Raw genomic sequence first — 56739 nt, 5'->3', positions numbered from 1 at the left:
CGGGCAAGCGGGTGTTTATCCGCGCCGACCTCAACGTGCCGCAGGACGATGCCGGCAACATCACCGAAGACACCCGCATCCGCGCCAGCGTGCCCTGCATTCAGATGGCACTCGATGCCGGTGCCGCCGTCATGGTGACCAGCCACCTGGGCCGCCCGACCGAGGGCGCCTTCAAGCCCGAAGACTCGCTGGCGCCGGTGGCCAAGCGGCTCGGCGAACTGCTGGGTCGCGAGGTGCCGCTGGTGGCCAACTGGGTCGATGGTGTCGACGTCAAGCCGGGCCAGATCGTGCTGCTGGAAAACTGCCGCGTCAACGTCGGCGAAAAGAAAAACGCGCCCGAGCTGGCCAAAAAACTCGCCGCCCTGTGCGATGTCTTTGTGCACGACGCCTTTGGCACCGCGCACCGCGCCGAAGGCACGACCTACGGCATTGCCCAGTTTGCCCCCATTGCCTGCGCCGGTCCCCTGCTGGCCGCCGAGATCGATGCCATCAACCAAGCCCTGGCCAACCCCAAGCGCCCGCTGGTGGCCATCGTCGCTGGCTCCAAGGTGTCGAGCAAGCTCACTATTTTGCAGGCGCTCGCCAAAAACGTCGACCAGCTCATTGTGGGCGGCGGCATCGCCAACACCTTCATGCTGGCCTCCGGTCTGAGCATTGGCAAAAGCCTGGCCGAGCCCAGCCTGGTGGGCGATGCCAAAGCCGTGATTGAGGCCATGAAGGCACGCGGCGCCGAGGTGCCTATCCCGACCGATGTGGTCACCGCCAAAACCTTTGCCGCCGATGCGGTGGCCACCGTCAAGGCCGCCACGGACGTGGCCGAAGATGACCTGATTCTGGACATTGGCCCGGTCACCGCGGCCAAGCTGGCCGAGCAGCTCAAGAAGGCCGGCACCATTGTCTGGAACGGCCCGGTGGGCGTGTTCGAGTTTGCCGCTTTTGAGAACGGCACCAAGGTCATCGCCCACGCCATTGCCGAGTCAGCGGCGTTCAGCATTGCCGGTGGCGGCGACACGCTCGCGGCCATTGCCAAGTACGGCATCGAGAAAGACATCGGTTACATCAGCACCGGTGGCGGCGCTTTTCTGGAAGTGCTCGAAGGCAAAACCCTGCCCGCCTTCGAGATTCTGCAAAAGCGCGCCGCGGGCTAGGTTTTTGGGGTAGTCCGCCCCACAGGGTCCAAAGCCCGCCCAAATCATTCCTACCAACTCACGCACCCAGTGCGTGGGCTGGACTGCTATTTTCTAAAACCACCAGGAGATCACCATGGCCTTTGTTTCCCTTCGTCAAATGCTCGACCACGCCGCTGAAAATGCTTATGGCGTGCCCGCCTTCAACGTCAACAACCTGGAGCAGATTCAGGCCATCATGGAAGCGGCTGCGGCCACCGACAGCCCGGTGATCCTGCAGGCCAGTGCCGGCGCCCGCAAGTACGCCGGTGAAGCCTACCTGCGCCACATGGTGCTGGCCGCGGTGGAGTCCTACCCCGACATTCCGGTGGTGATGCACCAGGACCATGGCACCTCCGCTGCGGTGTGCCAGCAGTCGATTCGCTCGGGTTTCACCAGCGTCATGATGGACGGCTCGCTGCTGGCGGACGGCAAGACACCCTCCAGCTACGAGTACAACGTGGATGTCACGCGCCGTGTCTGCGAGATGTCGCACGCCGTGGGGGTGTCGGTCGAAGGCGAACTGGGTTGCCTGGGCAGCCTGGAAACCGGTGACGCGGGTGAGGAAGACGGCATTGGCGCCGAGGGCAAACTCAGCCATGACCAAATGCTAACCGACCCGGTGCAGGCCAAAGACTTCGTGGAAAAAACCGGCGTTGACGCGCTGGCCATTGCGATTGGCACCAGTCATGGCGCCTACAAGTTCACGCGCAAGCCCACCGGCGACATTCTGGCGATCGACCGCATTGCGCAAATCCATGCGCAAATTCCCAACACCCACCTGGTCATGCACGGCTCAAGCTCGGTGCCGCAGGAGTGGCTGGCCATCATCCGCCAGTTCGGTGGCGACCTGAAGGAAACCTACGGCGTGCCGGTGGAAGAAATCCAGCGCGGCATCCAGAGCGGAGTGCGCAAGGTCAACATCGACACCGACATCCGCCTGGCCATGACCGGCGCCATGCGCCAGAGCTTTGCCCAGAACCCGAGCGAATTCGACCCGCGCAAGGCGCTGATTGCAGCCCGCAAGGCCGCCATGGGCATCTGCAAACTGCGCTTCGAGGCCTTTGGCTGCGCCGGTATGGGTTCAAAGATCAAGCCGATCCACCTCGACGTGATGGCGGCGCGCTACGCCTGAGCAGGCTGGTTGAAAACGGGCGCATGCAATGCTCACGCTTGCGGGACGACACTCTTCAGTCCCGCGAGAAATGAATGGACTTGCAAGGCGATCACCTTGTTCACCTTGATGTCCGTCTGGTCGCGGTAAATATGCCGCCGTATGGCCAGGTGGGAAATGGCGCCGTGCAGAATCCAGCAAATTTCCTGGATTTCGGCTTGGGCCTGGCTGGGAGGAGATGTCAAACCGGCTTCGTGCAGTGCTTCCTTCATGATGGTGTCCAGAAGATGTTTGATGATGGAGGCGATGTAGGTGGGCGCCATCTCAACCTCCGCCAGTGAGGCGTACAGAAACAAGCGCATCCAGCTGCGCGTCAGGACGGTATCGTAGTACTCGCAATAAAAATCCTTGAGACGCTGTTCGATGGGCTTGCTGCGGTCCTGGAGTTGCACAAACCACACCGCCTTGAAGACACCGGCAATGCCCGTCTCGTACACGGCGTTGATCAATGCTGCCTTGTTGGGGAAGATGCTGTAGAGCAGCCGTTGTGATACCCCGCAGGATTCAGCCAGCGCGCGTGTTTGGGCGGTCAATCCGTATTCCGCGAAGAATTCGAAGGCTTTTTTCAATATCTGTTCACGACGCTCCGCCGCAGGCATGCGCACCGTGACGCGCCTGCCCTTGCCTTTTGGCGCGCTGCTTGCGGACTTTTGACGCAGGGTGCTTAGGTGGTCTGATTTGGCGCGCATAAGAGGTTCAAATTAAAAAGAGTCTTACTTTAATGGCAAAATATATCTTCAGTTGACGATGAGTGAAATGCGACCATTCTAAAGAGTACCCCAGGGTACCCCGAACCCTTCATATAGCTGGAGAAAAATCATGATTCTAGAAATGCGCACCTACCAGATCCAGGCGGGAAAAGCACCTGAGTTCCTGAAAATTTACCAGGCCAATGGCTTGCACATCATCACGCGTTACGCCAAATTGGTCGGCTGCTGGACCAAGGAGTCCGGGGTCTTGAATTCCGTGGTGTTTCTTTGGGCGTATGATGATTTTGCGCACCGCAGCGCCCAGCGCACCAAGATGGCTCAAGACGCCGAGTGGATGGCCTTTGTGCCCTCAATCCTGCCCTATCTTGTGCATCAGGAAAGCGTGTTTCTCAATCCCGTGGGTTTTTCGCCGATCCAGTGAGGCAGTCCGTGCCAGGCTTGCCTGCACCGGCAGGGTGCAACAACCCTGGCACGCAAAATGCTTGGTCTGATTTGCCGAATAGTTGTGCACGTACGTTAGGGTTATCGTCAATTGACGATATAAAAAATTGACGTAACAATGAACGCGGTTCAGTCTGACGGTGGGCGTCACTCTGATCGATAACACGCAGCCATTGGACGTGCTGTGGCCATCAACTTAGGAGAAGGAAATATGAGCAATATATGGACAGAAGGTTCGAGTCGTCGTGATTTTTTAAAAATGACTGCCTCCGCCGGCGTGGCTGGATCCGGGTTGTTGTCACTGCCCGGTCATGCGCAGGCTGCGCCCCTGAACCTTTACACCTGGTCGGCTGCGGTGGATACCGTCAAGAGTCACCTGGGGGCATTCGAGGCCAAGACCGGCATCAAGGTCAACTACAACAATGCCCCCTGGGCGCAGTACCGCGACACCATGGTGACCAAGTTTGTGGGCAAGGCGCCGCTGGATGTCTTGTGGGTTTCCGACAGCTGGCTGCCTGAGTGGGCGGACGCGGGCTGGTTGGCGCCGATCAACAGTTTTCCCGAGTTGATGAAATACAACGCAGAGGCAGATGACTTCAGCACGCAATCGATGCAATACAAAGGCAAGCAATATGGCTTGAGCTATTACACCGACTACATGGCGTTCTTCTACGACGAGGAAAAGTTGAAAAAAGCCGGCATCAAGGAGCCGCCAACGACCTGGGACGAACTGGTTCAGCAATCACTCAAGATCAAGGCGGCCGGTATTTCCGAATACCCCATGATGTTGCCCATGGCGCGAGAGAGCTGGCTGATCGAATTCCTGACCGCTCTGGTGTATTCACATGGTGGTGGCTTCACCGACGCCAGCGGCGCGGCCATCATGAGCGATCCGAAAAAGGGTGCGGTGCAGGCCCTGCAATGGATTGTCGATGCCGTCAACAAGTACAAGATCATTTCGCCCGCCTGCGTTGAAACCGGCGAGCTCAACGGCCTCAAGTCCTTCAGCTCCGGCAACCATGCGTTTGCCCTGCTGAGCCGCTATCGCATCCGCACCCTCAACGATCCCAAGCAGTCGCAGATTGCCGGGCGTGTCAAGCAGGCGCTGATGCCCGCTGGCGCTGGTGGTTCGCATGCCACCGTGGGATGGATGCGTTTTCACGGCATGACGGCGCAGGCCGCTGCCGACAAAACGCGTGCCGCCAACGCAGCGAAGTTGATTGAATGGTATGGCGGCAAGGCCGAAGGCCAGTACCGTTTCCAGAAAATGCTCTTTGCCGACATCGGCGCCGGCTTCGCGGTGAAAGGCTTGTTCAAGGATCCTGAAGTCCAGGCCTCCTATGCCAAATACTCCGACATAGCCATGTTCGAAAAGCAGCAACAGTTCGCCCGCAAAAAGGACGTCATCACGCGCTGGTTTGGCGAGTGGGACGAGATCAACGGTTCGGCCTGGCAGTCGGCCGTCATCGGCAAGATCACGCCGGCTGAAGCGCTGAAGAAGTCGGCCCAGGCCTGGAACGACCTGCGCAAGCAGTCCTGAGTATGGCGGTTCCGGGGGTGACGCAAAACGCCCCCGGACAGTCACCCTGAAAGAGGCAATTAGATGAGCAACAAAAGCAAGGGGCTACGCCGGTTGATCGGCACCCCGGTCAGTGCGTATGACCAGAAAAGCGCGATGATTTTTCTTGCGCCCATGATGGTCGTCTTGATGGCTGTGGCGGTTTTTCCGATTCTGTATTCGTTCTGGATCAGCCTCTTTGACCTCAAGCTGACGCGTCCGCACCGCGCGCCCTTCGTTTGGTTTGACAACTATGTTCATATCTTCCAGGACCAGATGTTTTGGGATTCGGTCGGGCGCAGCACCTCGTTTACCCTGATGTCGGTGACGGCCATCATGTTGATTGCGATGTTGATGGCCTTGCTGCTCAACGAGGAATTTCGGGGCCGCCGCATCCTGTCAGCCATTTTGTTGATTCCCTGGGCGATTCCCTATGTGGCCAACGGGCTCATGTGGAAGTGGATTTATGACTCCGGCTACGGTGCCCTCAATGGCCTCCTGTTTCAGCTGGGTCTGATCGACAAGTACCTGGTGATGCTCGGGGACGTCGACAAGACCATGTTGCTCATCACCAACTCTTTCGTCTGGAAAGAGGTGCCATTGGCAACCATCCTGTTGTTGGTGACGCTCAAGTCGATTCGCGCTGACTTGTACAGCGCCGCCAAAGTCGATGGCGCCAATGTGTGGCAGCGCTTCATTCACATCACCCTGCCGGCGCTGACGCCGGGATTTGCCCTGGTCATGATTTATGAAACGATGATGGCGATACGGCATTTCGACCTGTTTTTCATCCTGACCGAAGGCGGACCGGCCGACGCATCGCACGTGGTGGCCTGGCAAGTTTACGTGGAAACCTTCCGCAAGCTGGCGTTTGGTACCGGGGCGGCACTGGCCTACATCATGGCGATCGTCACCTTTACCCTCGCCTTTTTCATCATCCGAAGCACAAGCCGCAAGCTATGAAGATCCCCCACCTTGGCAGACGGGCGCTGCTCTTTTTTGCCTCGCTCATCTTTGCGCTGTATGTGCTGGCGCCCATCGCTTGGCTGGTTTCATCGTCGTTCCAGTCGGAAGCCGAGATCACTTCGGTGCCGCCGCACTGGATACCCCACGAACCCACCTTTGAAAATTTTGCGACGATCTTCACCGCCAAGGACAAGGTGGTGACCTATGAAAATCGCAAGGAGGGTGACACCGCAACCGGGGGCTTCATTCCCTCCACGGCCAAAAACCTGCTCCCTTCCATGTGGAACAGCCTCGTGGTGGCGGTATCGGTGGTGATTCTCAATCTGCTGGTCAGTGTGCCCGCCGCCTATGCGCTGGCCAAAATCCGATTCATCGGCCGGGACGGCTCGATCTACTTCATGCTCACGACCCGTGTGATTCCGGACATTGCGCTGGTGGTGCCGTTCTTCCTGTTTGTCCAGCAACTTGGCTTGCTCGACAGCAAGCTGTCGCTCGTCATCACCTACCTGGCCATCACCGTGCCGTTCAGCGCTTTTATCCTGACCGGTTACTTCGAGTCCCTGCCCGATGACTTGGACAAGGCCGCGCGGGTGGATGGCTGTTCACGCTTTCAGACCCTGACGCTGGTGTACCTGCCGCTGGCCCTGCCGTCGCTGGTGGCGGTGGTTCTTTTTACCTTCCTCACCAGCTGGAATGAGTTTTTGCTGGCGCTCATGTTCACCCAGACCCTGGCATCGCAAACGATGCCCATTGTGGTGGCGTCGTTCACCTCGGATTTCAACATCAGTTTCTCGTTCATCAACGCCGCTGGCGTGCTCGCCATCGTTCCGCCGGTGGTGGTTGCCATCATGTTTGAGCGCTATATCGTCTCCGGCCTGACCGCCGGTGCAGTCAAAGGTTAAAGGAGTAGCTACGTGGCCCGGATCAAATTTGAAGGCGTCGGTAAACATTACCCGAATGGGTTCGTCGCACTGGAAAACCTCAATCTCGACATTGCCGACAAGGAGTTCCTGGTGCTGCTTGGCCCCTCCGGCTGCGGCAAATCGACCACCCTGAACATGATTGCGGGGCTGGAAGATGTGACCGAGGGAAACCTCTATTTCGACAACGAGGTGATGAACATTGTCCCGCCGCACAAGCGCGATGTGGCCATGGTGTTTCAGAGCTACGCGCTGTACCCGAACAAGACGGTGTACGAGAACATCGCGTTCGGCCTGCGCATGCGCAAACATCCCAAGGAGGAAGTGGACCGCCGCGTGCGCGATGCGGCACGCCGGCTCGAGATCGAGCCGCTGCTGGAGCGGCGCCCGGACCAGCTGTCAGGCGGCCAGCGCCAACGCGTGGCGCTGGGACGGGCCATGGTGCGGCAACCCGCGGTATTTTTGATGGACGAGCCCTTGTCGAACCTGGATGCGACGCTGCGCATCTCCATGCGCGCCGAGATCAAGCAGTTGCATCAGGCCATGCAGACCACGTTTGTCTACGTCACGCACGATCAGGCCGAAGCCCTGACGCTGGCCGACCGCATTGTGGTCATGCGCAGCGGCGTGGTGCAGCAAATTGGCAAGCCGGACGACATTTATGAGCGCCCGCGCAACATGTTCGTGGCCTCGTTCCTGGGTAATCCGCCGATCAATTTCATGGAGGGCGCCCTGGCCATGGAGGGCGGACAGATGGTGTTCCGGCGTGGCCAGATGGCGCTGGTGCTGCCACCGCACGTGGCCGAGCGGGTTAGCGGCCAGGCCGGGCGCGCCGTGGTGCTGGGCATCCGCGCCGAGGATGTGGCTTCGCACAGCGGTGAATCAGCCGGCGACTGCCTGCAGGGCCGCATCCTCTCGGTGCTGCCGGTCGGCTCCGACCAGTTTCTGGAACTGGAAGTGGAGGGGACCAAGCTGTTCTTCCGCGTCGGCAAGGAAGGCCAGCACAAGGACGGCGACAACGCAGTTCTGCGCGTGAACCTGAACCGCCTGCACTTGTTCGACCAGCAGGACAGCCAGAGCCTGGTCTGGTAGGACGCGTTTGTGAAACCCGCTGCCTTCGACTACCTGCGCCCCAGCTCGCTGGAAGAGGCGCTGCAACAACTCGCGGCGGGCGCTGGCCATGCCAAGGTGATTGCCGGTGGCCAGAGCCTGGGGCCGATGTTGAACATGCGGCTGGCGATGCCGTCGGCGCTGATTGACCTGAATGACCTGACGGAGCTCGCCTACATTCGTGAAAGCGGTGCTTTTCTGCGCATTGGCGCGCTGACCCGGCACGAACAGATTGCCGGCTCCGCGCTGGTGCAGTCCCGTTGCCCCTTGCTGGGGCAGGCGGCGAAAACCATCGGCCATTATGCGATTCGCCAGCGCGGCACCCTCGGCGGGAGCCTGGCGCATGCCGACCCGGCCGCGCAGTTCCCGCTGATTGCGATGACGCTGGGCGCGGACATCGAGATCGCGCGCCAGGGCGGGTCGCGCCGTGTGCCGGCATCGGCCTTTTTCCAATCCGCGATGACGACGGCGCTGGCGCCCGATGAAATCATCCGTTGCGTGCACTTTCCGACCCTCAGCGTGCATGAGGGCACGTCTTTTCAGTTGTTCAATCGCCGTCATGGCGACTACGCCATCGTCGCGGTGGCCGCCACCGTGGCGCTGCAGGACGAGCGCGTCGTGCGCGTGCGCCTGGGACTGAGCGGTGTGAGTGCCATCCCGCAGTCGTGTGACGACATGGTGCGCCCCTGGCTCGGCCAGGTGGCCAATGCGGCCTGGGCGGCGGACGCGGCGCGCGCGGTGCGCGCCGCCGTGGCGCCCGAGGACGACGCGGGCATCACGGCGGTGTACCGCAGGGAATTGACCGAAAAGCTGGTGCAACAGGCATTGGAGCGCGCCTTGAGCCGCGCCAAAGGATGAATCAAATGAGTCATGTGGAGAAGCGAGCGATCACGCTGACCGTCAACGGTGAAAACCACGAACTGTGGGTGGAACCCCGCAAGCTGCTGGCCGATGCACTGCGCGAGGACTGCCGTTTGACCGGCACCCACGTCGGCTGCGAGCATGGCGTCTGTGGCGCCTGCACCGTGCTGGTCGATGGCAAGCCGGTGCGCGCTTGCCTGACCTATGCCATCCAGATGGAGGGGCATGAGGTGTCGACGATCGAGTCGGTGGCCAGCAACGGCGTCTTGTCACCGCTGCAGCAGGCGCTGCACGAGGCCCATGGCCTGCAGTGCGGCTTTTGCACGCCCGGCATCGTGATGACTTTCGAGGCCTTTCTCAAAATCAACCCGGCGCCAAGCGAAGAAGAAATACGCGATGTGCTGTCGGGCAACCTGTGCCGCTGCACCGGCTACCAGAATATTGTCAAGGCCGTCCAGCTGGCGGCGGTGCAGATGAGAGGGAATGCGGACCATGTCGCTGCCTGAGTTTCGCCACATCGGCCGGCATCTTCCGCGCAAGGAAGACTACCGGCTGCTGACCGGGCAGGGCCGCTTCGTCGACGACATCGACATGCCGGGCGCCCTGCATGCCTGCTTCGTGCGTTCATCCCATGCCCACGCCCGCATCGTTGCGATCAACGCCGATGCGGCGCGTGAGATGCCCGGTGTGGTGGCGGTGTTCACCGGGCAGGATCTGGCGCAGTGGACCACGCGCCAGCGCATGGCGCCGCCGATCGCTGGGCTGCAGCCGATGGAGATGGACACCCTGCCCATCGACAAAGTGCGCTTTCAGGGCGATCCGGTGGCCTGCGTGCTGGCGACCGACCGTTATCTGGCGGAGGACGCTGCCGAGCAGGTGCTGGTGAATTACGACGTGCTGCCCGCAGTCAGCACCATGTGGCAGGCGCTGGCGCCGGAGGCACCGCGGGTGGATGACAGCCTGAGCTCCAACCTGTTGTCGCACCAGCATGCGGACCATGGCGATGTCGCAGCGCGCAAGCGCGAGGCCCACCGGGTGATCGAGAGCACTTTTTCCCAGCACCGGCAGACCCATTTGCCGATCGAGACGCGCGGCTGCATCGCGGTGTGGGACGACGGGCGCCAGCATCTGACCTTCCATGTCGGAACCCAGGTGCCGCATCCCTACCGCACCACCCTGGCCAGCCGATTGCGCCTGTCGGAATCCCAGGTCAGTGTCATTTCGCCGGATGTGGGCGGTGGCTTCGGCCAGAAAATCGCCCTGTACCGGGAAGAGTTGACGGTGGCTGCGCTCGCGCGTCACCTCAAGCGGCCGGTGCGCTGGCGCGAGGACCGGCTGGAGAACCTGCTGGCCTCCTCGCAGGCGCGCGAGGACTTCTGCCGGACCCGGGCCGCGGTCAGCGCCGACGGCCGCCTGCTCGGCCTGGAGCTCGACATTGTGGAAGACTTCGGCGCCTACAGTTTTTATCCGGGCAACTATCTGGCCCGCGTGGTGGCCATGATCCTGACCGGCCCCTACAAGGTGCAGGACTACAGTTACGACGTCAAGGTGGTGCTGAGCAACAAGGTCGGCAATGGTCCGATGCGCGCGCCCATGGCCATCACGAGCTGGGTGATGGAAGGCACGATGGACGCGATTGCGCGCGAACTCCAGCTGGATCCGGTGGCCGTGCGGCGGCTCAACATGCTGCAGCCGCAGGATTTTCCGTACACCATGGCGACCGGCGAGGTGCTGGCCGACATCACGCCGCGCGAAACCCTGGAAGGCGCGCTCGCCGCCATCGACTACGCGCATTTCCGCCAGCGCCAGCAGCAGGCGCGCGCGCAAGGGGTTTACCTGGGTCTGGGCATTTGTACAGTGGTCGAGTCCACCACCTATGGCTCGCGTTTTTACAAAGCCGCCGGCATTGCGGGGTCGGGGCATGAAGCGGCCTGGCTGCGTATCGAGCCCTCGGGTGCGGTGAATGCCTCGGTGGGCCTGGGCGCCACCGGCCAGGGCTATGAAACCTCGCTGGCCCATGCCGTGGCCGAAGGCCTGGGCATTCTGCCGCAGCAGGTGCATTTGCATATCGGCCACACCGACATCGCCCCCTACGGCATGGGCAGCCGGGGCGCACGCGGTGGCACGGCGGGCGGCGGCACGCTGTATTTGTGTGCCCAGGAGGCGCAGGTCAAGGTGCTGGCGATTGCCGCCGGGCTGCTGGGTCTGGGCGATGGCGCCGCGCTGCGCTTGCGGGATGGCAGCGTCGAGAAGATGAGCGACGGCATCTGGACCGCCACCGGCTTGGGTCTGGCCGATGTGGCGCGCACGGCCTATATGGACCCATTGGCCCTGCCTGCGGGGCTGGCGCCCGGACTGGAGTTTCACAAGACCTATGAGCCACCACCCATGACCTATTCCAATTCCACGCATGTGTGCGAAGTGGAAGTTCAGGTCGCCACCGGGGCCATCCGTTTTGCCCGTTATGTGGTAGCGGAAGATTGCGGCACAGTACTGAGCCCGGTGGTGGTGGAAGGGCAGCAGCACGGGGCGATTGCCATGGGCTTGTCCGGTGCCCTGTTCGAGCAGGTGCAGTACGACGCAGCCGGACAGAACCTGTCGGGGACCCTGGCTGATTACCTGGTGGCCACGGCCTGCGAGCTGCCCCATTTTGAGCTCATTGCCATGCACACGCCGAATCGGGCGACGCCGGCCGGCATCAAGGGCATGGCCGAGGGCGGCGTGATGGGTGCCATCGGGGCGCTGACCAACGCCGTCAACGATGCGCTCGCACCGTTCGACGTGGTGGCCGACCGGCAGCCGCTGACCCCGATGTATTTGCGCGATTTGCTGCGCGATAAAACCGACTTCATTAACAAGGCATGACACATGACTGATAGCAAAAACAAACCCCGCGTGGGCTTCATCGGATTGGGCAATATGGGCCAGAGCATGGCCGGGCACATCCTGACTGCGGGTTATCCGCTGCGGGTCTACAACCGCTCGCGTGACAAGGCCGAAGCCTTGCTGGCGCGTGGCGCTGTCTGGTGCGACAGCCCGGGCGAGCTGGCCGCCAACGCCGACGTGGTCATCACCATCGTGGGCTATCCGCATGATGTGGAGCAGGTCTATCTCGGCGACAACGGCATTGTGGCGCGGGCCCGCGGGGCCTTGCTGATCGACATGACGACCTCCAGCCCGGAGCTGGCGCAACGCATTGCCAAAGCGGCTGCCGAGCGGGGGTGCAGCGCGTTGGACGCGCCGGTTTCCGGTGGCGACATCGGCGCGCGCGATGCCAAACTCGCCATCATGGTGGGCGGTGCGGAGGCGGCGTTCGAGGCCGCCCTGCCGATCCTGCAATTGCTGGGCCCCAACATCGTGCTGCAGGGCGGCCCCGGTGCCGGACAACATACCAAGATGTGCAACCAGATCGTGATTGCGGCCACCATCATGGGCGTGTGCGAAGGCTTGGCCTACGGCAAGGCTGCCGGGCTGGACCTGCCGACCGTACTCAAGTCCATTGGCGGCGGCGCCGCGTCGGGGTTCCAGCTGACCGTGATGGGGCAGAAAATCATCAACGGCGACTTCGCGCCGGGTTTTTATATTGAACACTTCATCAAGGACCTGGGCATTGCCCTGGCGGAAGCCGGGCGCATGCAGCTGGACCTGCCGGCGCTGGCACTGGCACGCAGGCTGTATGAGGAACTGGCGCAGCAAGGCCACGGCCGGCTCGGCACCCAGGCGCTGTTCAAACACTACGAGGCATAGCACATGGCGATGGAATTCTCCGGGGAATACCGCATCCCTGCCCGGCAGCAACAGGTCTGGGACGCGCTCAACGATCCCGCGGTGCTGCAGGCGTGCATCGTCGGCTGCAAGCAACTTGAAAAACTGTCCGATACCGAGTTGTTTGCGACCGTGGTGGCCACCGTGGGGCCGATTTCGGCGACATTCCGGGGCAATGTGGTGCTCAGCGACCTCGATGCGCCCAACGGCTACACGCTGACGGGGCAGGGGCAGGGTGGCGCGGCCGGTTTTGCCAAAATGGCGGCGAAGGTGGCGCTGAGCGAAGCGCAGAACGAGACCGTGCTCAAGTACGTGGCCAGCGCCGAGATCGGTGGCAAGCTGGCCAGTGTCGGCAGCCGTCTGGTGCAGACCGTGGCGAAGAAAAATGCAGACGATTTCTTCGCCGCCTTTGCCCGCCAGCTGGGCGGCACGGGCGTGAAAGAAGCCGTGGTGTCAACGCCAGCAGCCGCGCCAGCGACACCGGTGCCCGGCGCGATCATGCCGGTCGCAGCTGCTCCTGCCAGATTATTCAGTTCGCTGGGCGCGCCGGTGCCGGCCTGGCTGGTGGTGTTTGCCTGTGGTCTCGGCATCGCACTGGGTTACTGCTTCGCGCGCTTGACCTGAGCGTCGGGATACACCTCCTGTTGGGATCGCATGGCTATATCAGTCTTTGATTTGTTCAAGGTGGGCATCGGCCCCAGCAGCTCGCACACGGTCGGCCCGATGCGGGCGGCCGCCATGTTCGCGCTGTCCCTGGAGAAAGAGGGTCTGCTCGAACACACCGCCAGCGTCAAGGCCGAGCTGTATGGTTCGCTGGGGGCGACCGGCAAGGGCCACGGCTCCGACATCGGCATCATGCTGGGCCTGATGGGACAGACGCCGGACACAGTCGACGTCGATGCGATCCCCGGTCTCATCAAGGCCGCGCGCGCGCAGCAGGCGCTGGTCCTGCTGTCACGCCAGCCGATCGCGTTTTGCGAGAAGGAGCATCTGCTGATGTACCGGCGCGAAGCGCTGGCCGGGCATCCCAACGGCATGCAATTCAGCGCCTTCGACGCGGCAGGTGGCCTGCTGCGGCAAAGCAGGTACCTGTCCGTGGGCGGTGGTTTTGTGGTCACCGTGGGCGCCCGCAATGAGCAGGTGCTGACGGCCTACCAGCAAGTGCCCCATCCCTTCACCTCGGGTGACGAACTGCTGGCCGTGTGCCAGCGCCAGGGCTTGACGATCAGCGAGGTCATGTGGGCGAACGAGCGCACCTGGCGCAGTGACGCTGAAATTCGCGGCCAGTTGCTGTTGCTCTGGCGCACCATGCGCGAGTGTGTGCAGCGGGGCCTGACGCACGAGGGCACGCTGCCGGGCCCGTTCCGGGTGCAACGCCGGGCCCCGGTGCTGGCGGCGCAGTTGCGGGCCCGCGCGGAACGCGTGCTCAGTGACCCGCTGTCGGTGCTGGACTGGGTCAATGTCTATGCCTTCGCCGTCAACGAAGAGAACGCCGCCGGTGGGCGCGTGGTCACGGCACCGACCAATGGCGCGGCAGGGGTGATCCCGGCGGTGCTGCATTACTACGATAAATTCATCGCCAACGCGAGCGACGAGGGGGTCATGGAGTTCCTGATGACCGCCGCGGCCATCGGCATTCTCTACAAGCTCAATGCCTCGATTTCAGGCGCCGAGGTCGGCTGCCAGGGCGAGGTCGGGGTGGCCTGTTCCATGGCGGCGGCTGGCTTGGCGGCGGTGATGGGGGGCAGTCCCGGGCAAATCGAAAACGCCGCCGAGATTGGCATGGAGCACAACCTGGGGCTGACCTGTGACCCGGTCGGCGGTCTGGTGCAGGTGCCGTGCATTGAGCGCAATGCCATGGGGGCGGTCAAGGCGCTCAATGCGGCGCGCATGGCGCTGCAAGGCGACGGTCAGCATGTGGTGAGCCTGGACAAGGTGATCAAAACCATGCGCGAGACCGGTGCGGACATGAAAACCAAATACAAGGAAACCGCACGCGGCGGGCTGGCGGTCAATATCGTTGAATGCTGAACAGGAAGCAACATGAAAGTCATTGAATGCATTGCCGACCAGGCGGCCTCCCTGGCCGCGACCCGGCGCGACATCCATGGGCACCCCGAGCTGGGTTTCGAGGAAATCCGTACCGCCGATCTGGTGGCACAGAAGCTGACCGAGTGGGGCATCCCGGTGCACCGTGGCCTGGGTGGCACCGGTGTGGTCGGCATCGTCAAAAATGGCAGCTCGCAGCGGGCCATCGGTTTGCGCGCCGACATGGATGCGCTGCCCATGCAGGAGTCCAACACCTTTGCGCACGCCAGCCAGCATGACGGCAAAATGCACGCCTGCGGCCATGACGGCCATGTCGCCATGCTACTCGCGGCGTCCCAGTACCTGGCGCAGCACCGCAATTTCGATGGCACGGTTTACCTTATTTTTCAGCCCGCCGAGGAAAGTGGCGGCGGCGCGCGCGAGATGCTGCGCGACGGCCTGTTCGAAAAATTCCCGATGCAGGCGGTGTTCGGCATGCACAACTGGCCGGGCATGCCGGTCGGCAGCTTTGCCGCGAGCCCGGGGCCGGTGATGGCCTCCAGCAACGAGTTCAAGATCACCATCCGTGGCAAGGGCGGGCATGCGGCCTTGCCGCACAACGGGCTTGATCCGGTCCCCGTTGCCTGCCAGATGGTGCAGGCCTTCCAGACCATCATCAGCCGCAACAAGAAGCCCATTGACGCCGGTGTCATCTCGGTCACCATGATCCATGCCGGCGAAGCCAAAAACGTGATTCCGGACCGCTGTGAACTGCAAGGCACGGTGCGTACCTTCACGCCGGAAGTCCTCGATCTGATTGAACGGCGCATGCAGCAGGTAGCCGAACACACCTGCGCGGCATTTGAGGTCACCTGTGAATTTGAATTCGTGCGCAAGTACCCGTCGACCATCAACTCGTCTCGTGAAGCGGCCCTGGCGCGCCAGGTGATGATCGACATCGTGGGCGAGGCCCAGGTGCTGACGCAGGAACCGACCATGGGGGCCGAGGACTTTGCCTTCATGCTGCAGGCCAAGCCGGGGGCCTATTGCTTCATCGGCAATGGCGAAGGCAGCCACCGTGATATCGGCCATGGCGGCGGCCCCTGCATGCTGCACAACCCCAGCTACGATTTCAACGACGCGCTGATTCCTCTGGGCGGCACCTACTGGGTCCGGTTGGCAGAAGCCTGGCTGGCGCAGGGCGCGTGACCAGATTGCCACGGCGGCGTGACTTGAAAGTGTTGAGGTGGATGGATGGAAAGTCTTGATCTCAGAGTGTTGGCGGATGCCCTGGAATGGCGCCATGCCGGTCATGCCGTCACACTGGTGACGGTGGTGCAGACCTGGGGCAGCGCGCCACGGCCGCCGGGGTCCTTGTTGGCTGTGCGCGACGATGGTGTGGTCAGTGGCTCGGTGTCCGGTGGTTGCGTCGAAGACGATTTGATTGCCCGCACCAAGGCGCGTATCAGGCAAGCCGATGGTCGTGTTCCAGGGCTGGAGAAGCCCGTCATGATGGCCTACGGTGTCAGTCAGGAAGAAGCCGCCCGCTTCGGCTTGCCCTGCGGCGGCAGCTTGCGGCTGGTGCAGGAACCTCTGCTGGACACCAGCTGGGTGGCGCAATTGCTGGCACGCACGGCAGCCCACGAGCTGGTGGCACGCACGCTGACCTTGGCGACCGGCACGGTACAACTCACCCCTGCGGTGCGTGGCCATGCCATGCAGTTTGACGGCAGCACGCTGACCACCGTGTTTGGCCCGAAGTGGCGCCTGCTGCTGATTGGCGCCGGCCAGTTGTCGCAGGCGGTGGCGCAGATTGTCGTCATGCTCGATTTTGATGTGCTGGTATGCGACCCGCGGGAGGAATATGCCGCTGTCCTGATGGCGGGCATGCCTGGGGCGCGGCGAATTGAGGGCATGCCCGATGACGTCGTTCGCGAACTGGTGCCGGATGCCCACACGGCCATCGTGGCCCTGACGCATGACCCCAAACTCGACGACATGGCTTTGCTGGAAGCGCTGCAGTCCAATGCCTTTTATGTGGGCGCCCTGGGCTCGCGGCGCAATCAGGAGGCACGCAAGCGGCGACTGGCCGAACACTTCGATGTGAGCGCGGAGGCACTGGCCCGTCTGCATGGCCCTGTGGGTCTGGCGCTAGGAGCCAAAACGCCAGCCGAGATTGCAGTCTCTATCGTGGCCGAGATCGTGCAGGTGAAGAACAAGGTCGCCGCTTTCACGGTGACGGCCCCCGAGAACGACTGCGTGACGCTGTGAGTTGGCCCACCATCATTATTCTGGCTTCAGGGCGTGGGGAGCGTTTTACGGCGTCGGGTGGTGTCACCCACAAATTGCAGGCCCTGTTGGCGGGAAAAACGGTTCTTCAACACACCCTGGATGCGGTGCGGGGGAGTGGCCTGCCATGGCATCTTGAAGAGGATGGCCACCCCGGTATGGGCGACTCGATCGCAGCGGCGGTGCAGAAAACAACTCAAGCCGCTGGCTGGCTGATTCTGCCGGCGGATTTGCCACTCATTCAAAGTGACACCTTGCGCGCGGTTGCGACTGCGCTCAAAGGGCAGGACGTGGTGGTGCCGGTTTACCGGGGGCAGCGGGGTCATCCCGTCGGATTTTCTTCAGGTTGTCGTCACCACCTGCTGGGCTTGAAAGGCGACCGGGGCGCCATGTCCGTGGTTCGCGCGTCTGTCGCGATGGTGTTGGATACCGACGATATCGGGTGCGTGACCGACATCGATACGGTCGATGACCTGCATGTCGCACAGGGTCTGTTGCCCGGCATCGAAGCCCTGACCGGCTGAGCGCCTGAGCGATCAGCGCAACTGACTATGCTGGCGAATCCATTCGGCAAAAGTCGCTTCATCGATAGCGCCAGAGGCGACTGACAGCATGGTCAGCGTGGCATCAGGTTGGGTGGCCTGCAATCCGTAACCGTTGACGGCAAGAAACAAGCCCACGGCCAAAAAAAACAGCGCGTTTATTGCCATCGACAAACGCATGGTTTTTGGCCAAGCCCACACCGTACGCTGCGGCCAAAGCAGCCACATCTGGCTGTTGGTAGAACGACAGTTTCAAGGGGTGAGCCAAGGCGGAGTCCAATATGCTTTCGTCGCGCAGGCTTTGCCAAGGCGCAGGCCGATGTCGATCGTCGCGGGATCGGCGAAACCCTTCCAGCTTGCTGCCCGAAGACGCTGCCTACAGGCCAGCGGCCACCCGGCGAATTGCCCCGAGCAGCAGGCTGGCTCCAGGCGACAGCACCTGGTCGGCGCGCAGGATGAGGCCGTAGCTCTCCATGTTGCAGGCCAGCTCCACCGGCAGAATCGCCAGCTCGCCGCAGGCCGCGTAATAGCGCGCCACTTCCCGCGGCATCAGGTGCAAAAAGTCGGTCTGTTGCAGCAGTGCCTTGATCACCGACATGGCGGTGGTTTCAACCACGTTGGTCGGTGGCGCCAGACCATGGCGGCGAAACAGCATGTCGAACTGGTGGCGCAGGATACTGCCACGGGGCGACAGGATCCAGGCGCGGCTGGCCAGGTCCTGCAGTGTGAGCGCCGGGCGGTCCAGCAGGGGGTGGCCCAGGCGCACCACCGCACACTCGGTTTCTTCCGACAGGTCTTCGTAGACCAGGCTCAGGTCTTCTTCCTTGGCCGGAATACGGGCGATCAGAAAGTCGAGTCGACCGCGCTTGAGCCCGTCCACCAGCACATCGCTGGTGCCCACGTCAACGCCAATGCTCAACTGCGGCGCCTCGGCCTTGATGGCGGCGATGGCCTGGGGCACCAGCGTCATCGACGGTGTCAGGATCACGCCGACATTGACCTGCCCGGACAAACCGGCTTGCAGCGCGGCCATGGCGCTCTGGCCTTGGGCCAGGTTGTCCAGGGCCATGCGGACATGACGCACCAGGGTGTCGCCGTAGACCGTGGGCCGCATGCCGCGTGGCAGCCGTTCGAACAAGGCCACGCCAAACAGTTCCTCCATGTCCTTGAGCATTTTGGAGGCGGCCGGTTGGCTCATGTGTGTGGCCAGCGCAGCCTGGTGCAGGTTGCGCGTTTCATCGATGGCCATCAGCAGGGCCATCTGGCGGGTCTTGAGCTGGTGGTGGGGGCGCCGTATGGCGGAGCTGTCTTCCATGGTCGGGTCTCCCGCGTGGTTCATTGATATAAAAAAGTATATCAATTAATCATAAATATTCACTTGTCATGTATGCATCAAGCGCCTACGATGCCGCCAGTGATGCATCAATCCTGACTTGAAAGAAACCCCATGTCCCCGACCCCCAAGAAACCCCTGCGTTCTGCTGCCTGGTTTGGCACTGCCGACAAAAACGGTTTCATGTACCGCAGCTGGATGAAGAACCAGGGTATTCCTGACCATGAATTCCAGGGCAAGCCGATCATCGGCATTTGCAACACCTGGTCCGAACTGACGCCCTGCAACGCGCACTTTCGCAAGATCGCCGAGCATGTCAAGCGCGGCATTTCCGAGGCTGGCGGCTTTCCGGTCGAATTCCCGGTGTTTTCCAACGGCGAGTCCAATCTGCGCCCCACCGCCATGCTGACGCGCAACCTGGCCAGCATGGACGTGGAAGAGTCCATTCGCGGCAATCCGATGGACGCCGTGGTGCTGCTGGTCGGCTGCGACAAGACCACACCGGCGCTGCTGATGGGCGCGGCCAGTTGCGACATTCCCACCATCGTGGTCACCGGTGGCCCGATGTTGAACGGCAAACACGAGGGCCGCGACATCGGCTCGGGCACGGTGGTCTGGCAGCTGCATGAAGCCGTCAAGGCGGGAAAAATTTCGCTCAACGAGTTCATGTCGGCCGAAGCCGGCATGTCGCGCTCGGCCGGCACCTGCAACACCATGGGCACGGCCTCCACCATGGCCTGCATGGCCGAGGCGCTGGGCACCTCACTGCCCCACAACGCCGCCATTCCGGCGGTCGATGCGCGCCGCTATGTGCTGGCGCACATGTCGGGCATGCGCATTGTCGACATGGTCTGGGAAGATCTGAAGCTGTCCAAAGTCCTGACCCGCGAGGCGTTTGAGAACGCCATCCGTGTCAACGCCGCCATTGGGGGCTCCACCAATGCCGCCATCCACCTCAAGGCCATTGCCGGGCGCATCGGTGTGCCGCTGGAACTCGATGACTGGACGACCATTGGCCGGGGCACACCCACGCTGGTCGACCTGCAACCGTCGGGACGTTTCCTGATGGAAGATTTTTACTATGCGGGCGGCCTGCCGGCCGTGCTGCGCCGCATGGGCGAGGGCGGTTTGCTGCCCCACAAGAATGCATTGACCGTGAACGGCAAGTCGATCTGGGACAACGTGCTGGACGCACCCAACCACAACGCCGAGGTCATTCGCCCGCTCGACAATCCCCTGGTCAAGGACGGCAGCCTGTGTGTGTTGCGCGGCAATCTGGCACCGCGTGGCGCCGTGCTCAAGCCTTCCGCGGCCACGCCGGCGCTGATGAAGCACCGCGGCCAGGCCGTGGTGTTTGAGGATTTTGACCACTACAAGGCGCGCATCATTGACCCCGACCTGGTGGTCGATGCCAGCTCGGTGCTGGTGATGAAAAACTGCGGCCCCAAGGGTTACCCAGGCATGGCCGAAGTTGGCAACATGGGCCTGCCGCCCAAGCTGCTGGCGCAGGGCATCACCGACATGGTGCGCATCTCGGACGCCCGCATGAGTGGCACCGCCTACGGTACGGTGGTGCTGCATGTGGCACCTGAAGCGGCGGCTGGCGGGCCGCTGGCCATCGTGCAGGACGGCGACTGGATCGCGCTGGACAGCTATGCCGGCAAGCTGGAGCTTGAAGTGAGCGACGCCGAGGTCGCCCGGCGTTTTGCGGCGCGCCAGGCGCAGCAGGCAGCGACGCCGGCGGCGCCCAAGAGTGGTTACCAGCAGCTCTACATTGACCGCGTATTGCAGGCCGACGAAGGCTGCGATTTTGATTTTCTGGTAGGCTGCCGCGGCGCCGAGGTGCCCCGGCATTCACACTGACCCGACCCTTCCAACAACGAAGAAGCCCATGACAAGCAACACCCCAGCCCGTTACAAGGGCGTTTTTCCTGTGGTTCCGACTACCTTCCATGACAACGGCGAGCTGGACCTTGCCAGCCAGAAGCGCTGCGTCGACTTCATGATCGACGCGGGCTCCAACGGGCTGTGCATTCTGGCCAATTTTTCCGAGCAGTTTTTGCTGTCGGACGATGAGCGCGAGCTGCTGACCCGCACCATCCTTGACCACGTGGCTGGCCGGGTGCCGGTGATCGTCACCACCACCCACTTCAGCACGGAGGTGTGCGCCCAGCGCAGTCGGCGCGCGCAAGAGCAGGGCGCCGCCATGGTGATGGTGATGCCGCCTTACCACGGCGCCACCTTCCGGGTCTCCGAGGAAAAAATTTACGAGTTTTATGCCGGTGTCTCAGACGCCATCGACATCCCCATCATGATCCAGGACGCACCCGCCGCCGGCACACCCATGTCGGCCGCTTTTTTGGCACGCATGGCCAAGGAGATCGCGCAGGTGGCCTATTTCAAAATCGAAACGGCAGGTGCAGCGTCCAAGTTGCGTGAACTCATTCGCCTGGGCGGCGATGCCATTGAGGGCCCGTGGGACGGCGAGGAAGCCATCACCCTGCTGCCCGACCTGGACGCCGGTGCTACCGGTGCCATGACCGGTGGCGGCTACCCCGATGGCATTCGCCTGATCATGGACGCCTACGCTGCGGGTCGGCGCGAGGACGCTTTTTCCCTGTATCAGCAATGGCTGCCGCTGATCAACTACGAGAACCGTCAGGGCGGTATCCTGAGCGCCAAGGCGCTGATGAAAGCCGGCGGTGTGATTGCCTGCGAGGCACCGCGCCACCCGTGGCCAGCCATGCACCCGGCGGTGCGCGCCGGTCTGCTCGAAGTCGCCCGGCGCCTGAACCCCATGGTGCTGCGCTGGGGCAAATGAAGCCTGTTTTTTTAAAGAATGGAATGTTTATGTTGAATCACCTGTCAAGCGCAATTTGTCTTCCCTTGGACGCCGCCAGCGCCACCCTGGTGGGCCGTGTCTGGTTGAACGACGTCGGGCCGGTGCTGGTGTGCATCAAACCCGACGGGGTTTATGACCTGAGTTCGGCTGCCGTCACCATGTCGGACTTGCTGGAACTCGACGACCCTGCGGCTGCGGTACGCCAACACGCCGGTACCCGCCTGGGCGACACCGAGGCGATACTCAAGAATTCGTCGCAGGACGAGCGTAACCCGGCCTTGCCCTGGTTTTTGGCGCCCTGTGACCTGCAGGCCATCAAGGCCAGCGGCGTGACCTTTATTTCATCGATGTTGGAGCGTGTCATCGAGGAGCAGGCACGCGGCGACGCCAGCCGGGCCGACAGCGTGCGCCAGGCGGTGGTGGCCGTGATTGGTGACAACCTGAGCAGCATCAAGCCCGGCTCCAGCGAGTCGGCCAAGCTCAAGGAGGCCCTGCTCGCGCAGGGGGCCTGGTCGCAGTACCTGGAAGTGGGCATTGGCCCCGATGCCGAAATTTTCACCAAAGCGCAGCCGATGAGCGCCGTGGGGGTGGGCGCCGAGGTCGGCATCCATCCGGGTAGCCACTGGAACAACCCCGAACCCGAAATTGTGCTGGCGGTCAACAGCCGCGGGCAGGTTCAGGGAGCCGCGCTGGGCAATGACGTGAACCTGCGCGACTTCGAGGGGCGCAGCGCCCTGTTGCTGGGCAAGGCCAAGGACAACAACGCATCATGCGCCATCGGGCCGTTCATCCGCTTGTTCGATGCGCACTTCAGCCTTGACTCCGTGCGCGCCTGTGACCTGGCCATGCAGGTGACGGCGGCCAACGGCTTTTGCATGCAGGGCAGCAGTTCCATGAGCAAGATCAGCCGGGACCCGCTGGAACTGGTCGAACATGCCTTTGGACCCAACCACCAGTACCCTGACGGTTTCATGCTGTTTTTGGGCACCATGTTTGCGCCCACGCAAGACCGGCATGGGCCCGGCCAGGGGTTCACCCATGAATTGGGCGACGTGGTGACGGTGTCCACCGCCACGCTGGGGTGCCTGGTGAACCGTGTCAATGCCTCCGACAAGGTAGCGCCCTGGACCTATGGCATCCGGGCGCTGATGCAAGACCTGAACCGGCGCCGCGTGCTTAAAGCCTGAACGGCACCACCACCTGCTGCTGCTCGCCCAGACCCTCGATGCCCAGCGTCATCACATCGCCTTTTTTAAGGTAAAGCGGTGGCTTCATGCCCAGGCCCACACCCGGGGGCGTGCCGGTGGTGATGACATCCCCGGGCATCAGGGTCATGAACTGGCTCACGTAGCTGACCAGCTTGGCGACACTGAAAATCATGGTGCGGGTCGAGCCGGTTTGCATGCGTTGGCCATTGAGGTCCAGCCACATGCCGAGCTTTTGCGGATTGGGCACCTCATCACGCGTCACCAGCCAGGGTCCCAGCGGGCCGAAAGTGTCACAACCCTTGCCCTTGTCCCAGGTGCCGCCGCGCTCAATCTGGAACTCACGTTCGCTGACGTCATTGATGGTGCAGTAACCCGCCACATGGCTCAGCGCGTCTTTTTGTGACACGTAACGCGCCTTGGTGCCAATGACCACGCCCAGCTCGACTTCCCAGTCGGTTTTCTTGGAGCCCTTGGGCAGCATGACCGGGTCATTGGGCCCCTGAATACAGGTGGTGGCCTTCATGAAAACGATGGGCTCCGCCGGAATCGGCAGGCCGGACTCCGCGGCATGGTCGGCGTAGTTCAGGCCGATGGCAATGAACTTGCCAACGCCGCTCAACGGGCTGCCCAGGCGCGGCTTGCCCTTGACCAGCGGCAGATCCGCCGCCTTGAGTTTGCGCAATTTTTCCAACATCGCGTCGCCGAGCTGCTCGGGGTTGATGTCCTTGATCACTGCGCTCAGGCTGCGCAGTTTGCCATCGGCATCGATCAGACCGGGTTTTTCCTTGCCGGCCTCGCCGTAACGAACGAGTTTCATGGATTTTCCTTTCAGTTGGGGGTTGGATTAACAGTGAGCGTGGGCAGCCAGACGCTGCGGATTCAAATGGTCATGCCGCCGTCGACCGAGAACAGTTGACCGCTGGCAAATACCGACTCGTCGCTGGCCAGGTAGACCACGATAGGTGCAATTTCATGGGCCTGGGCCAGTCGCCCCATGGGTTGCCGTGCGATGAAATTCTTGCGCGCTTCAGCCGGGTCCGGGTAGCTGTTGATGCGCTCGGTGAGCGAGGGTGTGTCGACGGTGCCCGGTGCAATGGCGTTGCAGCGAATACCCTGGCCGACAAAATCTGCGGCCACCGATTTGGTCAGGCCCACCACGGCCGCCTTGCTGGTGCCGTAGATGAAGCGATTGGGCAGCCCCTTGAGGCTGCTGCAGACACTCGACATGTTGATGATGCTGCCACCGCCGGCCGCCAGCATCTTGGGCAGCACGGCCTGGATCATCCAGAACTGTGCGCGCACGTTCAGGTTGAACGCGAAATCCCATTCGTCGTCGGTGGCCTGCAGGATGCTGCCGTTGTGCACCACCCCGGCGCAATTGAACAGCACGTTCACTGGTGCCATGCCCGCCACCAGTGCTTGAATAGCCGCCTTGTCGGTCACGTCAAGGCGGGCCGTGGTGACGTTGGCCACGCCGGCATAACTCTCGAGCAACTGGGCGTTGACATCGGTGGCCAGCACTTGTGCGCCCTCGGCGGCCATGGCCAGCACACTAGCACGGCCAATGCCCTGGCCCGCAGCGGTCACCAGTGCTGTTTTTCCTTTGAGTCTCATGGTTTTTTCCTTGGTTAAAAATGGACACCTGCCAGGCTTGCTAGGGTTTCTACCGTTGTATTGCAAGACGGATCGTGGGATTATCAATTGGCCTTACCAATTGGCCAATTGAGATTAACCCTAATCCACTTAAATTTTGAGGCGGAACACAAATGAAACTCACAGCGCTCCTTAAATCTATTGCCGCCTTGGCAGTGGCATGCTCCTTCTCTGCTGCGCATGCAGCCTGGCCAGAGCGACCCATTACCTTGATCGTTCCCTGGGCTGCGGGCGGTGGCACCGACGCCACCGCACGGATCGTTGGTGCCCTGCTGGAGAAAGAGTTGGGTCAGCCGGTGAACGTGGTCAATCGTGCTGGTGGTAACGGTGTGGTCGGTCATCAGGCCATCGCAGGCGCGCAAGCGGATGGCTACACCCTTGGCATGATCACCGTCGAAATTTCGATGATGCATCACCAGGGGCTGACGCAGCTTACTCCTAAAAATTACACGCCGCTGGCATTGATGAATGTCGATCCGGCCGCCGTCACGGTGAGTGTTGCCTCGCCCTACAAAAATATGGACGACCTGATGAAAGCCATCAGGGCCAACCCGGGCAAGTTGAAAGCGTCCGGCACCGGGCAGGGCGGCATTTGGCATCTGGCATTGGCCGGCATGTTGAAGGATTTGAAGCTTGAAGCCAGTGCTGTGCCGTGGGTGCCTTCCAATGGCGCGGCGCCAGCGATGCTGGAATTGGCGGCGGGCGGAGTTGATATTGTCACCGCCGCTCTGCCCGAGGCGCGCTCGTTGATCGATGCCGGCAAGGCACGCCCGCTTGCTGTCATGGCCGATGCCCCAGCTGCCCTTTATCCCAACGTGCCCACGCTAAAAAGCGCGACCGGTAGCGGCTGGACGATTGGCGTATGGCGCGGAATTGCAGGCCCCAAGGGCCTGCCTGCCGATGTGCAGGCCAAAATGGAAACTGTACTCAAAAAAATCAACGGCAGCAAAGAGTATCAGGACTTCATGGCTGGGCGCGGCTTTGGCGTGGCCTATGCTGATGGAGCCGGATTCGGCAAGTTCATGGAAAAAGGCGACGCCGACATGGGGCAGATTCTGGGTGCGCTAGGCATGGCCAGGTAACATGACAGGACGCAGCTGACCGGCTTGATGTGCAACTTTACGTTCCTGCAACAGCCATGAACAGGTCGCTGTTTATGGCTGTCCGGTTTTCGCTTGCCTCCGATGTGAGCAATCACTTGAACCCGTCGATACAACAAAACTCGCCATGAAAATCAACGACGTTTTGTCAGGCCTGCTGATTGGTTCTTTTGGCGCCGCCATTTACCTTCATGCCCGTTCTTTCCCGCCGCTGCCGGGTCAGAATGTCGGGCCCAACATGTTTCCGCAATTGATCGCAACGGGCTTGATGATCTGCGCCATGTTTCTTGTTTTTCGTGGTGTCAAAACCCTTGGTACCGAGGGTTGGATCACCTTGCCCGGCTGGTTGGGGCAGGGCCGCATCGCGCTCGGCTTTCTGTTGATTCCACTGGTTCTGGTGTTTTACGTGGCCGTGTCGGAAAGTCTTGGTTTCCTCCCCACCGCAGTGATTTTGTTGATGACGCTTTTCCTTGTCTTCAAGGTCAGACTCCGCACGGCAATCGTCGTCGCCGTGCTCGGTGCGCTCTGCATTCACACCCTTTTCTACAAGCTCCTCAAGGTGCCCTTGCCATGGGGCCTGCTGAAATCAGTGGCCTGGTAAGCCGAAAGCCATCTCATGCTCGACAATCTTCTTGCCGCCTCCGGACAGGTCTTTGATCTCTATGTGTTGGGCGTGATCCTGCTCTCAGCCATTTATGGTCTTTTTGTCGGATCAGTTCCCGGCTTGAGTGCCACCATGGCGGTCGCGCTGCTGGTGCCCGTCACGTTCTTCATGCCACCGGTGCCTGCGATTGCAGCGATGGTGACCGCCACCGCGATGGCGATATTTTCCGGCGACATACCGGGCTGCCTGCTGCGTATCCCCGGTACGCCCGCTTCGGCCGCCTACACCGATGAGGCCCACGCTATGACCAAACATGGCAAGGCTGAAGTTGCCTTGGGTGCCGGCTTGGTGTTTTCCGTTGTTGGCGGCCTGTTCGGTACCCTTGTGCTCATCACGGCAGCCCCTTCGCTGGCTGAATTGGCGCTCAATTTTTCTTCTTTTGAATATTTCTGGCTGGTGCTGCTCGGCCTGACCTGTGCGATTTTCATCGCCTCCAGCAGCCCGCTCAAAGGTTTTGTGTCCTTGTTTCTGGGCTTGATGATCGCCAGTGTCGGCATGGGCAATCCTGCGGGCTTTCCGCGTTTCACCTTTGGTGTCGACGACCTCCTCGGTGGCCTTTCGTTGGTGCCGATCATGGTGGGGATGTTCGCCGTGTCAGAGGTACTTCGGTACGCCATCAGCGCCGGTCAAAAAATACAGCTTGTACAAAACAGGATCGGCAATGTGTTCGCGGGCGTGTGGGGTTTGATGGTCAAGTATCCCATGTCCATTTTGCGTGGCAGCATACTTGGCACCACTGTGGGGGCGCTGCCGGGTGCCGGCGCAGACATTGCCGCCTATATGGCTTACGCGGTGAGCAAGAAATTCTCCAGGGAACCAGAGAAATTCGGCACCGGACACCCTGAGGGCATTGTCGAAGCGAGTGCGGCCAATAACTCTTCGCTGGCAGGCGCATGGATTCCGGCGCTGGTATTTGGCATTCCTGGCGACTCCATTACGGCCATTGTCATTGGCGTTCTGTACATGAAAAACATGAACCCGGGACCCATGATCTTCGTGACCAATCCGGTGGCAATGTACTCGGTCTTCATTGTTTTCATTCTCGCCAATTTGCTGATGCTGCCGCTGGGTTTTCTGACCATCAAGCTGGCCAAGAAGATTCTGGGCGTGCCCCGCAACATCCTGATGCCGCTGATCCTGCTGTTCTGCATCGTTGGCGCTTACTCCATCAACAACAGCGCATTCGATGTCGGCATCATGCTCGGCTTTGGTCTGCTGGCCTACCTGATGGAAGAAAACGGCTTTCCGATCGCTCCCACAATTCTCGGCGTGGTGTTGGGCGGCATGCTGGAAGAAAACTTCATCAGCTCGATGATCAAATCGGATGGCGACTTCATCGCGTTTTTTAGTCGGCCCATCGCGGGCACCCTGGGTGTCTTGACTATTCTCGTTTGGAGCATGCCCATTGTCATGCGACTGCTACGCAAAAAGCAGATTACAGAGGTTTATTCAAATGGATGATTTAAAAGCTAAAGTGGTTCTGATTACAGGTGCTTCCACCGGTATTGGTGCGGCCTGTGCAACAGCCTTCGGGGCACTCGGCTGCAAAGTGGTGGTTCACTACAACAGTTCCGCGGCCGCTGCGTCAGCGGTGGCTGAGGCGGTCGAAAAGGCAGGTGGCGAGGCGCTGGTGGTGCAAGGTGACCTGCGCCGCAGCAGCGAGTGCGAGCGGGTGGTCGCTGAAGCCGTCAAGCGTTTTAACCGCATTGATGTGTTGATCAACAACGCGGGTGCACTGGTCAAGCGCTTGCCCATCACCGACCTCAGTGATGAAGTATTCGACGACATCATTAATCTGAATGTGCGCTCGATGTTGATGTGCACCAAATATGCCGTGCCTCACATGCCACAGGGCGCTGCCATCATCAACCTGACCAGTATTGCCGCGCGCCACGGTGGCGGACCGGGTGTCAGCCTGTACGCCGGCTCCAAGGGGTTTGTCAGCACAGCCACCAAGAGCATGGCCAAGGAGCTTGTGGGACGGAAGATTCGTGTCAATGCCGTTGCCCCTGGTGTCATCACCACGCCGTTCCATGAAAAATTCTCCACGCCTGAACAGCTCGAAACGATGCGTTTGACGATTCCGATGGCGCGACTCGGCACGGCCGAGGAGTGCGTCGGCGCATTCCTTTATCTCGCCTCGGAAAAACTGTCCAGTTATGTCACCGGGCAGATCATCGAGGTCAATGGCGGTCAGTACATGCCTTGATGCTGTCCATTGCCAAAGCCCAAGTGAATATGATGAGGATGATGTGATGGTTGAACGTTTTTCTGCCGAAGCCTTGACGCGCTTCGCTGTTGAATTGCTGCAAAAGGCGGGCATGGATGCCGTGCTGGCCGAGGCGGTGGCCCGGACGCTGGTTGAGGGCGACCTGTTGGGCCACGACACCCATGGGTTGGCTTTGCTGGCACCTTATCTCAAGGAGCTCGAAAATGGCACCATGGCAAGCTCGGGCGCACCCGAGGTGCTCTCCGATCGGGGCGCCTCGCTGCTGTGGGATGGGCGGCGCTTGCCCGGGCCGTGGCTGGTGTTGCACGGCATTGACACGCTGGTGCCGCGCGCGCGCCAGTACGGTAGCGCCACGCTGGTCATCCGGCGCAGTCACCACATCGCCTGCCTTGCCACCTACCTGTTGCGCGCTACCGAAGCCGGTTTCATGCTGGTGCTGGCAAGTTCCGACCCAGCGGTGCAAAGCGTGGCGCCCCACGGCGGCACGCGGCCGGTTTTTACCCCGAACCCGATCGCAGCGGGAATTCCGACCTCAGGCACACCGTTCCTGATCGACATTTCATCCTCGATCACCACCAACGGCATGAGTGCCAGGCTGCACAAGGCGGGCAAGCAGTTCGACGAAGCCTGCATGCTGGATGCCGACGGCCAGCCAAGTACCGACCCGGGCGTGCTCACCACCAGCCCGCCCGGAACCATCCTGCCGCTGGGTGGACTGAGTTCGGGGCACAAGGGCTATGGCTTGGCGCTGTTGGTCGAGGCGCTCACCGGCGGGCTGGCCGGTCATGGCCGCGCTGACCCGCCAGACGGTTGGGGCGCCACGGTGTTCATGTCGCTTTATGATCCGGCCGCCTTTGGCGGCACCACAGACTTTCTGCGCCAGACCGATTGGTTGGGCGATGCCTGCAGAAGCAATCCGCCGAGGCCCGGTTTCAGTGAGGTGCGCATGCCTGGCGACCGTGGGCTGGCGCGGCTGAAGGTGCAACTGGACAAGGGCCTCAGCCTGCATCCGAGCATCCCGCCGATGTTGCGCGACTGTGCGCAACGCTACGACATGCAGTTGCCTGCTCCGCTTGAAAACTAATGGTGAAGCCCTGGCATGTTTTGGCCGACGACCTGACGGGCGCGCCCTATCCCTTGTGACTGCAGTGACCAGCGCGTTTTTTCCTTTGAGTCACAAGCTTGTTTTCTTGGTTAAAAAAGCGTGTCCGAGCAGGTTGATCACTTCAGCGCTTGTGGCAACCACAGCGACAGCGCCGGGACATTGGTGATCACCAGCAGAGTCAAGATCAGCACAGCCACATACGGAACCACCTCGCGGACCAGCAGGCCGAGCCTTACCTTGGACACCGAACTGGCAACGAACAACAGCACCCCAACCGGAGGCGTCAACTGGCCGATGGTCAGGTTGATCAGCAGGATAATGCCGAAGTGGGTCAGGTCGATCTGGTACAGGTTCAGCACCGGAATCAGGATCGGCACGAGAATGATCATGATCGCGATGGTTTCCATGAAGCAGCCGAGAATCAAGAGCACCACGTTTAACAGTATCAGGATGACCCAGGGACTATCGGTGGCGCCCTTCAGCGTCTCCGAGATCAATTGGGGGGCCTGTTCGATGCCGAGTATCCAGCTGAAAGGGGCGGCGGCGGCGACGATCAGCAGGATGACGGCGGTTTCCTTCGCCGTGGACAGCAGGACTTTTGGCAAATGCGACCAGCGCAAGGTTCGGTAGATAAACAGCCCGACGATCAATGCATAAGCGGCCGCGACACCTGCAATCTCGGTGGCGGTGAAAACGCCCATCCGGAAGCCGACCAGAATCAGTACGGGCATCAGCAATGCCCAGAACGCGCCGCGGAACTCGGTCCACAGACGTCCCCAAGCGAACGCTTGATCCTTCGGGAAGCGCCGTCTGCGGGCGATATACGCCGTCAATAACATCATGGCCAGCGCCATCAGCAGGCCCGGGAAGATACCGGCCCAGAACAGGTCGCCGAGCGAGATGTTGGCTTGCCACGCATAGATCACCATCAGGATTGACGGCGGGATGATCGGACCGAGCGTGGCACAGGCGGCGCACAGCGCGGCCGCGAAGCCAGCGCCATAGCCGGCCTTCGTCAGCTGCGGGACGAACACGCGCGACGTGGCTGCGCAGTCGGCGACCGATGAGCCAGAAATGCCAGACAGGAATATGTTGCCGACGATCGCCGTTTGCGCCATGCCGCCGCGGATGTGGCCAACGAACGCGCGCGTGAACGAGAAAAGTCGTTCGCTGATGCCCGAATCATTCATCAGCGAACCGGCCAGCGTGAACAATGGTATGGCCAGCAACGGGAACGACTGCACGCCGGTGACAACCCGCTGCGCGACGACCGATATTGGGATGCCTTCCACCAGGATGACCAACAGCGATGCGCCCATCATCGCGATCGCGATCGGCAGGCCGATGACCAACAGCAGCGCAAATGAAATCAGCAGAATTGTCATTTGGCTCCACCTTCACTGGCGATCAGAATTTCAGTTTCACTGCGAAACACAGAAGCCGCTCCGTGATCGAGCCAGGACCTGAGTACATGAATCAACATCAGGATCAGACCGACCGGCATCGACGCGGCGAACCAGGCCTTCGAGACGCCGAGCATCGGCGACTCGACGACCAGTTCCTGTAACACCTGCTCATAGCAGGCCCAGACCATTGTCACAATGATCACGATGCCGATCACCAAAGTCAGCGTGTTGAGCCAGTTCATCTTTGGATTGCGAAAGACTGGCGCTATCACATCGATCCGGATGTGCATTTGCGATCTGACCGCAGCGGCGGCGGCAACGAAGACCATCCAGGCGAAGAAGCCGACGATCAATTCCTCGCCCCAAGTCAGCGGGTCATTGAACACGTAGCGCAGCACGACAGATAGCAATACTAGTCCGGCAACTGCACCGTGGGCGAAGATGATGAAAACATCCTCTGCCCTGGCGATGACGTCATCGACCCGGCCCAGCATCTTGCAAAGTTTGGCCACAGCTGTCTCCAGAGTCAGTATTGCAGGTGCCGCTTACTTCTTGCCAGCCGAGGCAGCAACGGCGGCTTTGACCCGCTGTAGGTTTTCTGCGCCCCATCGCGCTTCGAGTTTCTGGAAGGCAGGCGCCATTTTTTCCGCAAAGGCGGCGCGATCCGGTTGATCGACGATGGCGGTCTTGCCGCTCTTGCGGATGCTCTCCAGCATGCTGGTCTCGCGCTCCTGCTGCAGCTTCGAGTTTTTCGTCGATGCCACCGCCGCTTCTTCCAACACGATTTTCTGCATGTCCGGCGACAGCTTGTCGAACGAACGTTTGTTGATGATCATCGTGTTGTTCTGCAACATGTGGCGCGTCATCGACATGTGCGCCTGCACTTCATAGAATTTGCGCGAGAAGATCGTCGGAATCGGGTTTTCCTGTCCATCCACGGTTTTCTGCTGCAGCGCTGTATAGACCTCGCCAAACGGGATCGGTGTTGGTGCGCCACCCATCGCTCGGATCATCTCAACCCAGACCGGCGATTCCGGTACGCGGATCTTCAGGCCGACCAGATCTTCCGGTTTGTGGACGGCGCGGGTACTCGTGGTCAGGTTGCGCCAGCCCCAGTACCAGATCTTCGACAGCATCAGCACATTGTGCTTGTCGCGTAATTCATCGAACTGCGGCTGGAACGCCGGGCCGGTGATGACCTTTTCGGCTTGCGTCCAGTCAGTCCACAGGAACGGTGCGCTGGCGATCTCCAGACCAGGTACCAAGCTCGACAACGATGCCATCGATGGCGCGGAGATGTCCAATGCGCCGGACTTGACCTGCTGGATCAGGTCGCCTTCCTTGCCGAGCTGCTCGGCCGGGAAGACTTTAATCGTGACTTCGCCCTTGGTGCGTTGGGTCACCTTATCGGCGAACTCCTGAAACAGGTCGGTGGCAATCTCGCCGGTGTTGTTGGCATGGCCAAAGCGCAGCGTGGTGGCTGCGGAGGTAGCCACGGACACCGTCGTCAGCGCGGTGAATACCGACGCGGCGAGGGTGGAAGCGAACAGTTTTCGGGTAGCGAAGAGACGCATAAATACTCCTTGGTGAGACATGAAGTTGGCCAGCCGAATGGATGGCGCAACACGGGGGTGCCCGGTGATGCATGCCTGATACCGGATCGGGCGGCGCTCAGGACGGACATAGGATCGAACGATCATCGGGTGACCCGACTTCCCGAACGATCAAAAACATGCAGCGCAGTGCGATTGGCGTTGATCCATTCCCAATCGTAGTCAACGCCAAGTCCTGGCCCGGTGGGTACCGGCACCGTGCCGGCGGCATCCACGCATTCCAGCTGGTCCGTGTAACCACAGCGATAAACCGGCGGCATTGCGTTCGGGCAATCCGGGCCCACCAGCGCGACCTCGTAGAAATTGGTATTGCGCATGGCGGACATTAAATGACGATGGGCGGGGCCGCTGGCGTGAATCTCACAGTCCAGGCCGAGCGCTTCGGCCAGGTGCGCAACCTTCAGTGCGCCGGTGATGCCCATGTCGTACTCCGGATCCACGCGCAGGAAATCCGTGCCACCGGCCAAAACGAAGTCGGCCTTCGGTTCCACGCCGCGCACATGCTCCGTCTGTAGCAGTGGCGTCCTGATCATGCTGCGCAGGCGCTGGTGCGCGAAAGCAGACACGCCGCCGTCGCGAAACGGGTCCTCATACCAAAAGAAGCGCGCGTCATCGCAGGCGCGACCCACATACAGCGCATCGGCAAACGTGCGCAGCTCACAGGCTGGATCCAGCATCAGTGTCATCCTGTCGCCGACGGCTTTGGCGACGTGGAGCACGTTCTCCGCCTCTTCACGGGCATTGCCTTCATTCCAGCCATGAATCTTGAACGCCCTGTACCCGATGCCATGGCAGGCCTCAGCGAAGTCTGCGAACGCTTCCTTGGACGAAAGCCCGCCCGCTCGGTCACCGTGATAGGTGCTGGCGTAGGCAGGCAAACGCTTGCGATAGCCGCCCAGCAGTTCGGAGACCGAAGCGTTATAGTGGCGGCCCGCCCAGTCCCACAGCGCGATGTCGATCGCGCCGTGCCCCATGTGGTCGAACTGGCGAATGTCGCGCTTAAGGTCTTCATAGATCGCGATCCGTTGACGCGCATCCTTGCCAATCAGTCGCGGCGCCAGCATCAGTGTCTGACCCAGAGCAGCCGGGCTGGACACCCAGAGGGCGACATAGTCGCCGCGACCACCGTCGTCGGTGTGAATGGACACCGCATACTTGCCGAGCCGGGTTGTCGCCCCTTTCTTGTAGGTGACGGACTGCGAGCCTCCATCGCGCGCCAGATTGGTCGCGTCGAATTCAAACTCGTGTACTTCGACACGAACGATGGTGCTCATCATGCGCCGTCGGAGGTTTTTGGATCAGCCAAGGCCGGCGCGCTGGCTTTGCCGATGCCCTGCCCGGCTGCTGTGACCAGTGCGGTTTTCCCTTTGCGTCTCATGTCTTGTCCTTGGTTTGGCTTGCTTTATAGTCAGGTCGGAAATTGGGTGATTTTCAGCTACAAGGTTTTGCCGGATGTTGTCAGCACGATTTCATGATAGTATCAATTGGCCTGACCACTTGTCCAATTCTGGTAAACCCTTGATACGTTTAAAAAGCGGCCAGCATGCCGATTTCCGGTGCCACCCATACAGCCAACCTCACCCTCAAGACCGACTTGCGGCCATGCATTGACGCGTTGTTAAAATGCCTCACCCGCTAATCGTTTGCCAACCATTCTCATAGATGCGCGTGACATGAAACCTTGGCACATCCTCGCCGACGACCTGACGGGCGCACTCGACAGTGCTGCGGCCTGGGCTGACGCTGGCGAGGTGCCGGTGTTTCTGGATGCGCCTGAAACATCCGCCCAGCCGGTTCAGGTTGTCGCCACGGGCACACGCGATGTGCCGCCCGCCAGCCTGCCGGCCCTGTTGACCCCCAGTCTGGACTGGCTGGTTGCCAGCGGCAGCGCGTTCAAGAAAATCGACAGCCTGCTGCGTGGCAATACCTTTGCCGAGATCGCCTGGCTCATGCGCAGCGGGCGCTTTGCCGGCGTGGTGTTTGCGCCAGCCTTTCCGGCGCAGGGGCGCTTCACGGCGCAGGGGCAGCACTGGGTGGCGCCGCCGCACCAGCCCGACGGACCGCGCACGCATGAACACCCCGGCACGCTGGTGCAAGCCTTTGCCGATGTGGGCCTGACGGCGCGTATTCCTTCGCGGCTTCAGGACTGCTTGCAAGAGGGCGGCGAGGTGGTGATTCCCGACCTGCTGAGTGACGCGGACATGGACCAGCTTGCCAGTTTGGCGCACAGCCCGCAGGCGCGCTCATGGCTGTGGTGCGGCAGCGCGGGGCTGGCCTGGGCGCTGGCGCGGCAGGCCGCAGCCGCAACACCGGCACCTGTCACTCTCGTGGCCCCGCCGACCCATGCGCAGGGCCTGACGCTGGTGCTCACCGCCAGCCGTCATCCGGTTCTGCGGGAGCAATTGCGGCAGCTGCCACTGATGAATACGGGCACCAAGCTGCTCGATCTGGCCGAGGCACAGCCGCTTGAACCCGCCGAGGCCCAGGCCCGTCTGACGCAACGCATGCACACGCTGGTCGCCACCCAGCCGCGCCCGGACGCGCTGGTGGTGGTGGGCGGCGACACTTTGCTGGCGCTGTGCCGTGCTTGCGGCGTACGTGGCCTGCAAGCCGGCGCCAGTCCGCGCGCCGGTTGGGGCCGAGCCCGCCTGGTCGGTGGCTTGTGGGACGGCCTTCATTGTTATTCCCGGTCCGGTGCCTTTGGTCCGCCCGACGACCTGCGTGCGCTGTTGGCTGCACTCAGCCCCACCTCTCAACAAGATTAAACAAGGAACCCCTTCAATGAACACTCCCATCCGACTGGCCCTGACCATGGGCGACCCGGCCGGCATCGGCCCCGAGATCATCGTCAAGGCCGCGCACCAGATGCGCGATCTGGTGGCGCAGGGCCGCATCGAGCTCAAGGTGCTGGGCAGCGCCCAGGCACTGGAACAAGCCGCGCGCCTGCTGCAGTGCGACATCACCCAGGTGGTGGAGATGGTCGACGTCGGGCCGGTCACGCAGCCGCTGACTGTTGGGCACGTCAGCGAAGCCGGTGGCCACTGGGCCTATCGCGCCGTGGCGCGCGCGGTGCAGCTTTGCCAGAGCGGCGCAGCGGACGCCATCGTCACCGCGCCGCTGTGCAAGGAGGCACTGCACATGGCCGGCTACCCATTTGAGGGTCACACCGAGATGCTGGCCCATCTGAGTGGCATGCGTGACGGCGTCATGATGCTGGCCCACGGCAACATGCGGGTGTCGCACGTCACCACCCATTGCGCCCTGGCCGAGGTGCCGGCGCGCCTGACGCCGCAGCGCTTGCGCCGGGTGCTGGATGTGACGCTGGAGGCCCTGCATGCGCTGGGCATTCGTGAGCCGCGCGTGGCAGTGGCCGGACTCAATCCGCATGCCGGTGAAGGTGGCATTCTGGGCAAGGAAGACGGCGCCATCATTGCCCCGGTGATTGCCGAATACGTGGCCGCCGGCCATGCGGTCACCGGCCCCTGGCCTGGCGACACGGTGTTCATCAAGCTGCGCGCCCAACAGTTCGACGCGGTGGTGGCCATGTACCACGACCAGGGCCACATCCCGGTCAAGCTGCTGGGCTTCAGCATCGACCCGGCCACGGGTGTCTGGCAGGCGGTCAGCGGTGTCAACATCACGCTGGGCCTGCCCATCTTGCGCACCTCGGTCGACCACGGCACGGCCTTTGACATTGCGGGCACCGGCCGCGCCAGCGCCGAGAGCATAGTCGATGCCATCCGCTACGCCATGACGCTGGTCGAAGGCCTGCGCACCGCGTCTGCTGCCCGCCTGGCACCTCAGCCTTGATCCGGACAAGCGTCACACTTCACAGGAAAATACACCATGATCCATCCTTCCCAGGCCCTCCAGTTTGCGGGCAAATCTGTCTTGGTTACCGGCGCGGGTTCGGGCATCGGCGCGGCGGTTGCGCAGTCCTTTGGCGCTGCCGGTGCGCGGGTTGCCGTGCATTACTCACGCAACCGCGAAGGTGCCGAAGCGGTAGCCGACAGCATCCGGCAGGCGGGGGGTCAGGCCATCACGCTGGCGGGTGACATGCTGGACCGCAGCGTGCCCGGGCAACTGGTGGCGCAAACTGTCGCGGCCTTTGGCGGCCTCGACATTCTGGTCAACAATGCGGGCGACATGTTTGGCCGTCGATCCATGGAGAGCGTCAGCGACGAGGACTTCGACCGCGTGGTCGGCCTCAATGTGCATGCGGCTTTTGCGCTCTGTCGCGCAGCCGCGCCGGTGATGCGCCAGGCCGGGCGCGGCAGCATGATCAACACCACCTCGATTGCGGCACGCACTGGCGGCGGCGAAGGGGTGGGCCTGTATGCGGCAGCCAAGGCCTTTGTCAGCTCCATGACCCGCGTGCTGGCGCGCGAGCTGGCGCCGCACGGTGTCCGCGTCAACGGCGTGGCACCAGGAGTCATCCTGACTGACTTTCACGCACGCAATTCCACGCCGGAACAACTCGAAGGCGCACGCCGCAGCATCCCGCTGGGCCGCTTGGGCACTGCCGAAGAATGTGTCGGGGCCTACCTGTTTTTGGCCGACGACCTGCTGTCTGGCTACATCACCGGCCAGATCATCGAGGTCAACGGTGGCCAGCTGATGCCATGAATGAATTCGAATTTCAACTCCCCTTGGCTGCATTACAGGGTTTAACCTGATGTTCCTTGCGTGGATTTATGCGAACATCAATTGGCCTTACCAATTAATGAATTTAACCTAAGCTCATACGTCACCAAGATCGCCCAGGATGCCGATTAAAACCATCGAACCGCAACGCTTGTACCGCCAGATCGCAGAGCAATTGCGCTCCTTGATCGTCAGCGGCGAGTTCCCCTTCGGTTCGCGGTTGCCGGCCGAGCGCGAACTTGCCAAGCAACTGTGCGTGAGTCGCCCGTCGGTGCGCGAAGCCTTGATCGCACTGGAAGTTGAAAAAGTGGTCGAGGTGCGTGGTGGCTCCGGTATTTACGTGCTCAAGCCCAGGCAACGCCGGGCTGCCCCCAAGAACGGCAACCAGCTTGCCGAGTGGGGCCCGCTGGAGCTCATGCGCGCGCGCGAACTGGTAGAAAGCGAAGTCGCCGCACTCGCGGCACGCAACGCCCGAAAGTCAGACCTGCAAGTGATGGACGACGCGCTGCAGCAAATGCGCAACGAAGTAGCACAGGGCCAGGTTCCGCGCGAGGGCGACGAGGCTTTTCACAACGCCATCGCCCAGGCCTGCGGCAATGAGGTGCTGCGCGACACGGTGCGCGGTTATTGGCAGGCACGCCACGGCATCTTGTTCGAGCGCCTGGGTGACTACTTCGAAGACGACGTCTCCTGGGATGCTGCCCTCGCCGAGCACGCAGCGGTTCTCAAGGCGATCAAGTCACGCAGCGCGGTGGCTTCCCGCAGCGCCATGAACCGGCACCTGAAAAATGCCCACAAGCGATACAGCGCCAGCTGGAGTCGCGCCAAGCCTGTTTGACGCCCATCATAAAATTTATTTACTTCAAACCACCAACCGAGGAGACATCATGAAGAAACGTGAACTAACCAAACTGGCGCTCAAAACCCTGGCCGCCGCGACCTTGCTCACCGGTGCCCTGGGCACCTTTGGCATTGCCAGCGCGCAGACCAAACTCAAATGGGCCCACGTCTACGAGACCTCCGAGCCGTTCCACCGGTGGTCGGTCTGGGCTGGTGACGAGATCAAGAAGCGAACCAATGGCCGATACGAAGTGCAGGTCTTCCCGGCTTCGTCGCTGGGCAAGGAAAGCGACATCAACCAGGGCCTGACCCTGGGCACGGTGGACATCATCCTGAGCGGCTCAAGCTTTGCGGGTAATACCTACAAACCCCTGGCGGTGACTTACTTTCCGTTCATCTTCCGCGACGCCGAGCACCAGCTCAAATATGCCAAGAGCGATGTGTTCAAGGAACTGGCGAGAGACTACGACGCCAAGAGCGGCAACCACATCACGGCGCTCACTTACTATGGCGCGCGCCACGTCACGTCAAACAAGCCGGTGCGCACCCCGGCCGACATGAAGGACCTCAAAATTCGCGTGCCTGACGCCCCGGCTTACCTTGCGTTCCCGAAATCCCTGGGTGCCAACGCCACACCGATTGCCTTTGCCGAGGTCTATCTGGCCCTGCAGAACGGCACTGTGGACGCACAAGAGAACCCGCTGCCCACCATCCTGGCGAAAAAGTTCTTTGAAGTGCAAAAGAACATTTCTCTGACCGGACACATCGTCGACTCACTGCTGACCATTGTGGGGGGGTCACTCTGGAGCAAGCTGTCGGAGGCCGACAAGAAGATCTTCAGCGAAGTGATGCAGGATGCCGCCGAGAAAGCCGGGCGTGAAATCATCGCTTCGGAAACCCGGCTCGCCGAGGAGTTCAAGCAGAAGGGTGTCAACGTGATCACGGTGGATAAAACTGCCTTCCGCGAGGCTGTGCTGAAAAATGCCAAGCCGACCGACTACGGCTACCGCCAAATCGATTACGACCGCATCATCGCCATCAAATAAGCCTGTGCGACAAGCGCGCCATGAACTGGTTGTCCAGCGTATGGCGCGTTTGTCCGGACCCTCTCATAGAACGGATTTTTCATGCCTTCAAGCGACGATAACGAACGCGTGATCAGCGCGGACGGTGAATTTCACGCGCACGACGAACCGGTGGATCTGTCTGACACCACGCTGGAAGGCTGGGTGGCGCTGGGCATCTTCTGGGTTCTGGGCGCGACGGTGTTCTACCAGTTTTTCACGCGTTATGCGCTCAACAATTCGGCGGCCTGGACCGAGGAAATCGCCCGTTTCCTCTTGATTGGCGTGGTCTTCATCGGTGCCTCCATTGGGGTGGCCCGCAACACCCACATTCATGTTGATTTTATTTACCGATTCCTGCCCAAAGTGGTGGGTCGCTGGCTGTCCGTGGCTGTCGATGTTCTGCGCACGCTGTTTTTCGCTGTCGCCGTGGTGCTTACCTGCATGATGATGTACCGGCTTGGCAACAGCACGCGAATGACCATGGTTGACCTGCCGATGAACGTGATCTATGGCGTTTGTCTGCTCGGCTTCATCGCCATGACTTGGCGCTCGATACAAGTGCTGCTCATCCACCGCCGCCGCGGCTACAGCGTGCTGGAGCGGCCAGAAACCACCTTACACGACCGCTGAACGTACCATGCTGAAAATCATTTTCTTATTCCTGATGAGCGGCGGCCTGCCGGTCGCCATTGCGATGGCGGGCTCGGTCATCATCTACGCGCTTTGGACTGGCAGCGTGCCGGCCTTCGTCGTGATTCACCGCATGATCAGCGGCATCGACAGTTTTCCTCTGCTGGCGGTGCCGTTCTTCATTCTGGCGGGCAACCTGATGAACAACGCCGGCATCACCAACCGCATCTTCAGTTTGGCACTGGCGCTGGTGGGCTGGCTCAAGGGTGGCCTGGGTCATGTGAACATCATGGCCTCGGTGATCTTTTCCGGCATGAGCGGCACCGCCATCGCCGATGCTGCCGGTCTCGGCACCATCGAGATCAAGGCCATGAAGGAGCAGGGCTATTCCAGTGAATTCGCCGCCGGCGTGACGGCGGCATCGGCCACGCTGGGGCCCATCATTCCCCCCAGTTTGCCGTTTGTGATTTACGCGATGCTGGCCAATGTGTCGGTGGGCAGCCTGTTTCTGGCGGGTATCGTCCCCGGTCTGCTGCTGGCGCTGATGATGATGGCTGCAGTGAGCTTTTTCGCCTGGCGCAACGGCTGGGGCGGCGACGTCAAGTTCCACGCCGGCCGCTTCGGCAAGGCTATTTCCGAATTTGCCGTTGTCATCGGTTGGCCGATTGCCATCTGGCTGCTGGTTCAGGCCGGTGCCCCGCCCCGCATCACGGTTTTTGCCGGCTTGATTTTGCTGTTCGTGGCCGACCGTATTTTCCGCTTCCATGCCGTATTGCCCATCATGACCCCGGTACTGCTGGTGGGTGGCATGACGACTGGCCTTTTCACGCCTACAGAAGGTGCCATTGCAGCGTGCCTGTGGGCGATGGTGCTGGGTTTCTTCTGGTACCGCACCTTGTCTTTCAAGGTCTTCACCAAGGTGTGTCTTGAGACAGTGGAAACCACGGCCACCGTGCTCTTCATTGTGGCGGCTTCATCCATTTTTGCCTGGATGCTCACAGCCACTGGCGTGACCGCAGCCATTGCAGCGTGGGTGTTGGGCTTCACCCATGAAGCCTGGACATTCTTCTTGCTGGCCAACCTGCTGATGCTGTTTGTCGGCTGCTTTCTGGAACCCACCGCGGCCATCACCATTCTGGTTCCTATCTTGCTGCCCATTGCACAGCAACTCGGCATCGACCCCATCCACTTCGGTTTGGTCATGGTGCTGAACCTGATGATCGGACTGCTGACGCCACCGGTTGGCCTGGTGTTATTCATCATGGCCCGCATCACCGGCATGAGTGTCGAGCGCACGACGGTGGCCATCCTGCCATGGTTCGTGCCGCTGCTCCTCAGCCTGGCCATCATCACCTATTTTCCCGGGCTGTTCATGTGGCTGCCCAGAATGTTTTATTGACACCCACCGTTTACCCTGAACCTGTTGAAGCACGCGCCACAGCTTTGAGTGCGGCTTCGACGAGTCCAGACGAAGCGGACCAGGAGACTTTTTCATGAATCCCACCATCCGACTCCACCCCCAGGACGATGTCCTGATTGCCCGCACCCAATTGGTCAGCGGTACTGTGGCTGAAGGCATCGCCATCAAGGGCCTGATCCCGGCCGGCCACAAAATTGCAGTCCATGCCCTTGCGGCTGGTGCGCCGGTGCGGCGCTACAACCAGGTCATCGGTTTTGCCAGCAAGCCCATTGCTGCGGGTGAACATGTGCACACGCACAACCTGGACATGGGTCCGAACAAGGGCGACTTTGCCCGTGACTATGCCTTTGGCGCTGATGTCAAGCCGGCGCCGCTGCGGCGTGAAGCCACGTTCATGGGCATCAAGCGTGCCGACGGCCGCGTGGCCACGCGCAACTACATTGGTGTTCTGTCCAGCGTGAACTGTTCGGCCACCGCAGCGCGCGCCATTGCCGACCATTTTTCGCGCCAGAACAATCCGGCCGCGCTGGCCGATTTTCCCAATGTCGATGGCGTGGTGGCACTGACCCACGGCACCGGCTGCGGCATGGACAGCGACGGCCTGGGGCTGCAGATTTTGCAGCGCACGCTGACCGGTTACGCCACCCATGCCAATTTCGCCGCCGTGCTCGTGGTGGGCCTGGGCTGCGAGTCCAACCAGATCAATGCCTGGCTGGCCACTGGCCGCCTGCGCGAAGGCGACACCTTGCGCACCTTCAGCATTCAGGACACCGGCGGCACGTCCAAAACGGTCGCCAAAGGCATCGCGCTGATCCAGGACATGCTGCCCCAGGCCAATGCGGTACAGCGCGAACCCTGCAGTGCCGCCCACATCACCATCGGCCTGCAATGCGGCGGCTCCGACGGCTACTCCGGCATCAGCGCCAACCCGGCGCTGGGCGCGGCGGTGGACTTGCTGGTGGCGCACGGCGGCTCGGCCATCCTGAGCGAAACCCCCGAAATTTATGGTGCCGAACACCTGCTGACGCGCCGCGCCGTGACCCGCGACGTGGGTGAGAAACTGATCGAGCGCATCAAGTGGTGGGAGCACTACACCCGCATCAACAGCGGCGAGATGAACAACAACCCGTCGCCGGGCAACAAGGCCGGCGGCTTGACCACCATCCTGGAGAAATCCCTGGGTGCGGTGGCCAAGGGCGGCACCAGCAACCTGCAGGCGGTGTACGAATATGCCGAGCCCGTGACTGCGCATGGCTTTGTCTACATGGACACCCCGGGCTACGACCCGGTCAGCGCAACCGGGCAGGTCGCTGGCGGTGCCAACCTGATTTGTTTTACCACCGGGCGCGGTTCTGCTTACGGCTGCGCGCCGTCACCGTCGCTCAAGTTCTCGACCAACTCGGCGCTGTGGCGCAAGCAGGAAGATGACATTGACCTGAATTGCGGCGAGATCATCGACGGCAGCAGCACCATTGCCGAAATGGGCCAGCGTATTTTTGAACTGGTTTTGGCCACTGCTTCAGGGGTCAAAAGCAAAAGTGAGCGGCATGGCTACGGCCAAAGCGAATTTGTTCCCTGGCAAGTTGGCGCAGTGATGTAAATTGATGAAAAAAATACTTTACGCCCCAGACTTGCAGGCGCAAGTGGCTGCTGTGTTGGTCGGGGCCGGCAGTTCGCCCGAAGAGGCCGCAAGGGTGGCCGCCAATCTGGTGCTGGCCAACTTGAGTGGCCACGATTCGCATGGCGTGGGCATGCTGCCGCGTTATGTGGATGCCGTGCTCGAAGGCGGCCTGCAGCCCAATACCAGCCTGCGGGTGGTGCTGGACACCGGCACACTGCTGACCCTGGACGGTCAGCGCGGCTACGGTCAGATTGTGGGCGAAGAAGCCATGGCGCTCGGCATCAGCCGCGCCCAGGCGCATGGCAGTTGCATCATGACGCTGTCCCATGCGCACCACTTGGGTCGCATCGGACACTTTGCCGAAATGGCGGTCGCTCAAGGTCTGGTTGCGTTGCATTTTGTCAATGTGTTGTCGCGCCCCGTGGTGGCCCCGTTTGGCGGCGCTGACGGGCGCTTTGGCACCAACCCCTGCTGCATTGGTGTGCCTTTGAGAGGGCGCGAACCCTTTGTGCTGGACTTTGCCACCAGCCGCGTGGCGCAGGGAAAGATGCGTGTGGCGCACAACGAAGGCCGGCGCGTCGAGCCTGGCACCCTGATCGACGAACACGGCCATCCCACCACCGACCCTGGCGTGGTGGTGGTGCCCCAGAGCAACGGCTTGTTCGGGGCGCTGATGGCTTTTGGCGAATACAAGGGTTATGGTCTGGCGGTGGCCTGCGAGCTGCTGGGCGGTGCCCTGACCGGCAGCGGCACCTGGCATCAGCCCACCGACCCGGCGGTGCGCGCTGTTTTCAACGGCATGCTGACTATTTTGATCGACCCGGCCAGGCTCGGCACCCAGGCCACTTTTGATCAGGAAGCCCTGGCCTTTACCGATTGGCTCCAAGCCGGGCCGGTGGCACCCGGCTTTGACGCGGTGCAACTGGCCGGCGACCCGGAGCGGAGCTATCGCAAGCAGCGCGAGCAGGAGGGCATCGCGGTGGACGCCCAGACCTGGCAAGAGATTGTTTCCGCCGGCCACAAGGTCGGCGTCACTTTGTCCAATTAAATTCCGGGAGCAAGATATGGCGGGACTTCTGAGCTTGGAGGGCCGCGTGGCCATCGTGACTGGCGGCAACAGCGGCATCGGTCTGGGCATGGCCAAAGGCATGGCGGCGGCCGGTGCCATGATCGTGATTGCCGGACGCAACACCCAAAAGAATGCGGCGGCCGAACAGCTTCTGCAAGACCTTGGCGCGCAGGTGCTGGTGGTGGAAACCGATGTCACGCAGCCCGATGCCTGTCATGCCCTGGTCCAGGCGACGTTGGCGCGCTTCGGGCGGCTCGACATCCTGGTCAACAACGCCGGCACCAACATTCGCAAGCCACCGCAGGACTACAGCCTCGAAGAATGGAAAACCATTCTCGACACCAACCTCACCAGCGCTTTTGTCTGCAGTCAGGCGGCATATCCAGCACTGGTCAAGGCCGGCGGTGGCAAGATCATCAACACGGGTTCAATGACCTCCATCTTTGGTGCGGGCTTCGCCGCACCCTACAGTGCCAGCAAGGGCGCGATCGTGCAGCTCAGCAAGGCGCTCGCTTCGGCCTGGGCCAAGGACAACATCCAGGTCAATGCCATCCTGCCAGGCTGGATAGACACTGACCTCACCCGCCAAGCGCGCAAGGACTTGCCGGGTCTGCATGAACGCGTGCTTGCCCGTACACCGGCGGCGCGTTGGGGCGACCCTGACGACTTTGCCGGCATTGCCATCTTCTTGGCCAGCCGCGCTTCTGATTTTGTGACCGGCACCGCCATTCCGGTGGATGGCGGATATTCCTCCCAAGCCTGACAGATAAAAAAGCGCTGCCCAAGCTTGGGGCAGCGCTTGAACGCCTTATTTGATCAGGGTCGGCATGAGGGTGCGCGGCAACCACAGCAGGGCTTCCGGCACAAGGATCACGAAGACCAGTACCGCCACCATCGGAATGAAGAGTATCAGCGTGTCCCTGACGGCTTCCTTGATCTTGATGCCGCCCACGGTACAGGCAATCATCAGACAAAGCCCGTAGGGTGGTGTGACCAGCCCGTAGGCGATCGAGATGACGCCGATGATGGCGAAGTGAATCGGGTGCATGCCGACATCTGCAGCGAGCGGCGCGAGGATCGTGCCCACGATGATGATCGCCGGAATGGCATCAATGAAGCAGCCAATCACGAGGAAACACAGCGCCGTGAGGAAGCCGACGCTGGTGACGCCGCCACCCCAACCAGACACCATGTCCACGAACAGTTGCGGGATGCGGAAATACGCGAGCAGCCAGCCGAAGGCCGATGCCGTGCCGATGCAAAACAGCGAAATGGCGGCAAAGCGCCCGGAGTCGTACATAGTTTCGCGCAATTGGGTGAGTCCCAGGCGGCGGTAAATGAACACCCCCAGGAACATCGCATACAGCACGGCCACCACGGATGCCTCGGTCGGGGTGAAAAAGCCGCCGACAATGCCACCCACAATGATGCCCGGAGTCAGGATGGGCAGGATCGCACTCACAGCAGCTGAGCGCAGTTCCTTTCCTGTGGGTTTGGGGTACACCGGGTAGTTGCGGCGCTTGGCATAGATGTAGACCACCAGCATGAAGGACAGACCCATCAGCAGTCCGGGCAACACACCCGCCAGAAACAAGCCGCCGATCGAGACCGAAATAACGCCGCCCCAGACCACCATCAGAATGCTGGGCGGAATGATCACACCCATCACCGCCGCGCAGGCAATCAAGGACACGGCGAATGGGGTGTCGTAACCCTGCTTTTTCATGGCCGGAATCAGGACCCCGCCCACACCAGCGGCTTCGGCGGTGCTGGAGCCCGAAATACCGGCGAACAGCATGCTGACCAAGACACTGACATGGCCCAGTCCGCCAGGCAGCCAGCCGACCAGGGCGCGCGACAGATTGATCAGCTTGTCGGTGATGCCGGCGGCATTCATCAGGTTGGCTGCCAGCATGAAAAACGGGATCGACAGCAGCAGAAACGAGTTGTAGGACTTGAGCATTTCGTTGAGCAACAGAAATGGCGTCAGACGGTCATCAATGAAGAACACCGGTATGCAGGCCAGCCCCAGCGCGAAGGCGACCGGCACACGCAAGACGACCATCAGCGCGAAGACGCCAAACAAAATAATTGCAACTTCAGACGGCCCCATGTGCGCTCCCATTTGATTGTTTCAGTAGCTGGATGTCGTCATAAAACTTCTCCAGGCTAAAAATGACCCAGGTCAGTCCCGCGACCGGCCAGGCAATGTGGATGGTGATCATGTTGATACCGGTTAATTCAGAACTTTGGTCGTAGCCAAACTGCGCAAACCGCCAGCCGAAGGCGAGAAAGATCAGCGCCACCAGGAATATCCCGGCGTGCACGACGATGCGGCTCATGGCCACGCCGAAGGGTGTTTTGGGATGCGGCAGCACATCCACGTCAAAGTGTGTGCCGTCGCGCACGGCGACACTGGCGCCAATCATGATGATCCAGACCAAACAGAAGCGCGCCAACTCCTCGGTCCAGATGTAATTGGGAATAAGGTCGGTGAAACGGGCCACGATCTGCATGGTGACCGGCAGGATCAGTATGGCCATCAAAAACGTCAGCAGTCCTTGCAGGCTGCGATAAATCCAGTCGATGAATGTTCGCATCATGTATTCGTGAAGGGGTGGATGATGGACGGCTCAAGCTCGGTGCGACGCAGCAGGCGCTTTTGTCGCACCGCAGAGGCCACTATTTGATCGCGTTGATGCGGGCGTAAATGGCCTCGGCACCAATTTCTTTGGCGTAAGTCGCCAGCACGGGTTCCATGGAAGCCCGCAGCTTGTCGCGTTCGCTGAAAGCCACCTGCTTGAGCTTGCCTTCTTTTTCGAGCTTCTGAAGAATCGCGGTGTCCGAGCTCGACTCGAGTTCACGTTCCCAGTCGCCAGCCTCGGCTGCCGCCTTGCGTATCGCGGCCTGCAGATCAGCTGGCAGCTTGCGCAGGGTCTTGCCGGAGAAGCAAATCGGCCGGATGCTGATGGCGTGTTTGGTCAGCATCAGATTGGGCGCCACTTCGTAGAACTTCATCTGTTCCACCCCGGCAGCTTCGTTGTCTCCGGCCTGGATCACGCCGGTCTGGATGCCGTTGTAGATCTCGCTGTAGGCAATGACGGTGGACGCCATGCCGGCGGCAGAGAAAGTGCGTGTCCAGATCGGCGCACCCTGGACCCGGATCTTGAGGCCTTTCAGATCGGCCATGGTGGGTGTTGGCTTGTTGGCAAAAATATTTCGGGTACCACCACCACCATAACCCAGCAGCAGCACATCGGCCTTCTGGGCGATTTCATCAGCAATGGGCTTGAGGATGTCCTGTGCGATCACCTTGTTCATCTGATCGTGGTCACGAAAGACGAAAGGCGCATCAATGAATGGTGCTGCCTTGGCGAAGGTTGCCATGTGGGCCGGCGAAACAATCGCGTAGTCGACCGAAATGCCCTGGTTCATGTAGGCGAAATAGTCTTTTTCCAGACCGAGCTCGCTGTTCTTGTGCAGCACAAAGTTGACCGGTTTACCGTAGTACTTCTTGACCAGTTCCTCGAACTTCGTCAAGCCCTTGGTAAAGGGGTGGTCGTCGTTGAACTGCGACGCGCCGTGCAGCGTGATCACCTGGGCGCTTGCTGGCAGCGTGAATGCAGTGGCAGCAATGGCAATGGCAATACTGGACAAAAAACTAAGTCGTTTCATTTTGCTCCGCCTTCTAATTTGAGTGGAAAAGAGTGAACTTCAATTGGCCTAGTGGTAAGGCCAATCAATGATGGCACGAACTGGAATATTCAACACCCGAGGAAACCCTATCGGAGCTGAAATTCTGTTGTCAACGGGGAACTATCTTGACGTTGTTGAGTTTTTCCTGTGCCTCAAACAGTGACGCAATCAGCTTGTCGCCATAACCGGCATTGACGGCCTGAACCAGGCTTTGATGCGCGGCTTCTCCCATGAAGCTGGAGACCGGCAGCATTTCGGCCAGGTGGGTGTAATAACGCAAGTCCTTTTGTGCGTTGGCAATGCCAAACTTGAAGCCGGTCAGGTCGCCAGCTTTGAGGGTGTTGGTGGCCATCATCTGGAAAATGCCGCAGTTGACGCCGCCTACTGACACCACGTCATAGAGCCGGTTCAGGTCCAGGCCGCTTTTGGCTGCGACGGCAAAGGCCTCGGCGATCGATGCCGCAAAGCTCATGGCCATCATGTTGTTGACCAGCTTGAGCACATGGCCGTGGCCCGGTGGCCCGACGTGAAAAATGTTTTCGCAAAACGCACGCAGCACCGGCTCCAGGGTTTTGAAGTCTTCGGACTCAGCCCCGACCATGATGTTGAGCCGGCCTTCCTCGGCTTCCTTGGGCGTGCGTGCCAGCGGCGCGTCGATCAGCTTGATGCCTTTGGCTGCCAGGTCAGAGCGAATCTTGGCGCTGGACGCGGGCTCGGCGGTCGAGGTGTCGACCACGATCAAGCCGGCACGACCGCAGTCGAGCAGGCCCTGCTCGCCATACACGATCTGTTCCACCTGAGGTGATCCCGTGACGCAGATGAACACAATGTCAGACGCTTGCGCACAGGCGGCGTTGGTTGTGGCCTCTTGCGCGCCGGCTGCGATCAGATCAGCCAGGTTGTCGCGATTGCGGTTGACCTTGAAGGTCAGTGCAAAACCCTTGGCCAGCAAATTTTTGGCCATGCCGTGGCCCATCATGCCGATACCGATGAATCCGATTTTTGGTGTCATGTTTTGATTACTCCTGGTTGATTTCCACGTTAACCCGTGGTGTTGAGATAGACCGCGTACAAGGAACTCGTCGCACACATGAACAAGCGGTTGCGTTTGGTCCCGCCAAAGCAGACATTGGCGACCACTTCGGGCAAGCGTATCTTGCCCAGCAACCTGCCGTCGGGTGCGTAAGCGTGCACGCCATCGGCCGCGCTGGCCCACAGTCGTCCCTCATGATCCACCCTGAAGCCGTCGAACAATCCGTTGGTGCATTCTGCAAAAACGCTGGAGGCCTCAAGACGACGCCCATCACCACTGACCCGGAGCTGGCGAATGTGACGTGGTCCGTCGGGGTCATGACTGGCGCCGGTATCGGCCACATAGAGGATGGACTCATCCGGAGAAAAAGCCAGGCCATTGGGCTTGACAAAGTCATCGGCAACCAGGTCGACAGCACCCGATGCGGGGTCAATCCGGTAGACATTGCAGGCGCCAATCTCGCTGTCCGAACGCCGGCCCTCGTAGTGGGAAAGAATGCCATAACTCGGATCGGTGAACCAGACCGCGCCGTCAGAATGAACCACCACATCGTTGGGCGAATTCAAGCGCCGACCCTGCCAGCGGTCAGCCAGGACCGTTTGTTCACCGTTGTGTTCCGTGCGCACAACTCGCCGGGTCAGATGTTCGCAGGTGATGAGTCGGCCGTCGCGGTCAACCGTGTTGCCATTGGAATGTTGCGCCGGTTGGCGAAACAGGCTGACGCTACCGTTGAGTTCGTCCAGGCGCAGCATGCGATCGTTCGGGATGTCCGACCAGACCAGCGTGCGGTGCGCGGCAAACCAGGCCGGACCCTCGCACCAGCGCGCCCCGGTCCACAAACGCTCGACGCGCTCGCAGTGCAGCAAGCAGCCGGAAAATTCGGGCTCCAGCACCTCAAAGCCGGTGCCCTCCAGTGTGCCAAATGGGCTCATGTCGTGGGTCTCCTTCAGGGTTGAATTGATCAACGTTTTCCGGGTGAACTGGCAGCCACGATCACCGCAATGATGATGAGCCCGGTCAGCAAGGTACGCAAACCCGGCCCGGCGCCTGCTGCATTGAGCATGGCCACCAGCAGGAACATGAACATGGCGGCCCCCCAGATGCCGGGAACGCTGGGTGCGCCACCACTCACCGCGGTGCCTCCTATGACGACCACGGCAATGGTCAGCAGCAGATACTCCTGCCCCTGGTCGAGCGAATTGCCACCGGCAAATCCGGAAATCAGTGCGCCGGTCAGTCCGGCCAGGCCCGCACAAATCACATAGGCCCAAAATCTGGTGACCTCAACCTTCAGGCCAGCCAGACGGGCGGCCCGATCGTTTTGTCCGACGGCCGCAATAGACCGGCCCAGCACGGTTCTCTCCAGCATCACGGCGATCCCGACGGTCACCACCAGGGCCACCATGGCGAGCAGCGGAACGCCGAGCAGCCGCATGGCCATGAAATCGGAAAACAGGGGAGGGGGCTTGATTTTCAATCCCCGGCCAATATTGATGGCGACCGACATCACGATCAGCGACCCGGCAAGCGTCGCAATGATCGGCGGGATATTCAGCACACGGATCAATCCAAAATTGAAAGCCCCCACCGTTGCACCCACCAGTACCGCAGCCAGAATACCCGGCACGATCATCGTGTTGTCGCCATTCATCACGATCATCGCCACCGCCCCTGACAAGGCGATGGATGACGGGATGGAGAGGTCGGCGTTGCCCGGGCCCACACTGATCACCAGCATCTGCCCCAAAGAAACCAGCACGGTAAACGCGGAAAAAGTCAGTGCCGCCGTCAGCAGGTCACCCGAGCCCTGGCCCTGGCCTGCGAACACGGTGGCAGCCCAAGCCAGCACGGCGGCCACACAGGAGCCGAGCCAGGGACGACCCGCGCCCCAGCGCTGCAAGCTGGTGACGCCAGGAAGAGATTTTGTCAGTGTACTCAAGCGATGCGCTCCAGTCGGTCAATCGCGGCACGCAAGCCGAGCACCACGATGAGAATCAATCCCTGCATGCCAACCTGCCAGTCCGGCGCGATATCCAGGAAAGTCAGAAAGGAGGCGGCCAGCGTCATCGTCAATGCGCCAATCACCGCACCCACCGGAGAAACATAGCCGCCGACAAATTTTCCGCCCCCCAGGATCACGGCAGCAATGGACACCAGCGTGTAACGGGATGCAATGTTCGGATCGGCCGAGGTGGTTTGTCCCACCAGCATCAATCCGGCAATCACGCCGAACACCCCGGCCAAGGCATAAACACCGGCCCGCACCCGAACCAGCGACCAGCCGACACGCGCCACCGCTGCCGGGTTACCCCCCAATCCGCGCACTAGGGTGCCGAATGCACTGCGCGTGATCAGGACGTGTCCCAGCACGGCGGCGACCAGCGCCATCCAGATCGGCATGGGCAGCCATGGTGTGCGGTAAGCCATCGCGCTGCTCAGCCATTCCGGTGCCAGTCCGCCCGGCGTTGGCAGTAAAAGTACGGCACAACCGAGCCAGACAAAGGACAGGCCCAGCGTGACGACGATGGACGGCAGGCGGCGCGACTCGATCACAGCGCCGGCCAGGGCGTAAGCGGCAACGGCTGCGGCGAGTGCAAGCAGGGCCCAAGCAGGCTGCGCCGGCAACAAGGTCGCGCCGATGCAGGCGACCAGCGAGACGAATGGACCAATGGACAGGTCCAGATCACTGACCGCCAGGATCATCATTTGGGCCAGGGTGGCAAACATCAGGGGAATGGCGAGATCGAGCAGCAGGTTGATGCCAAAGTAGGACATCGCGCGCGGCTGCCGCCAGAATACGGCCGCCAGCAGCAAGGTCAACGCGATCGCAGGCAACAGGGTATCCAGCATGCGCACCCCTCGCTTCGCAAGAACAGGGTTCATGCAGCCATCTCCTCGAAAGACATGTTCAGAACCCGTTCTTCGTTCAGTTCGGCCCGTGACAGCTCACCCACCACTTCGCCATTGTTGAAGACATAGACCCGGTCGCAGTGGAACAACTCATCGAATTCGGTGGTGTACCAGATAAAGGTCCGGCCCTGTCGGGCCGCATCGGCAATCAGGACATAGACATCGTGCTTGGTGCCCACATCGACGCCACGCATCGGGTCGTCCATCAGGATGATGGGTGCGGTCGACCCCAGCGCTCTGGCAAACAGCACCTTTTGCTGATTGCCGCCGGACAGGGAAAAGATCGACAGATCAAGATTCGGCGTCACCAGACCCAGGCGCTGGCGCCATTGCTCGGCATGATCACGCTCTTTCTTCAGGTCAATCAGCGGACCGCGCCGGAACTGTGACAGGCAGCTCACGCTCATGTTGCGTGCGATCGACCATAAGCCAAATACCCCATCGGTCTGCCGGTCTCCGGCGACAAACGACGTGGCACCGTCTATCCACACAGTGGCATCAGCCGCACCGGTAGACACAGCTTGTAAACGCAACAGCAGGTCGGTTTGACCATGACCAGCCAAACCGGCCAGACCGATCACTTCACCCGCACCTGCTTTGATCTCCATGCGCGTTCGCTTGGAGGCTGAAACTTTGACGACCATCGTCGCATTCTGCGGCCTGACTGTCGACGAAGTTTCATCGGCAACGCTGGTCGCCTGCTCGTCCTGCCCCATGACGGCGACCAGCCGGTCACGACTGGTCTGCTCGGTGGGCACGGACTCGACCACCTGACCGTCACGCATGACCACCACACGGTCTGCCACATTGAAAATTTCACGCAGTTTGTGGGAGATCAGAATGCAGCTTTTTCCACCTGCCACGAACTCACGGATATAGGCCAGCAGCTGGTTTGCCGCATGGCTGTCCAGCGAAGAGGTGGGCTCGTCCAGAATCATCAGTTCCAAAGGAAGTGCCCCCGGGGTGAATGCACGGGCAATTTCGACCAACTGACGCTTGCCGATGGACAGATCAGCCACCACCTGATCCGCATGCAAGCCATGGCCGGGAAAGATACGGTCCAACGAGGCCACCAATTGGGAACCGGCATTGACACGCCAGTTCCAGCCTTTGAGCTTCGGCTGGGCAATACGCATGTTCTCGGCCAGCGAGAGATTGGCGCAAAGGGAAAGCTCCTGGTAAACGGAGCGAACCCCCAGGCGTTGCGCCTCGCGCACACTCCAGTCGGAGCGCCCGGCTCTGCCGGTGAAATGCAGTTCCCCGCGATCAGGCGTCAGAGTGCCTGACAGCACATTCATCAGGGTGGATTTGCCTGCCCCGTTGTGCCCGACCAAGCCAATACATTCACCGCGCCTGATCTGGAAATCCACGCCGCGAAGCGCCTGCACGGCACCAAATGCTTTGGCGGCATCCCTGACATCAAACAGGATTTCAGAAGTTGAATTTGTCACTGTGTTTCTCTTGTCAGAAATGCCGACAAAAACTCACTTCAGCTTGGCCAGGAAATTCATCACTTCTTTTTGCGAATACTCAACGTTCACCACGCCACCCGCTTCGGTATTTTTCAGCGACTCATCCAGCGTCTGCTGGGTCACCACACTCAAGGGCAGCTTCATGTCCTTGGGGACTTTGGCGCCTGCCAGGATCTGCTGGGCAACCCAGAAGGCAAATGTTGAGGCTCCTGGCGCAATGCTGGCCGACATGGTCTGGTACTTGCTCGCGTCCCGCTGCTCTTTCCACCAGGTCAATTCATCATGGCGATTGCCGAGAAAGATGACCGGGGTGGGCCGTCCTGCCGCCTTGAACGCTTGTGCGACCCCATAGCCGTCACCCCCTTGGGTGGCCACCGCCGTGACGGCGGGCAGGGTCGAAAGAATAGCCGAAACCTCCTTTTGCGCGACCGTCTGGGTCCAGTTGCCATGAGCCGAACCGACGATTTTGAATTCAGGGTGCTTTTTCACGCCCTCGGTAATACCTTGATGAATTTCATCATCGACAAACACGCCCGCCAGACCACGCACCTCCAGCAGGTTGCCCTTGAGACCGCGGCTTGCAAAGTAGTCGATCTGCATCTCTCCGAGCTTCTTGAAATCCACCGCGATGCGATAAGCGCAGGGTTCGGTGACGATGCCGTCAAATGACACCACCACAATGCCCGCATCACAGGCCTTTTTTACCGCGCCATTGAGCGCTGTCGGGGAAGCCGCATTGACGACGATGGCGTCGTAGCCCTGCAAAATCATGTTCTGAATTTGTGCGGCTTGTTCCGTCGCCTGGTTCTCGGCGGTTGTGAAGCTCGGTGCCTGCGCGACGATGCGTTTGGCTACAGCGTCCTTGGTGATTTTGTCCCAGCTCTTGAGCATGGTCTGGCGCCAGGAGTTGCCAGCGAAGTTGTTCGACAGTGCGATTTTCTTGGTCGCAGTGTCGGCCGCAATGGCTGCTGTCGGTGCTTGGGCAGCGAGAACGAGAAAGCAGCTGACAGCCACTGTACGAAGTGTAAATTGACGATTTTTCATGTAGTCTCCTCATCCTGAATCCGTTTGCCCGGCCTCAGGTATTTTTTCAAAAAAGCCAGTCCGACAACCAAACGACCGCGTCGGTCATCAGTGGTACAGCGTTGGCACAAGCGCGTACCCAGGCAAACGAATGTCAACACTTCAACGATCGACGGCACTGGGTTTTCCATGAAAAACAAAGACCGGCAGACATACATCGTATTGAAATATCATCATACCAATGACAGCTTTGGTTTGAACACTGGGAGAAACCCTGTGTCTGCCGCGTCCTTCGCGCCTATGAGGTAACCGTTTTAATTCGGCACAGAAATCCGCACCGTGGCATCCGCACGCTTGTGCAGATCGGGCAGCAGCTCCAGGCCCAGTCCGGGCTTGTTGTTGAGGCTGATCATGCCCTTGCTGACGGTGGGTAACTCGGTAACCAGTTCCTTGTACCAGCCGCTGTAGAAAGCGCGCACGCTTTCCTGGATCAGCGCGTTGGGCGCATGCAGCGACAGATGGGTGGACGCGGCCCACACCACCGGCCCGGTGCAGTCGTGCGGCGCCACCGGCAGCTGCCAGGCGTCCGCCATGGCGGCGATCTTGCGGGCCTCGGTCAGGCCACCGCACCAGCTCAAATCGAGCATGGCCACGCCCGCCACACCGGTCTGCAGGTAGTCCTTGAAACCCCATTTGTAGCTCAACGTTTCACTGGCGCAGATCAGCGCCTCGCAGTCCTTGGCATACTGTTTGAGCAGGTCGAGGCTGTCCATGCGGATGGCGTCTTCGTGCCAGAAGGTATTGAAGGGCTTGAGCGCGCGCGCAATTTTTTGCGCCATGGGCAGGCGCCACAGGCTGTGAAACTCGACCATGATGTCCATCTTGTCGCCGACCGCATCGCGGATCTTGCGAAAGGGTTCCAGCGCGGTATTCAGATCTTCGTTGCTGATGTACTGGCCGTCGCTCTTCTCAGCTGCCGGGTCAAACGGCCAGATTTTCATGCCCGTGATGCCCTCGCTCAGCAGGGACTCGGCGACCTCGTCGGCCCGGTGCAGGAAACCTTCCAGGTCTTCGTAAGGTCCCGCATGCTGCCCCAGACCCCAGTTGGCCGTGCTCTGGTTGACGGTGTTGCGCACATACTGGTAGCCGGCGCAGGTGTTGTAAATGCGGATGGCGTCGCGGCTTTTGCCACCCAGTGCCGTGTGCACCGGCATGTTGGCGGCCTTGCCAAAAATGTCCCACAGGGCAATGTCGACGGCCGAGTTGCCGCGCGTCTCGACACCCGAGCCGCGCCAGCCCAGGTAACCGGTGATATCCTTGTTGCGCGCCTCGATGGCCAACGGGTCCTTGCCCAGCAGCTTGGGGCCGACCCATTCGTGGATGTAGGCCTCCACAGCCTGCGCCCCCATGAAGGTTTCACCCAGTCCCACCAGGCCTTCGTCGGTGTGGATGCGCACCCAGATGATGTTGGGAAACTCGCCCAGCCGAATGGTTTCAACTTCTGTGATCTTCAATGTGGGCTCCAGAAAAAAAGGCCGCAAAGGCGCACCCTTGCGGCCTTTTGCCAGCTGACTTAGTTGCCGCGAACTTTCTTCAGTTCGCCAAATACGACATCGATCGCTTCAGCGCCAATGCTGGCCGTGTGTTTCTCGTACACCGGCTTGACCTTCTCGAACATGCGGCGTTGCTCAGCCGCAGTGATCTCGTTGACCTGCATGCCCTTGGCCTTGAGTCCAGCCAACGCCTTGTCGCTCTGGGCACGGATGGTGGCGCGCTGCACTTTCTGACCTTCGATGGCAGCCTCACGCAACACCGCCTGCTCCTGCGGATTGAGCTGGTCCCACAACTTCTTGCTGTAGAGAATCAGGAACGGTGTGTAGGCGTGGCGTGTCACGCTCAGGTACTTTTGCACTTCGTAAAACTTGGAGGTGTCGATGGTCACGAACGGGTTTTCCTGACCGTCGATGGTCTTGGTTTCCAGTGCCGTGAACACCTCGCCAAAAGCCATCGGCACCGCGTTGGTGCCCAGCGTCTTGAAGGTGTCGAGGAAGATGTTGTTCTGCATCACACGCACCTTGACGCCGTCAAAGTCTTCGACCTTGGCCACGGGGCGCTTGCTGTTGGTCAGGTTGCGAAAACCGTTTTCCCAGTAGGCCAGGTTGACCAGGCCGGCGGCTTCGAGCTTCTTGTTGAAGTACTGGCCAGCTGGGCCGTCGAGTACGGCGTCAGCCTCTTTTTCATTGGCAAACAGGAAGGGCAGGTCGAACACGCCGAGTTCCTTGATGATGCCGACCAGCGGCGAACTGGAGGTGCAGACCATTTCCTGGGTGCCGGCACGCAGTGCCTGGGTGGCGGGCAGGTCGCCACCGGCTGCGCCGCCCCAGAAGGCGTTGATCTTGATCTTGCCACCGGTCTTTGCGTTGAGCACCTCCTGCATTTTCTTGACACCGGCGCCCACCGGGTGATCTTCGTTGACGCCATTGGTGAGTTTGATGGTTCGTTCGGTGAATTGCGCGAAAGCCGAGGTGGCTATCAGCAAGGCGGCACCGGCGATGGCCGAAGCGATGGTTCTGCGTTTAAACATGGTTGTCTCCTTTTATATGAACGACAGGGGTTGGGGAAAAAGTTGT

55 protein-coding genes and 1 pseudogene (1 of these 56 only partly in view) are annotated in these 56739 nt (G+C 61.0%); 34 read left to right on the top strand and 22 right to left on the bottom strand.

All coding sequences use genetic code 11. The annotated features are described in order from the left end of the window. Positions 1 to 1148: the 3' portion of a phosphoglycerate kinase gene (locus tag Q7U49_RS05915; RefSeq protein ID WP_304763120.1), read on the top strand. 46 nt of this gene lie to the left of the window's left edge; only the last 1148 of its 1194 coding nucleotides appear in the window; its start codon lies off the left edge, out of view; it ends in the stop codon at positions 1146 to 1148. 115 nt (positions 1149 to 1263) lie between these two features. Then, positions 1264 to 2301: a class II fructose-bisphosphate aldolase gene (gene fba, locus Q7U49_RS05910; RefSeq protein WP_304763118.1), complete on the top strand. Its 1038-nt coding sequence runs from the start codon at positions 1264 to 1266 to the stop codon at positions 2299 to 2301. 32 nt (positions 2302 to 2333) lie between these two features. On the opposite strand, the gene Q7U49_RS05905 is transcribed toward fba, so the two are convergent. After that, positions 2334 to 3029, bottom strand: coding sequence for a TetR/AcrR family transcriptional regulator (locus Q7U49_RS05905; RefSeq protein WP_304763117.1), 696 nt, complete (start codon positions 3027 to 3029; stop codon positions 2334 to 2336). A 130-nt stretch (positions 3030 to 3159) separates the two neighbouring features. Here Q7U49_RS05905 and Q7U49_RS05900 point away from each other — a divergent pair, with 130 nt between their 5' ends. The 14 genes from Q7U49_RS05900 to Q7U49_RS05835 all read left to right on the top strand — a co-directional run bounded on the left by Q7U49_RS05900 (position 3160) and on the right by Q7U49_RS05835 (position 17512). Continuing rightward, positions 3160 to 3471 carry an NIPSNAP family protein gene (locus Q7U49_RS05900; protein ID WP_304763115.1) on the top strand — a complete coding sequence of 104 codons (312 nt, stop codon included), beginning with the start codon at positions 3160 to 3162 and terminating at the stop codon, positions 3469 to 3471. 231 nt (positions 3472 to 3702) lie between these two features. Continuing rightward, on the top strand, positions 3703 to 5031 hold the full coding sequence (locus tag Q7U49_RS05895) for an extracellular solute-binding protein (protein ID WP_304763113.1): 1329 nt from the start codon (positions 3703 to 3705) through the stop codon (positions 5029 to 5031). Between the two features lie 63 nt (positions 5032 to 5094). Next, positions 5095 to 6012 carry a carbohydrate ABC transporter permease gene (locus Q7U49_RS05890; RefSeq protein WP_304763112.1) on the top strand — a complete coding sequence of 306 codons (918 nt, stop codon included), beginning with the start codon at positions 5095 to 5097 and terminating at the stop codon, positions 6010 to 6012. Then, on the top strand, positions 6009 to 6917 hold the full coding sequence (locus tag Q7U49_RS05885) for a carbohydrate ABC transporter permease (RefSeq protein ID WP_304763111.1): 909 nt from the start codon (positions 6009 to 6011) through the stop codon (positions 6915 to 6917). The genes Q7U49_RS05890 and Q7U49_RS05885 overlap by 4 nt, the downstream gene beginning before the upstream one ends. 12 nt (positions 6918 to 6929) lie before the next feature. Further along, entirely contained in the window at positions 6930 to 8027 is a 1098-nt protein-coding gene (locus tag Q7U49_RS05880) for an ABC transporter ATP-binding protein (protein WP_304763110.1), read from the top strand. A gap of 9 nt (positions 8028 to 8036) precedes the next feature. Continuing rightward, on the top strand, positions 8037 to 8903 hold the full coding sequence (locus Q7U49_RS05875; protein ID WP_304763107.1) for a xanthine dehydrogenase family protein subunit M: 867 nt from the start codon (positions 8037 to 8039) through the stop codon (positions 8901 to 8903). Then, positions 8900 to 9412: a (2Fe-2S)-binding protein gene (locus tag Q7U49_RS05870; RefSeq protein ID WP_304763104.1), complete on the top strand. Its 513-nt coding sequence runs from the start codon at positions 8900 to 8902 to the stop codon at positions 9410 to 9412. The genes Q7U49_RS05875 and Q7U49_RS05870 overlap by 4 nt, the downstream gene beginning before the upstream one ends. Further along, positions 9399 to 11771, top strand: a complete 2373-nt coding sequence (locus Q7U49_RS05865) for a xanthine dehydrogenase family protein molybdopterin-binding subunit (protein WP_304763102.1) — start codon at positions 9399 to 9401, stop codon at positions 11769 to 11771. Before Q7U49_RS05870 ends, Q7U49_RS05865 begins: the two co-directional genes overlap by 14 nt. Before the next feature lie 3 nt (positions 11772 to 11774). After that, positions 11775 to 12653, top strand: a complete 879-nt coding sequence (locus tag Q7U49_RS05860; protein WP_304763099.1) for an NAD(P)-dependent oxidoreductase — start codon at positions 11775 to 11777, stop codon at positions 12651 to 12653. Between the two features lie 3 nt (positions 12654 to 12656). Continuing rightward, positions 12657 to 13295 (top strand): carbon monoxide dehydrogenase subunit G, encoded by a 639-nt coding sequence (locus tag Q7U49_RS05855; RefSeq protein WP_304763096.1) that lies wholly within the window; start codon positions 12657 to 12659, stop codon positions 13293 to 13295. A gap of 30 nt (positions 13296 to 13325) precedes the next feature. Continuing rightward, on the top strand, positions 13326 to 14702 hold the full coding sequence (locus Q7U49_RS05850; RefSeq protein WP_304763093.1) for an L-serine ammonia-lyase: 1377 nt from the start codon (positions 13326 to 13328) through the stop codon (positions 14700 to 14702). A 12-nt stretch (positions 14703 to 14714) separates the two neighbouring features. Beyond that, positions 14715 to 15908 (top strand): M20 aminoacylase family protein, encoded by a 1194-nt coding sequence (locus Q7U49_RS05845; protein WP_304763090.1) that lies wholly within the window; start codon positions 14715 to 14717, stop codon positions 15906 to 15908. A 45-nt stretch (positions 15909 to 15953) separates the two neighbouring features. Beyond that, positions 15954 to 16970: an XdhC family protein gene (locus tag Q7U49_RS05840; RefSeq protein ID WP_304763087.1), complete on the top strand. Its 1017-nt coding sequence runs from the start codon at positions 15954 to 15956 to the stop codon at positions 16968 to 16970. Then, positions 16967 to 17512, top strand: a complete 546-nt coding sequence (locus Q7U49_RS05835) for a nucleotidyltransferase family protein (protein WP_304763085.1) — start codon at positions 16967 to 16969, stop codon at positions 17510 to 17512. The genes Q7U49_RS05840 and Q7U49_RS05835 overlap by 4 nt, the downstream gene beginning before the upstream one ends. Positions 17513 to 17524: 12 nt before the next feature. Here Q7U49_RS05835 and Q7U49_RS17425 read toward each other — a convergent pair whose 3' ends face one another. From Q7U49_RS17425 to Q7U49_RS05825, 3 genes are all read right to left on the bottom strand, one after another. Further along, positions 17525 to 17698 (bottom strand): hypothetical protein, encoded by a 174-nt coding sequence (locus Q7U49_RS17425; RefSeq protein WP_370653970.1) that lies wholly within the window; start codon positions 17696 to 17698, stop codon positions 17525 to 17527. Continuing rightward, positions 17616 to 17786, bottom strand: coding sequence for a Fic family protein (locus tag Q7U49_RS17420; RefSeq protein ID WP_370653969.1), 171 nt, complete (start codon positions 17784 to 17786; stop codon positions 17616 to 17618). Before Q7U49_RS17420 ends, Q7U49_RS17425 begins: the two co-directional genes overlap by 83 nt. A 120-nt stretch (positions 17787 to 17906) precedes the next feature. Beyond that, positions 17907 to 18845 carry a LysR family transcriptional regulator gene (locus tag Q7U49_RS05825; RefSeq protein ID WP_304763083.1) on the bottom strand — a complete coding sequence of 313 codons (939 nt, stop codon included), beginning with the start codon at positions 18843 to 18845 and terminating at the stop codon, positions 17907 to 17909. Between the two features lie 132 nt (positions 18846 to 18977). Between Q7U49_RS05825 and Q7U49_RS05820 the strand changes: the two genes are divergently transcribed. Genes Q7U49_RS05820 through Q7U49_RS05810 form a run of 3 tightly spaced genes read left to right on the top strand, consistent with a single transcriptional unit; the run spans position 18978 to position 22892 of the window. Then, positions 18978 to 20726 (top strand): IlvD/Edd family dehydratase, encoded by a 1749-nt coding sequence (locus tag Q7U49_RS05820; RefSeq protein WP_304763080.1) that lies wholly within the window; start codon positions 18978 to 18980, stop codon positions 20724 to 20726. A 28-nt stretch (positions 20727 to 20754) separates the two neighbouring features. Then, complete coding sequence (locus tag Q7U49_RS05815) at positions 20755 to 21684, top strand: dihydrodipicolinate synthase family protein (RefSeq protein ID WP_304763077.1); 930 nt, start codon at positions 20755 to 20757, stop codon at positions 21682 to 21684. A 29-nt stretch (positions 21685 to 21713) separates the two neighbouring features. Continuing rightward, positions 21714 to 22892 carry a fumarylacetoacetate hydrolase family protein gene (locus Q7U49_RS05810; RefSeq protein ID WP_304763075.1) on the top strand — a complete coding sequence of 393 codons (1179 nt, stop codon included), beginning with the start codon at positions 21714 to 21716 and terminating at the stop codon, positions 22890 to 22892. Here Q7U49_RS05810 and Q7U49_RS05805 read toward each other — a convergent pair. Both Q7U49_RS05805 and Q7U49_RS05800 read right to left on the bottom strand, forming a co-directional pair. Further along, the gene (locus tag Q7U49_RS05805) at positions 22882 to 23730 is read right to left on the bottom strand and encodes a fumarylacetoacetate hydrolase family protein (protein WP_304763072.1); all 849 of its coding nucleotides are present in this window, start codon (positions 23728 to 23730) and stop codon (positions 22882 to 22884) included. The genes Q7U49_RS05810 and Q7U49_RS05805 overlap by 11 nt on opposite strands. 62 nt (positions 23731 to 23792) lie before the next feature. Continuing rightward, complete coding sequence (locus Q7U49_RS05800; RefSeq protein WP_304763070.1) at positions 23793 to 24527, bottom strand: SDR family oxidoreductase; 735 nt, start codon at positions 24525 to 24527, stop codon at positions 23793 to 23795. A 152-nt stretch (positions 24528 to 24679) separates the two neighbouring features. Here Q7U49_RS05800 and Q7U49_RS05795 point away from each other — a divergent pair, with 152 nt between their 5' ends. From Q7U49_RS05795 to Q7U49_RS05775, 5 genes are all read left to right on the top strand, one after another. Continuing rightward, a complete protein-coding gene (locus Q7U49_RS05795) occupies positions 24680 to 25648 on the top strand; it encodes a tripartite tricarboxylate transporter substrate binding protein (protein ID WP_304763068.1) in 969 nt (322 codons plus the stop codon). A 163-nt stretch (positions 25649 to 25811) separates the two neighbouring features. After that, entirely contained in the window at positions 25812 to 26267 is a 456-nt protein-coding gene (locus tag Q7U49_RS05790) for a tripartite tricarboxylate transporter TctB family protein (protein WP_370653968.1), read from the top strand. Between the two features lie 15 nt (positions 26268 to 26282). Continuing rightward, positions 26283 to 27791 carry a tripartite tricarboxylate transporter permease gene (locus Q7U49_RS05785; protein ID WP_304763062.1) on the top strand — a complete coding sequence of 503 codons (1509 nt, stop codon included), beginning with the start codon at positions 26283 to 26285 and terminating at the stop codon, positions 27789 to 27791. After that, positions 27784 to 28539 carry an SDR family NAD(P)-dependent oxidoreductase gene (locus Q7U49_RS05780; protein WP_304763189.1) on the top strand — a complete coding sequence of 252 codons (756 nt, stop codon included), beginning with the start codon at positions 27784 to 27786 and terminating at the stop codon, positions 28537 to 28539. The genes Q7U49_RS05785 and Q7U49_RS05780 overlap by 8 nt, the downstream gene beginning before the upstream one ends. A 46-nt stretch (positions 28540 to 28585) precedes the next feature. Next, positions 28586 to 29644 carry an Ldh family oxidoreductase gene (locus tag Q7U49_RS05775; protein ID WP_304763060.1) on the top strand — a complete coding sequence of 353 codons (1059 nt, stop codon included), beginning with the start codon at positions 28586 to 28588 and terminating at the stop codon, positions 29642 to 29644. 137 nt (positions 29645 to 29781) lie between these two features. Here the strand turns inward: Q7U49_RS05775 and Q7U49_RS05770 are convergent, their stop codons facing one another. The 5 genes and pseudogenes from Q7U49_RS05770 to Q7U49_RS17415 all read right to left on the bottom strand — a co-directional run. Beyond that, entirely contained in the window at positions 29782 to 31050 is a 1269-nt protein-coding gene (locus Q7U49_RS05770; RefSeq protein ID WP_304763057.1) for a TRAP transporter large permease, read from the bottom strand. Continuing rightward, entirely contained in the window at positions 31047 to 31583 is a 537-nt protein-coding gene (locus tag Q7U49_RS05765; RefSeq protein ID WP_304763054.1) for a TRAP transporter small permease, read from the bottom strand. The genes Q7U49_RS05770 and Q7U49_RS05765 overlap by 4 nt, the downstream gene beginning before the upstream one ends. Positions 31584 to 31616: 33 nt before the next feature. Further along, a complete protein-coding gene (locus Q7U49_RS05760; protein ID WP_304763052.1) occupies positions 31617 to 32645 on the bottom strand; it encodes a TRAP transporter substrate-binding protein in 1029 nt (342 codons plus the stop codon). 122 nt (positions 32646 to 32767) lie between these two features. Further along, on the bottom strand, positions 32768 to 33958 hold the full coding sequence (locus Q7U49_RS05755; RefSeq protein WP_304763050.1) for an enolase C-terminal domain-like protein: 1191 nt from the start codon (positions 33956 to 33958) through the stop codon (positions 32768 to 32770). 26 nt (positions 33959 to 33984) lie between these two features. After that, positions 33985 to 34062: pseudogene (locus Q7U49_RS17415) on the bottom strand (NAD(P)-dependent oxidoreductase); the annotation flags it as partial. 295 nt (positions 34063 to 34357) lie between these two features. On the opposite strand from Q7U49_RS17415, the gene Q7U49_RS05750 reads away from it, so the two are divergent. From Q7U49_RS05750 to Q7U49_RS05705, 10 genes are all read left to right on the top strand, one after another. Then, a complete protein-coding gene (locus Q7U49_RS05750) occupies positions 34358 to 35449 on the top strand; it encodes a four-carbon acid sugar kinase family protein (protein WP_304763047.1) in 1092 nt (363 codons plus the stop codon). A gap of 16 nt (positions 35450 to 35465) precedes the next feature. Next, complete coding sequence (pdxA, locus tag Q7U49_RS05745; RefSeq protein WP_304763044.1) at positions 35466 to 36494, top strand: 4-hydroxythreonine-4-phosphate dehydrogenase PdxA; 1029 nt, start codon at positions 35466 to 35468, stop codon at positions 36492 to 36494. 36 nt (positions 36495 to 36530) lie between these two features. Then, positions 36531 to 37310, top strand: coding sequence for an SDR family NAD(P)-dependent oxidoreductase (locus Q7U49_RS05740; RefSeq protein ID WP_304763041.1), 780 nt, complete (start codon positions 36531 to 36533; stop codon positions 37308 to 37310). Between the two features lie 139 nt (positions 37311 to 37449). Next, positions 37450 to 38166: a FadR/GntR family transcriptional regulator gene (locus Q7U49_RS05735; protein WP_304763038.1), complete on the top strand. Its 717-nt coding sequence runs from the start codon at positions 37450 to 37452 to the stop codon at positions 38164 to 38166. A gap of 49 nt (positions 38167 to 38215) precedes the next feature. Then, positions 38216 to 39214, top strand: coding sequence for a sialic acid TRAP transporter substrate-binding protein SiaP (locus Q7U49_RS05730; protein ID WP_304763035.1), 999 nt, complete (start codon positions 38216 to 38218; stop codon positions 39212 to 39214). Positions 39215 to 39295: 81 nt separating this feature from the next. Further along, a complete protein-coding gene (locus tag Q7U49_RS05725) occupies positions 39296 to 39865 on the top strand; it encodes a TRAP transporter small permease (protein ID WP_304763032.1) in 570 nt (189 codons plus the stop codon). A 7-nt stretch (positions 39866 to 39872) separates the two neighbouring features. Next, on the top strand, positions 39873 to 41264 hold the full coding sequence (locus Q7U49_RS05720) for a TRAP transporter large permease (RefSeq protein WP_304763029.1): 1392 nt from the start codon (positions 39873 to 39875) through the stop codon (positions 41262 to 41264). A 94-nt stretch (positions 41265 to 41358) separates the two neighbouring features. Beyond that, complete coding sequence (locus Q7U49_RS05715; protein ID WP_304763027.1) at positions 41359 to 42885, top strand: UxaA family hydrolase; 1527 nt, start codon at positions 41359 to 41361, stop codon at positions 42883 to 42885. 4 nt (positions 42886 to 42889) lie between these two features. Continuing rightward, entirely contained in the window at positions 42890 to 43954 is a 1065-nt protein-coding gene (locus Q7U49_RS05710) for a malate/lactate/ureidoglycolate dehydrogenase (RefSeq protein ID WP_304763024.1), read from the top strand. 16 nt (positions 43955 to 43970) lie between these two features. Next, positions 43971 to 44738: an SDR family NAD(P)-dependent oxidoreductase gene (locus tag Q7U49_RS05705; protein WP_304763022.1), complete on the top strand. Its 768-nt coding sequence runs from the start codon at positions 43971 to 43973 to the stop codon at positions 44736 to 44738. 45 nt (positions 44739 to 44783) lie between these two features. Here the strand turns inward: Q7U49_RS05705 and Q7U49_RS05700 are convergent, their stop codons facing one another. The 11 genes from Q7U49_RS05700 to Q7U49_RS05650 all read right to left on the bottom strand — a co-directional run bounded on the left by Q7U49_RS05700 (position 44784) and on the right by Q7U49_RS05650 (position 56693). Beyond that, positions 44784 to 46088, bottom strand: a complete 1305-nt coding sequence (locus tag Q7U49_RS05700) for a TRAP transporter large permease (RefSeq protein ID WP_304763019.1) — start codon at positions 46086 to 46088, stop codon at positions 44784 to 44786. Beyond that, on the bottom strand, positions 46075 to 46575 hold the full coding sequence (locus Q7U49_RS05695; protein ID WP_304763017.1) for a TRAP transporter small permease: 501 nt from the start codon (positions 46573 to 46575) through the stop codon (positions 46075 to 46077). The genes Q7U49_RS05700 and Q7U49_RS05695 overlap by 14 nt, the downstream gene beginning before the upstream one ends. Before the next feature lie 82 nt (positions 46576 to 46657). Further along, complete coding sequence (locus Q7U49_RS05690) at positions 46658 to 47650, bottom strand: TRAP transporter substrate-binding protein (protein ID WP_304763015.1); 993 nt, start codon at positions 47648 to 47650, stop codon at positions 46658 to 46660. A gap of 130 nt (positions 47651 to 47780) precedes the next feature. Continuing rightward, complete coding sequence (locus Q7U49_RS05685) at positions 47781 to 48683, bottom strand: NAD(P)-dependent oxidoreductase (protein WP_304763013.1); 903 nt, start codon at positions 48681 to 48683, stop codon at positions 47781 to 47783. Positions 48684 to 48712: 29 nt separating this feature from the next. Continuing rightward, entirely contained in the window at positions 48713 to 49636 is a 924-nt protein-coding gene (locus Q7U49_RS05680; RefSeq protein ID WP_304763011.1) for an SMP-30/gluconolactonase/LRE family protein, read from the bottom strand. Positions 49637 to 49665: 29 nt separating this feature from the next. Further along, positions 49666 to 50643: an ABC transporter permease gene (locus tag Q7U49_RS05675; protein WP_304763008.1), complete on the bottom strand. Its 978-nt coding sequence runs from the start codon at positions 50641 to 50643 to the stop codon at positions 49666 to 49668. Further along, positions 50640 to 51587 carry an ABC transporter permease gene (locus Q7U49_RS05670; RefSeq protein ID WP_304763006.1) on the bottom strand — a complete coding sequence of 316 codons (948 nt, stop codon included), beginning with the start codon at positions 51585 to 51587 and terminating at the stop codon, positions 50640 to 50642. The genes Q7U49_RS05675 and Q7U49_RS05670 overlap by 4 nt, the downstream gene beginning before the upstream one ends. Beyond that, entirely contained in the window at positions 51584 to 53065 is a 1482-nt protein-coding gene (locus tag Q7U49_RS05665) for a sugar ABC transporter ATP-binding protein (RefSeq protein WP_304763004.1), read from the bottom strand. Before Q7U49_RS05665 ends, Q7U49_RS05670 begins: the two co-directional genes overlap by 4 nt. A gap of 33 nt (positions 53066 to 53098) precedes the next feature. Then, a complete protein-coding gene (locus Q7U49_RS05660) occupies positions 53099 to 54130 on the bottom strand; it encodes an ABC transporter substrate-binding protein (protein WP_304763002.1) in 1032 nt (343 codons plus the stop codon). Between the two features lie 293 nt (positions 54131 to 54423). Further along, positions 54424 to 55623 (bottom strand): mandelate racemase/muconate lactonizing enzyme family protein, encoded by a 1200-nt coding sequence (locus Q7U49_RS05655; RefSeq protein ID WP_304763001.1) that lies wholly within the window; start codon positions 55621 to 55623, stop codon positions 54424 to 54426. Positions 55624 to 55682: 59 nt separating this feature from the next. Further along, positions 55683 to 56693: a TRAP transporter substrate-binding protein gene (locus tag Q7U49_RS05650; protein ID WP_304762999.1), complete on the bottom strand. Its 1011-nt coding sequence runs from the start codon at positions 56691 to 56693 to the stop codon at positions 55683 to 55685. Between the last annotated feature and the right edge of the window lie 46 nt (positions 56694 to 56739).

Origin of the sequence: Rhodoferax sp., from assembly GCF_030653815.1 — a bacterium.
Taxonomy (GTDB): domain Bacteria; phylum Pseudomonadota; class Gammaproteobacteria; order Burkholderiales; family Burkholderiaceae_C; genus Rhodoferax.
The sequence above is the reverse complement of the archived record's forward strand: the minus strand, read 5'-3'. Positions and strand labels throughout refer to the sequence as shown.

Bases quoted from the DNA above. Each gene is read 5' to 3' on its own strand.
- Q7U49_RS05895 (WP_304763113.1), top strand. From the start codon at position 3,703: ATGAGCAATATATGGACAGAAGGTTCGAGTCGTCGTGATTTTTTAAAA.
- fba (WP_304763118.1), top strand. From the start codon at position 1,264: ATGGCCTTTGTTTCCCTTCGTCAAATGCTCGACCACGCCGCTGAAAAT.
- Q7U49_RS05660 (WP_304763002.1), bottom strand. From the start codon at position 54,130: ATGAAAAATCGTCAATTTACACTTCGTACAGTGGCTGTCAGCTGCTTT.
- Q7U49_RS05805 (WP_304763072.1), bottom strand. From the start codon at position 23,730: ATGAAACTCGTTCGTTACGGCGAGGCCGGCAAGGAAAAACCCGGTCTG.
- Q7U49_RS05690 (WP_304763015.1), bottom strand. From the start codon at position 47,650: ATGAAACGACTTAGTTTTTTGTCCAGTATTGCCATTGCCATTGCTGCC.
- Q7U49_RS05900 (WP_304763115.1), top strand. From the start codon at position 3,160: ATGATTCTAGAAATGCGCACCTACCAGATCCAGGCGGGAAAAGCACCT.
- Q7U49_RS05725 (WP_304763032.1), top strand. From the start codon at position 39,296: ATGCCTTCAAGCGACGATAACGAACGCGTGATCAGCGCGGACGGTGAA.
- Q7U49_RS05770 (WP_304763057.1), bottom strand. From the start codon at position 31,050: ATGACAATTCTGCTGATTTCATTTGCGCTGCTGTTGGTCATCGGCCTG.
- Q7U49_RS05735 (WP_304763038.1), top strand. From the start codon at position 37,450: ATGCCGATTAAAACCATCGAACCGCAACGCTTGTACCGCCAGATCGCA.
- Q7U49_RS05730 (WP_304763035.1), top strand. From the start codon at position 38,216: ATGAAGAAACGTGAACTAACCAAACTGGCGCTCAAAACCCTGGCCGCC.
- Q7U49_RS05860 (WP_304763099.1), top strand. From the start codon at position 11,775: ATGACTGATAGCAAAAACAAACCCCGCGTGGGCTTCATCGGATTGGGC.
- Q7U49_RS05760 (WP_304763052.1), bottom strand. From the start codon at position 32,645: ATGCGTCTCTTCGCTACCCGAAAACTGTTCGCTTCCACCCTCGCCGCG.
- Q7U49_RS05750 (WP_304763047.1), top strand. From the start codon at position 34,358: ATGAAACCTTGGCACATCCTCGCCGACGACCTGACGGGCGCACTCGAC.
- Q7U49_RS05680 (WP_304763011.1), bottom strand. From the start codon at position 49,636: ATGAGCCCATTTGGCACACTGGAGGGCACCGGCTTTGAGGTGCTGGAG.
- Q7U49_RS05810 (WP_304763075.1), top strand. From the start codon at position 21,714: ATGTTGAATCACCTGTCAAGCGCAATTTGTCTTCCCTTGGACGCCGCC.
- Q7U49_RS05840 (WP_304763087.1), top strand. From the start codon at position 15,954: ATGGAAAGTCTTGATCTCAGAGTGTTGGCGGATGCCCTGGAATGGCGC.
- Q7U49_RS05825 (WP_304763083.1), bottom strand. From the start codon at position 18,845: ATGGAAGACAGCTCCGCCATACGGCGCCCCCACCACCAGCTCAAGACC.
- Q7U49_RS05705 (WP_304763022.1), top strand. From the start codon at position 43,971: ATGGCGGGACTTCTGAGCTTGGAGGGCCGCGTGGCCATCGTGACTGGC.
- Q7U49_RS05800 (WP_304763070.1), bottom strand. From the start codon at position 24,527: ATGAGACTCAAAGGAAAAACAGCACTGGTGACCGCTGCGGGCCAGGGC.
- Q7U49_RS05780 (WP_304763189.1), top strand. From the start codon at position 27,784: ATGGATGATTTAAAAGCTAAAGTGGTTCTGATTACAGGTGCTTCCACC.
- Q7U49_RS17425 (WP_370653970.1), bottom strand. From the start codon at position 17,698: ATGGCAATAAACGCGCTGTTTTTTTTGGCCGTGGGCTTGTTTCTTGCC.
- Q7U49_RS05815 (WP_304763077.1), top strand. From the start codon at position 20,755: ATGACAAGCAACACCCCAGCCCGTTACAAGGGCGTTTTTCCTGTGGTT.
- Q7U49_RS05685 (WP_304763013.1), bottom strand. From the start codon at position 48,683: ATGACACCAAAAATCGGATTCATCGGTATCGGCATGATGGGCCACGGC.
- Q7U49_RS05715 (WP_304763027.1), top strand. From the start codon at position 41,359: ATGAATCCCACCATCCGACTCCACCCCCAGGACGATGTCCTGATTGCC.
- Q7U49_RS05695 (WP_304763017.1), bottom strand. From the start codon at position 46,575: ATGCGAACATTCATCGACTGGATTTATCGCAGCCTGCAAGGACTGCTG.
- Q7U49_RS05905 (WP_304763117.1), bottom strand. From the start codon at position 3,029: ATGCGCGCCAAATCAGACCACCTAAGCACCCTGCGTCAAAAGTCCGCA.
- Q7U49_RS05845 (WP_304763090.1), top strand. From the start codon at position 14,715: ATGAAAGTCATTGAATGCATTGCCGACCAGGCGGCCTCCCTGGCCGCG.
- pdxA (WP_304763044.1), top strand. From the start codon at position 35,466: ATGAACACTCCCATCCGACTGGCCCTGACCATGGGCGACCCGGCCGGC.
- Q7U49_RS05775 (WP_304763060.1), top strand. From the start codon at position 28,586: ATGGTTGAACGTTTTTCTGCCGAAGCCTTGACGCGCTTCGCTGTTGAA.
- Q7U49_RS05855 (WP_304763096.1), top strand. From the start codon at position 12,657: ATGGCGATGGAATTCTCCGGGGAATACCGCATCCCTGCCCGGCAGCAA.
- Q7U49_RS05670 (WP_304763006.1), bottom strand. From the start codon at position 51,587: ATGAACCCTGTTCTTGCGAAGCGAGGGGTGCGCATGCTGGATACCCTG.
- Q7U49_RS05795 (WP_304763068.1), top strand. From the start codon at position 24,680: ATGAAACTCACAGCGCTCCTTAAATCTATTGCCGCCTTGGCAGTGGCA.
- Q7U49_RS05700 (WP_304763019.1), bottom strand. From the start codon at position 46,088: ATGGGGCCGTCTGAAGTTGCAATTATTTTGTTTGGCGTCTTCGCGCTG.
- Q7U49_RS05650 (WP_304762999.1), bottom strand. From the start codon at position 56,693: ATGTTTAAACGCAGAACCATCGCTTCGGCCATCGCCGGTGCCGCCTTG.
- Q7U49_RS05870 (WP_304763104.1), top strand. From the start codon at position 8,900: ATGAATCAAATGAGTCATGTGGAGAAGCGAGCGATCACGCTGACCGTC.
- Q7U49_RS05885 (WP_304763111.1), top strand. From the start codon at position 6,009: ATGAAGATCCCCCACCTTGGCAGACGGGCGCTGCTCTTTTTTGCCTCG.
- Q7U49_RS05850 (WP_304763093.1), top strand. From the start codon at position 13,326: ATGGCTATATCAGTCTTTGATTTGTTCAAGGTGGGCATCGGCCCCAGC.
- Q7U49_RS05740 (WP_304763041.1), top strand. From the start codon at position 36,531: ATGATCCATCCTTCCCAGGCCCTCCAGTTTGCGGGCAAATCTGTCTTG.
- Q7U49_RS05890 (WP_304763112.1), top strand. From the start codon at position 5,095: ATGAGCAACAAAAGCAAGGGGCTACGCCGGTTGATCGGCACCCCGGTC.
- Q7U49_RS05720 (WP_304763029.1), top strand. From the start codon at position 39,873: ATGCTGAAAATCATTTTCTTATTCCTGATGAGCGGCGGCCTGCCGGTC.
- Q7U49_RS05755 (WP_304763050.1), bottom strand. From the start codon at position 33,958: ATGAGCACCATCGTTCGTGTCGAAGTACACGAGTTTGAATTCGACGCG.
- Q7U49_RS05865 (WP_304763102.1), top strand. From the start codon at position 9,399: ATGTCGCTGCCTGAGTTTCGCCACATCGGCCGGCATCTTCCGCGCAAG.
- Q7U49_RS05785 (WP_304763062.1), top strand. From the start codon at position 26,283: ATGCTCGACAATCTTCTTGCCGCCTCCGGACAGGTCTTTGATCTCTAT.
- Q7U49_RS05710 (WP_304763024.1), top strand. From the start codon at position 42,890: ATGAAAAAAATACTTTACGCCCCAGACTTGCAGGCGCAAGTGGCTGCT.
- Q7U49_RS05820 (WP_304763080.1), top strand. From the start codon at position 18,978: ATGTCCCCGACCCCCAAGAAACCCCTGCGTTCTGCTGCCTGGTTTGGC.